The sequence below is a fragment of the Pseudomonas sp. GL_117 genome (assembly GCF_057835125.1).
This window is the reverse complement of record NZ_CM174418.1, coordinates 4,006,171-4,061,714: the sequence shown is the minus strand read 5'-3', so window position 1 is coordinate 4,061,714 and position 55,544 is coordinate 4,006,171. Positions and strand designations below refer to the sequence as shown.

Here is a 55,544-nt window from a genome sequence, read left to right as displayed (position 1 = left end):
ACACCCGGCCCGCAGGTTTTGGCCCGGCTTCGGCAAGGTAGCTCAGGGTCAGGCGCTCGGTCAGCGACAAGCCATCGCGGGCGCCGGGCAACTCCTGCAACTGCCGCAGCAATGCGGGCGCCAAAAACGGCAGGGCCGGGTGAGTGCCGTGAGCCAGCTGCGCCCATTTGATCGGCGCGCTGTCGCAATACGCGGCCCACGCCTGTTTGGCCAGTTGCACGGCCTGCTCATCGATCAAGCGCCGTTGCGGCCACAGCCATGCAAGCAGGTCGGGCGCCAATTGGCCGATACCGATAAAGCGCTGCACACCGGGTATGCGGTCAACCTCGATCAGCTCCAGTTTCTTTGGCACCCGCTCCAGGCCTGCCAATGCACGAATCAGGAACAGTTGGTCGTAAGCGTCGGCTTCGCACCACAGCACGCTGTGTTCGGCGTGGGCCAAGGCTTCCAGTTGCAGGTATTCGTCGGCCAGCCGGCGCGTGGCCTCGTTCTGGTCCAGGGCAAACGCCTGGCTGATAAAGGCCGCGCGCAGGGCCTGGTAATCATCAGTGGGCAGGTCGCGCACCGGGCCCATGCACAACGGGTCGCTGAGCATCTGGAACCGGCCCTTGAACCCGGCCAGCTGCAGGCTGTGGGCGATGTCATTGCCGCAGCGCCAGTGGGTGGTGCGGGCTTCATCGCTGGCGGCGAAGTCGGGGTGGCGGGCGGCGAAGTCGATGGCGTCGACATGGGCCTTGAGCTTGGGCCAACTGCTGAAGCCCAGTCTCTTGGCGATCGCCCATTGCGCCTGGGACAGGATGGCGCTGGAGTCTTGGGCTTTGAGGCGCGCCAGCAGTTCCTTGGCGCGCTTGCGCTGTTGCTCAAGGTTGAGGCGACCGTCGGTGTTGAAGTGCTGGGACATACGAGCTCCTTGTCTGAACCTTGTCCGCTTTAAGGTCGGGAGTCGTAGAAAAATAAGGGTGTTGCAGTGTCCTGGGCGCAGCCCTTTCCGCGGAAGGTGGCGTAGAAGGCGCCAGGCGAAGAATATAGGCAGGATCGTCGGGGTGTGCAACACGCTGATCGATCAAGATCCAGAGGTGGGAGCAGGCTTGCTCGCGAATGCAGCGTGTCAGATACAGGCTCAGTGGCTGAGCCAGCGCTTTCGCGGGCAAGCCCGCTCCCACATTTTGACCCCGTATAGCCCGTGGGGCACCATTGCGCTTAACCGAATCGAAAGGAACCCCGCGTCCATGAGCGCACTGATCGAAACCCGCGCCCTCACGCGCATGGACGAGCGCCGCCAGGTGCCGTTGCTCCAGCCCACCGATTTCATCTTGAACGCAGCCGATCGTGTCTCCATCACCGGTTCCTCCGGCTCTGGCAAAAGTGTCTTCCTGCGCGCCTTGGCCCTGCTGGACGCGCCCAGTTCCGGGCAAATCCTGTGGAACGGCCAACCGATCAGCAACGCCGAGATTCCCCATTACCGTTGCCATGTCAGCTACCTGTCCCAGCGCCCGGCGCTGCTCGAAGGCACGGTGGAAGACAACCTGCGCTTGCCTTTCAGCCTCAAGACCTCGCGCAATCGCAGCTTCGACCTGGGCGCGGTTACCACCCTGTTGGGCCACGCTGGCAAGGCAGCGGATTTTCTGTCGAAGAACGCCGCTGACCTATCGGGTGGCGAATCCCAGGTCGTCTCGCTGATCCGCACCCTGCAACTCAATCCCGAGGTGCTGCTGCTGGATGAGCCTACCGCCGCCCTCGATCCCACCTCGTCCCGCGAAGTGGAAGCGCTGATTGACGCCTGGTTCTGCGCCGACAAGTCCCGTGCCTGCATCTGGGTTTCCCATGATCTCGACCAGGCGCAGCGCATGAGCAACATCCACCTGCACATGAACGCGGGCGTTCTGAGCGGAGCCACCCAGCCATGAACTACCAGAACCTCACGGCCCTCGACCTGGGCATCGCGGCCTCGCTGATCCTGATCAACGGCGCGCTGTCGCTGCTGCTGCGCCTGGGCCTGGGCCGCCAACTGTTGTGGGCGGCAGTGCGCACCGTGGTGCAACTGCTGGCCATCGGTTATCTGTTGGGCTGGGTGTTCGAGTTCGCCTACTGGTACGTGGTGCTGCCGTTGATGTGCGCCATGACCTTGATCGCCGGCATCTCTGCCGCCGGGCGCGGGCGGCGCACGTACAAGGGCCAGCGGGTCGACAGCATATTGTCGGTGTGGGGCAGCTCGTGGCTGGTCACGGCGGTGGGGCTGTTCGCGGTGATCCGTATCCACCCGTGGTACGAACCGCAGTACGCGATCCCGATCCTCGGGATGATCCTTGGCAACACCCTGACCGGCGTGTCCCTGGGCATCGAGCGCATGACCCAGGAACTGACCTCGGGGCGCAACACCATCGAAATGATTCTGGCCCTCGGCGGCTCACGCTGGGAAGCCGCCCAGGACGCCATCCGCCAAGCCGTACGCGCGGGCATGATCCCGACGCTGAACCAGATGACCGTCGTCGGCATCGTCAGCCTGCCCGGCATGATGACCGGCCAGGTCCTGGCAGGAGAAAGCCCGGCGGATGCGGTGCGGTATCAGATCGTGATCATGTTCCTGATTGCCGCATCATCGGCGCTGGGCACGGTGGGGGCGGTGCTGTTGACGTATCGACGGTTGTTTTCGGTGGGGCATCGGTTTTTGCGGGAGCGGCTCGAAGAGCGGTGACAGCCCGCCCTACCTAGCCGTTCGGTCAGTATTTAATCCACACCTGATTTGTTAGGTTGCGAAACTAACAACAAAACGGGTGTGCCGACGTGCTCAAACAAGGCGTTTTTATTGGATTGTTGTTCAGCCTGCTAAGCGCCGCGTTCGATGTCTACGTGGCATTTATCACGCAAACCCTCATTACGCAGTTGGTGTTGTTCTACTGCTTCGTTACTTCTGCTGGCTTTTTTCTCGCACTCGCGTTGTATTTCGATTCGGCTTCCTTGCGGTCCAAACTCAAAGCCGATTGGAAGCTCATCGTCATCATCAACGTCTCCGTGCTGCTCAACTGGGGCGGCCTGTTTTACGCCTTGCGTTATTTGGAGCCAGCGGTGGTCGGCGTTGCTTCGGTCGCCTGCGGTCCTGCGCTTACCCTGATCATGTCCCTCGTCAAAAAACGCAGTGCCAAGGCGGCCTTCGCAGATGCACTGGTTTCATGCCTGGTGCTTATCTCGGTGGGGATCATGTTGTTCAACGCCTTTGCCGGGGACAGCGGTATTGTCAACACCACGCTGGAACAACGCTTGTCGGGCATTGTTGCCGTGATCGTCTGCGCACTGGGCACAGTGATGTATACGGTTTTCTCGAAGGACATGTTCGCGCGCCAATGGTCAGTCTACGAAATTCTGGCCGTCAGGAACGTGGCGATGATTGTTGTTTGTGTCGTCGCCATTCCCGTATCAGGCGCAGGCTTTGCGCTGGATAGGGAATTGATAGTGCCGATGATGATTCTGGTCGTGGTCGGGCACTTGCTCCCGATTTTCCTGATCCAGAAAACCATTTACTACCTCACGCCAATTCACGTGTCTCTGGTGTTGCTGACCCTCCCGGTGTTTGTACTGTTGCTCCAGTACCTGGATACAAGGGTGGCGTTTTCCATGGCGAGTGTCACCGCGGTCGGCATCATCGTGCTTTTGCTGTTGGGGCGTGCGTTGTATGCAATCAAGAGGGGTACACCATGATCAGGGTCGTCGTAGTCGATGGTTTTTCATCCGGGAAATTTGTAGCCAGGCGCTTGAGTGAAAAGGGCTGTGTACTGATGCATGTGGCCTCGTCGGGCGACTTGGACGGTTATTACTACAAAGGCTTTGATCAGGCGCTGTATGAGCAAATGATCGTCAACGCCGATTTCGCCACAACCCTTGCAAGGGTCGAGCGTTTCGAACCGCAGTTTATTATTGCCGGCGCCGAAACCGGTGTATTGCTGGCTGACCAGTTGAATGAACGGCTGCGACTGCCTTACCGCAATGACTTTGATAAAACCAGCGCCCGTCGCAACAAGTACGACATGATCCAATGCGTGACCCATGCACAACTCCCCGCTGCGCGCCAGTTCATCGCAGGCACATGGGAACTGGCTCAAGACTGGATCAGGCATCACGGGCGTTTTCCGGTGGTCATCAAGCCCCTTGAAAGTGCAGGCGCTGATGGGGTGTATATCTGTGACACCCTGCTTGACTGCGAGAGGGCTGTGGGAAAGCTGCTGGGAACGACGAACAAACTCAATATTCCCAACTCGCAGGTACTGATCCAGGAGTATCTGGCAGGGTCGGAGTATGTGGTGAACATGGTCTCGCTAGAGGGGCAGCAGCTAGTCACTGAAGTCGTGCGGTACCAAAAACAGCGTGTCAAAGAGGGCGGCACTGTCTATGACATTGATGAACTGATCGAGCCCGACGCTGTGGTCTATCCGATACTGGTGGACTACACCCGAGCCGTGGTGCGCTGCCTGGGTATCCGCAACGGCCCAAGCCACGCCGAGGTGATGTTTACGGAGGAAGGGCCAAAACTGGTGGAAATTGCCGCAAGGACCGACGGTATCTTGCGCCCGGATGTGTCCGCCCAGACCACTGGGCTTGGGCAAATTGAGGCGGTGGTTTTATCGATTACCGAACCCGACATGTTCGTGCAATTGTTGACAAGGGCATTCGATTATCGACGTTTGCAACACACCTACAACGTGTGCTTGATCAACCGTTCGGCAGGCTATTTTGATAAAGACCTGTTCCTGACTGAGCTGCTTAAGCTCGAGTCGTTTTTCGATGCGGTGTTTTATGTCGAGAACGGGCAGCAGATAGGTGCGACTCATGATGTGTTCAGCCAGCCGGGTACGGTCTATCTCGTGCATGCCAACCCTGCGGTGGTCGAGGCGGACTATCGCAGGATTCGCATGCTTGAGGCTCAGGGCGTGTATTTGGTCGCGGGTGAGTAGAACTCAATCCCGATCCGACACCCCAAAATCCAACACCACTTTCATCGCCTGACTCTTGTCCGCCGCCAGCTCAAACGCCTGCACCGCCTGGCCAAATGGCACGGTGTGGGAGATCACCGGGGTGACGTCGATGATCCGGCGGTTGAGCAGGTCCACGGCCTGGGCGAACTCAGGATGGAAGCGGAAGGTGCCGCGCAGGTCGATTTCGCGGCTGACCAGCAGGTTGAGTGGCAGGGTCACGTCGCCGCCCAGGCCGACGGTGACCAGCACACCCCGTGGCGCGATGCATTCCAGGCCGTTGCGCAGGGCCTGGGCGCTGCCGGAGACTTCGAACATCACGTCGAAATAGCCCTTTTGCGCGGTGTAGCGTTTGAGCGCATCGGCACCGTCGGCGATGTTGTGGGTGCGCGTGGCGCCCATTTTTTCGGCGCAGGCGAGGGCGCTGGTGGACAAGTCCACCGCGACGATTTCAGCGGCACCGGCGGCGCGCAGGCTGCCGATCAGTAAGTTGCCGATGGGCCCGCAGCCGGTCACCAGCACGCGCTTGCCGAACACGGCACCGGCGCGCTGGATCGCGTGCAACCCCACGGACAATGGCTCGGCCAAGGCGCCTTCGGCCAGGCTGACGCCGTCGGCGAGCAGGTGGGCCTGATGGGTCTCGATCACCAGGCTCTGGCGAAACGCGCCCTGGATATGCGGGAAGGGCATTGCGCTGCCGTAGAAGCGCATGCCCAGGCAATGGTTGGGCAGGCCCTGGTGACAATAGCGGCAAGCGCCGCACGGGCGCGAGGGCGATACCGCGATCCGCTGGCCAACCTTGAACGTGCCGGCGTCGCTGCCCACGGCATCGATCACCGCCGAGACTTCATGCCCGAGCACCATCGGCTCGCGCAGGCGCACGGTGCCGAAGCCGCCGTGCTGGTAGTAATGCAGGTCCGAGCCGCAGATACCGCCCCGGGCGATGCGCACGCGCAACTGGTCGGGGGCGAGGGCCTGGGGTTCGTCCTGGGGCTCGACCCGCAGGTCTTTCGAAGCGTGGCAGACAATGGCGTGCATGAGATTCTCCAAAATTACAGCTGCGCGGTGATGCCACCGTCGACATACAGGATATGACCGTTGACGAAACTGGCTGCATCGCTGGCCAGGAACACCGCCGCTCCGGCCAGTTCGGCCACGTCACCCCAGCGTCGGCTCGGCGTGCGTTGCACCAGCCAGTCGCTGAACTCGGGGTTGGCCACCAGGTTGGCGTTCAACTCGGTCTTGAAATAGCCGGGGCCGATGCCGTTGACCGTCAGGCCATGGGGGCCCCAATCGATGGCCATGCCCTTGGTCAGCATCTTCAGTGCGCCCTTGCTCGCCGCATACGGCGCGATCCCGGGGCGTCCCAGCTCACTTTGCACCGAGCAGATATTGATGATGCGCCCCTGCTTGCGCGCAATCATCACCCGCGCCACCGCCTGGCCGACCAGAAACGCACTGTCGAGGTTGGTGCTGAGCAGTTCGCGCCAGTGCTGCTCGCTGTAGTCTTCCAGCGGCCCGCGCCGTTGCATGCCGGCATTGTTGACCAAGATGTCCAGCGGGCCGAGACGCGCTTCAATATCGGTCACGGCGGCCTGGATCGCCGCGCTGTCAGTCACATCAAACGCCTGGGTGTGCACCTCCAGGCCTTCTAGGGTGAGCATGGCCGCCGCATCGCACAGGGTGCTGCGGTTGCGCCCGTTGAGCACCACCCGCGCACCCGCCTGGGCCAGGCCACGGGCAATCGCCAGGCCGATACCGGCGCTGGAGCCGGTGACCAGCGCGAGGCGGCCATCGAGGCGGAAGTTGTCTAGAACGTTTTGCATGGGATCACTCTCCTAACGCTTCACACCACCAACGACAGCAGCATGATGAACCCCAGGGCGGCGAAGGAGAGCACGGTCTCCATCAGCGTCCAGGTCTTGAAGGTTTCGACGACGGTCATGTTGAAGTACTGCTTCACCAGCCAGAAACCGGCGTCGTTGACATGGGACAGCACCAGCGAACCGGCGCCGGTGGCGAGCACCAGCAGCTCGCGGTTGACGCCAGGCAGCAAGCCGATCACCGGGGCGACGATGCCCGCGCCGGTGATGGTGGCGACAGTGGCAGAGCCGGTCGCAACGCGAATCACCGCCGCCACCAGCCACGCCAGCAGGATCGGCGAAATCTCGGCACGCACCGCCATATGCCCGATCACATCACCCACGCCGCTGGCTACCAGCATCTGTTTGAAACCCCCACCGGCGCCGACGATCAGCACAATCGCAGCAGTGGGCGCGAGGCTGGCATCCAGCAGTTTGCTCAGGTGTTCGCGCGAGAAACCCCGCGCCGCGCCAAAGGTGTAGAACGCCAGCAACAAGGCCGCGAGCAGGGCGGTAATGGGGTGGCCGATAAAGTCCATCCACACCCGCAAGCTGCTGTCGGCGGCAAAGGCCACGTCGGCGAAGGTTTTGAGCAGCATCAGCACCACTGGCAACAGGATGGTGGTGACGGTGATACCAAAGCCCGGCAGGTTTTCACCGGAGGATTCCTTGGCCAACTGTTCCATCAATTCCGGCGACGGCGTGCCGGGTACATAGCGCGAGATCAGGTTGCCAAACAGCGGCCCGGCGATCACCGCGGTGGGCAGGCCGACGATCAGCCCGTAGAAAATCGTCTTGCCGATGTCTGCGCCGAAGATGCCGATGGCCAACAACGGGCCTGGATGGGGCGGCACCAGCCCGTGCACCACCGACAACCCGGCCAGCAGCGGCATGCCGACCTTGATCAGCGACAGCCCGGTGCGCCGCGCCACGATGAACACCAGTGGGATCAGCAGCACAAAGCCGATTTCAAAAAACAGTGGAATGCCCACCAGAAACGCCGAAAACATCATCGCCCAGTGCACCCGCCGCTTGCCGAAGGCACGGATCAGGGTGCGGGCGATCTGGTCGGCGCCGCCGGAATCGGCCATCAACTTGCCGAGCATGGTGCCCAGGCCAAGGATGATGCCGACAAACCCCAGCACGCCGCCAAAGCCGTCCTGGAAGGCTTTCATCACCTTGTCCACGGGCATGCCGGAGGTGAGCCCCAAGAAACCCGCGGCCACGGTCAGGGCAACAAAGGGGTGGACCTTGAGGTGGGTGATCAACAATATCAATCCGATAATCGTGACCAGTGCATCGAGTAGCAGATAAGTGTCGTTAGCCATGCCGAGCATGGTGCCTCCTTGTTCTCATTGTTATAGGCCAAGCCCTGTCATATCGTGTATGACGGGGTGTTACTTCAACGCAGGGGTGCGGCAGCGTCCAATTTTCATTTGTGATGGGCTGATCAATATTCGTGATAACCATGGAAAATTCATGGAGCTGAAGCACTTGCGCGCCTTTGTGGTGCTTGCCCAGGAGCTGCATTTCGGCCGTGCGGCGGCGCAGTTGGCGATCGTGCAGCCCGCGCTGAGCATGCAGATCAAAGTGCTGGAAAGTGGTCTGGGCGTGCGCCTGCTGGACCGCAATCGCCACTCGGTGACCTTGACTGACGCTGGCCGCGCGTTTCTGCCGGAAGCCCAGGCCACCCTGCACCAGGCGGCGCGGGCGGCGGATGCGGCGCGGGCGTCCAATCGCGGTGAAATCGGCCGGGTGCGCCTGGGTTTTGTGTCGTCGGTGCTGCCGCACCTGTTGCCGCAGTTGATCCGCGCGGTGCACCAGCGCTACCCGCGCATCGAACTGGAACTCAAGGACATGCCCGGCCCCGATCAGGCTGCGGCGCTGAAGCAGGGCCAGCTGGATTTTGGCCTGATGCGCCTGCCCGCCGCCCACCCCGGGGTGCAGACCCGAGCGGTGCTGCACGAGCATTTCTGCGTGGCCTTGCCGGCGGATCATCCCTTGGCGGCACAAGCGTCGATCCACCCCGGCGACCTGCTCCAGGTGCCGGTGTACATCCTGGCGCGACGTTATGCGCCGGGCTTCTACGACGAGTTTATCCAGGCCGTGGGCATGCCCTTGCAGATCGCCTCCGAGTTGGGGGAGTTCACCACCATGCTCGCACTGGTCTCCGCCGGGCTGGGCGTGGGGGTGTTGCCGCAGCAGGCGGCGCGGGCGCTGCCGGCCAATTGCGTGGCGCGCCAGTTACAGTTGGGGACGTTCCAAGCCACCACCGGCCTGGCCTGGACCGAGTTGGACAGCGCGGTCAAGACCACCTTGTTCAACCTGATCGTGGAATTGTTTGGTGAATGATTGTTTCGCCGGGTGAAATGCTGGATTGTGAATCCTGGTGATTCCAACGATCCGGGGCGCGGTGGAACATGTGTGGCGTCGATTACCCCTTTTTGGAGCCTTTCATGTCCCAGCCTGCGATCAAACTGTACGGTTTCCCGTTGTCCGGCCACTCCCATCGAGTCGAGCTGATGCTGTCCCTGCTGGGCTTGCCCACCGAATTCATCCTGGTGGACCTCAAGCACGGCGCACACAAGGCGCCGGACTTCCTCGCCACGATCAACAGTTTTGGCCAGGTACCGGCCATCGATGACAACGGCACGGTACTGGCCGACTCCAATGCGATCCTGGTGTACCTCGCCAGTCGATATGGCAAAGGCCAATGGCTGCCCAGCGATCCGGTGGGCCAGGCCCGTGTGCAGCGTTGGTTGTCGGCGGCTGCCGGTCAACTGCATGTCGGTCCGGCTTCTGCGCGTTTGGCGGTGGTGTTTGGCGCCCAGATCGATACGGTTGACGCCATCAGCCGAGCCCATGCCTTGCTGCAGCTGGTGGAGCAGCAACTGAGCCAAAGCCGCTTCCTCGCCAGCGACCAGCCGAGCATCGCCGATATTGCCTTCTACACCTATATCGCCCATGCGCCGGAAGGCAATGTGTCGCTGGCCGACTACCCTCAGGTGCGCGCCTGGCTGGCCAGCATCGAGGCGTTGCCAGGTTTTGTCGGCATGCCGCGCACGGCGGCCGGCCTACAACAGGCCTGAAGTCGACACCGTTGGCGAGGCAGCACGTGTGTAAGCCACAGAAGGATCAACAATGGATCGATTCCACGAAATGCAGGTGTTCCTCGCGGTGGCCGAGGAGCAGGGCTTCGCCGCCGCCGCACGCCGCTTGAACACCTCGCCACCGAGCGTGACGCGGGCCATCGCCGCCATGGAGGCGCGCATTGGCACGCAATTGCTGGCGCGTACCACGCGCAGCCTGCACCTGACCGAGGCGGGCCAGCGTTATCTGGAAGACTGTCGGCGCATCCTGGCCGAACTGGATGAAGCCGAAGAGGCTGCGGCGGGCAGTTATTCGATCCCCTGTGGCCACCTCACGGTGACTGCGCCGGTGCTGTTTGGCGAACTGTATGTGGCGCCGGTGCTGGGGGCGTATCTGGACCGTTTTCCCTTGGTCACGATCAACGCGCTGCTGGTCGACCGCGTGGTCAACATGACCGACGAAGGTGTCGACGTGGCCGTGCGCATCGGTCATCTGCACGAACCGGGGCAGCAGGCGATCCAGGTCGGTGAAGTGCGGCGTGTGGTGTGTGCGGCGCCGGGGTACCTGGACAGGCATGGGCGGCCGTCGCATCCGGCGCAGTTGCGTGACGCTCAGATCGCCACGTCGTCGTCCAGCCAATTGGTCAGTGAGTGGACGTTTGTCGACGCCGGCCAGCCGCTCAGCGTGCCCATCGAGCCGCGCCTGGTGGTTTCGGCCAATAACGCCGCGATCAACCTGGCGCGGCTCGGCTGGGGCGTGACGCGGGTGTTGTCGTATCAAGTCGCGGCGCTGGTGGCGGCGGGGGAATTGGAGATCGTGCTGCAAGCCTTTGAACCGGCGCCGCTGCCGATCCAGGTGGTGTTCCAGAAGAGCGCCCGGGTGCCGGCCAAGGTCCTCAGCTTTGTGGATTTTCTTGGCGAGCGCCTGGGCCAGGACGCCGCCCTGAACCGGCGCAATTGATGGAGCGCTATCGCGACATGCAGTTGTTCGTCGCGCTGGCCGGGCAGCCGAGCCTGGCGTCGGCGGCGCGCAGGGCCCAGGTCTCGGGCCCGACCCTGGTACGCGCGGTTGCACGTTTGGAAGCGCGCCTGCGCGTGGCATTGCTTGAGCGCAGCACCCAGGGGGTAAGCCTCACCGACGCCGGCCGCGCCTACCTGGCTGACTGCTTGCGCCTGCTCGCCGCCGTGGATGCCGCCGAGGCATCGGCCAAGGGCTTGCATGTGCAGGCCCAGGGCAATCTGCGGGTGTTCCTGCCGTTGCTGTTCAGCCGGTATGTGATGGCGCCGGTGTTGGCCGACTATCTGCAGCGCTATCCCGAGGTGCGCCTCAATGCCCGATACCACGACTATTACCCCAACCTGCACGAAGAGGGGCTGGACGTGGCGATCCTTGTGGGTGAGCTGCCCAGCTCGTCACTGATCGCCCGGCCGCTAGGGCAGGTGCGGCAGATCCTCTGTGCCAGCCCCGACTACCTCAACGCCCACGGCGAACCCCGGCATCCGCGAGACCTCAAGCAGCATCGGCTGATCGCCAATGCCGGGCAGGTGGATTGGGGGTTTCCCGGCTACCCGCTCAAGACTCGCGCACGCTTGAGTTGCGCCACCGTGCAAGGCGCGATCAATGCGGCGCTGCAGGGTGCAGGCCTGGTGCGCTGCCTGAGCTATCCGCTGCACGAGCACCTGCATAACGGCCAATTGCGCCGGGTGTTGCAGGCGTATGAGCAGGCACCGTTGCCAGTGCACGTGGTGTACCGCGAAGGCCGCAACGCACCGATGCGCGTGCGCAGTTTTGTCGATCACTGTGTTGCGGCATTGCGCGAGCATCCGGCATTTCAGCTGGCGTAATAGTGGATTGCCTGGGGTGGTGATTCCCTCGCAGGTGAGAGGGGCGCAGCATCGGCACATACAACCTGAGGTGCTCGCCATGAACCCGATCGAACATTCCCCCTGGCATGCCGGTGAACGGCAGATGCAAGCCGCCGTTGGCGTGGCCGACCGCATGGCGGTGGTCGGGCCCAAGGTGATCCGTGACCATTTGCCGGAGCAACACCGAGATTTTTATCCGTTGTTGCCCTACCTGCTGCTGGGCGTGGTGGACGCGCAGGGCATCCCGTGGGCGACGATGGTGGAAGGCGCGCCGGGGTTCGCCCACTCGCCGGACCCGCGGACCTTGCAGGTCGACAGCCTGCCGCCCTTGAACGACCCGGCCCGCGCGGGGTTTTATCCAGGGGCGGCGGTGGGGGTGCTGGGGATCGATCTCAACACCCGGCGCCGCAACCGCATGAACGGACGGATTGGCAGCCTTGATCACGAGGGTTTCTCGGTGGCGGTGGTGCACTCGTTCGGTAATTGTCCCAAGTACATCCAGGTGCGCCCGGTCGATGGGGTTGCGCGCAAACCCGGCGTACAGAGCGAGCGCTCCGACAGCCTGGATGAGCGCGCACAAACGCTGATCCGCAACGCCGACACCTTCTTCGTCGCCAGCTACGTGGACACCGATGGCGAACGCTCGGTGGACGTCTCCCACCGTGGCGGCAACACCGGCTTCGTGCGGGTCGAGGGAGACGTGCTGACCATCCCCGACTTTGCCGGCAACCTGTTCTTCAACACCCTGGGCAACTTGCAGTTGAACCCGGTGGCGGGGTTGTTGTTTATCGACTTTGAATCCGGGGACGTGCTGCAGGTGGCCGGGCGTACCGCGCTGATTCTCGACGGGCCGCAGGTGGCAGAGTTCGAGGGCGCGCAACGCTTGTGGACGCTGACCGTGGAACATGTGGTCAAGCGCCCGGCGGCGTTGGCGTTGCGCTGGCAGTTTGCAGAGTTTTCGCCGTTCAGTCTGGGAACAGGGCGTTGGTAGCCTGGACGTCGCCACAACCCAGCCCCCACCCCAATGCCTCGTAGTGAGCGGGCTTGCCCGCGCTGGGGGGGCGAAGCCGCCCCAAACGGGCCACCGCGGTATATCAGAAACACTGAGGTGCCTGGATTTGGGGCGGCTTCGCCCCCCAGCGCGGGGCAAGCCCGCTCACTACCAAAGATGGGGGTCAGTAGCGGATCATCACCGATTTGAGCTCGGTGTAATCCTCAATGAACGCTGCGCCAAACTCCCGCCCAACCCCCGAGGACCGGTTGCCGCCAAACGGCACCGCCGGGTCGAGCAGGGTGTGCATGTTCACCCACAACGTCCCTGCGTTGATCGCCGGGACCATGCGCAGGGCCTTGCCCAGGTCGTTGGTCCACAGGCTGGCGCTGAGGCCGTAGGGGCCTCTGTTCATCAGTGCGAGCAGTTCGTCTTCGTCGTCATAAGGCAAAAAGGTCGCGATGGGGCCGAAGGTTTCTTCGTTGAGCAGGGTGTCGTGGGCATGGTTGGCGAGGATCACGGTAGGTTCGATGTAGCAGCCGGGACGGTCGAGCAGGGTGCCGCCGTGGATGATGGTGTTGTGTTCGGCGCGGGCCTGGGCGATGTAGCCGAGGAGTTTGAGTTGGTGTTGATGGTGCGTGACCGGGCCGAATTCGGTGCGTTCGTCCAGGGGCGAGCCGATGGTCAGGCGGCTGAGGCGCTGCTTGAGTTTTTCCAGTACGGCGTCGAGCTGCGAGCGGTGCACGTAGAAACGCTCGGCCGCTGCGCAGATCTGCCCGGCGTGCAGGAAACCGGCTTCGAAGATGCCGTCCACGGCCTTGTCCACGTCCACATCGCGCAGGAACCCGGCGGCGTTCTTGCCGCCCAGTTCCAGGGTGGCACGGGTCAGGCCGGCGCCCATGGCGCTGCGGCCCACGGCGATGCCGGTGGGCACCGAGCCGGTGAAGGAGACTTTGTGGGTGTCGGAGTGTTCCACCAGGCCCTTGCCGACGTGGCCGCCGCCGGTCAGCACATTGAGCACGCCAGCCGGCAGCCCGGCGTCAATCGCCAGCTCGGCGATGCGCAGGATGGTCAGCGGGGTGAATTCGCTGGGCTTGATGATGATGCTGCAACCGGTGACCAGCGCCGAGGCGAGTTTCCAGATGGCGATCATGGTCGAGAAATTCCACGGCACGATGCCCACCACCACGCCCACCGGCTCGCGCAGGGTGAAGGCGGTGTAGCGCTCGCCGTTGAACGAGGGCAGTGACGGGGTGATGGTCTGGCCGCTGATCTTGGTGGCCCAACCCGCGTAATAACGCAGGAAGTGCGCGGCCTGGTCGACCTCGAACGCACGGGCGATCTGGATGATCTTGCCCGACTGGCAGGTCTCGATCTGCGCCAGTTCTTCGCGGTTGCGCTCCAGCAGGTCGGCGAGCTTGAGCAGTACCTGGCCGCGTGTTGCCGGGGCGGCCTGGGACCATTGCGCGAAGCCGCGATTGGCCGAAGCCACGGCGGCGTCGATGTCGCTGAGGTCGGCATCGGCCACGTGGGCAATGACCTCGCCGTTGGCCGGGTTGACCACGGCCAGGGTCTGGCTGGAATGGCTGCGCACGCTGGCGCCGTCGATGAACAGCCCGTGGTCGCGACGCAAAAATGCTTCGACTTGAGGCAGCAGCGGAGTATCGCTCATGGCAGGTTCCTGGCAGTTCACAAAGGAAAGGCCGAGGTTAACCAACGGCCCCCCTTGGTGGCTTGACTGTGCCTGCCAGGTTTCCTGCCTGTGCCTGCCTGCGCCGTTCAGAACGGCACGGCGACCACCAACTGGCTGTAGACGTTGGTGCCGTTGCCACCGACCTGGTTGCCGCCGGTCTCGGCATCCTTGTTGGGCTTATACAGGCCCAGCAACGGCGTGATGATCAGGTGCTCGTTCACCGCCCATTCGGCGTACAGGTCCAGCTCGCGGCCATCCAGGTTCAACTGGCCACGGGTGCTGACGGTGCTGTAGTTGAAAAACAGCGCACCGAGGGTGAGGTTTTCCCACGGCTTGAGCTTGAGCCCCACGTGCTGCACCGTCGTATTGGTGTTGAACGGCCCGGAATAATTGCCCGCCACTTCGCCCTGGACCCAGGTGCCCAGGCCGCGATTGAAACCGCTGAACATCGCGTCCCAGTTCTTCGAATAGCGTGCGTAGCGGTAGGTCAGGTCGGGTGACCACGGCAGGTCGGCGAAGGTATAGCCCGCTTCGGCGTAACCGGCGTTTTGCTGGCTGTCGCGACGGTCCTGGCGCGCCAGTTCAAACGCCAAGTGCGCGTTGTCGATGCCCGCATTGCCCGCGCCGCGCAGGCTGTAGAGGTTCATACCCTTGCGCTGGCGCTGTACATCGGTGGCGTAGCGCTCGTCCACATCGATGCCATGCATATAGGTGAGACCCAGGGTGCCGGGTGCAGCGCTGTATTCCAGAGTGCCGGCGGCCATTTCGGTCATGGCCTGGGCCGGGTTGTCGGACTTGAACCACAGCAGGCTGCCGTGCACGCCGTCCTTGCCGCCGAGGCGGAGCACGGCGGTCTTGTCGAAGGCGTGCCGCGCGGCGATGTAGTAGGCGCCGCCGCGATTGAACTGGCCATCGCCGACGCCTTTGCCGAGGTTGGGGCCGTCGTCGTTGAGGATGAAACCATCACCCAGCATCAGCACTTGGCGGCCGAACGACAGGTCCACGCCGTCCTTGCCCAGTACCGGGAACAGCTCACCGGAGCGCCAGCCGGCGAAGGCTTCGTCAAACTTGGTGGTGCGCTCGCGGCCGGTGGTGACGCCGGACGCGTCGCCATCGCCCCAGGTGCCGGAACTCACCAGATTCGCCGTGCCGTAGACGCCACCAAAGCTGCCCAGGTTCTGCTCGACACTCAGGCCGTACTTGATGAACGCTTCACGCCAGGTGGAACCACCGCTGCGGCCATCATAGTTTTTCGGGCTGTTGAACAGGCCGTACACGGCGAGAAAGTTGCCGGTGACTTTGCTGTCGGCATCGGCATACAGCTCGACCGCCTGCGCATGGCCCGCCAGCAGCGCGAACGCCAGGCCAAGGCCGCGATTTTTCAGGGTGTGCACCATTGTTATTGTCCCTATCTTGGTTAAGAGTGAGGGCGCATTAGGGCCAGCGCGCAGGCGTAAGTCTTTCCTCTGCGTGCCAGGCAATTGACCCTGGCCGCCACGCCACACGCGGTGGCAGGCAGCAACAAAAGCAGCGGCAGACAGGGGCAAGACGCTCGACACGGGTGGGGCGCAGAGTGCCGACACATTCCAGAAAACCGCTTTCGAGGACCCCACCATGTCGAGCAATGACCGACTCACCGCGCACCTCAACCGGGGCACGGTAGGTTTCCCCACCGCGCTGGCCAGCACCATCGGCCTGATCATGGCCAGCCCGGTGATTCTCACCGCCACCATGGGCTTCGGCATCGGCGGCAGCGCGTTTGCCCTGGCGATGCTGATCGCCGTGATAATGATGCTGGCTCAGGCCACGACCTTTGCCGAAGCCGCCGCCATCCTGCCCACCACCGGCTCGGTGTACGACTACATCAACTGCGGCATGGGGCGTTTTTTCGCGATCACCGGCACCTTGTCCGCCTACCTGATCGTGCATGTGTTTGCCGGCACGGCCGAGACCATCCTCGCCGGGGTGATGGCGCTGGTGAACTTTGAACACCTCAATACCCTGGCCGAGTCGGCCGGTGGCTCGTGGCTGCTGGGGGTGGGGTTCGTGCTGGTGTTCGGCGTGCTGAACGCGTTTGGCGTCAGCGCGTTTGGCCGTGCGGAAATCATCCTCACCTTTGGCATGTGGACCACCCTGATGGTCTTCGGCGTCCTCGGCCTGATTGCCGCGCCGGCGGTGCAGTTGGACGGCTGGTTCGGTGTGTCGCTGGTGGGCACCGACGTGATCACCGTGCTGTCGCTGGTGGGCATGGCGATGTTCATGTTTGTCGGCTGCGAGTTTGTCACGCCGTTGGCACCGGACTTGCGCCAGTCGGCCAAGGTGATGCCGCGCGCGATGATGCTCGGGCTGATGGGCGTGGCGTCGTGCATGTTCATCTATGGCGCGGCGATGAAGCGCCAGGTGGAAAACGTAGTGCTCGACGCCGCCTCGGGCGTGCACTTGCTGGACACCCCGATGGCCATCCCCAGGTTCGCCGAGCAGGTGATGGGGCAGGTCGGCCCGCTGTGGCTGGGCATCGGGTTTCTGTTTGCCGGTGCGGCGACCATCAACACCCTGATGGCGGGTGTGCCGCGGATTCTCTATGGCATGGCGGTGGACGGCGCGCTGCCCAAGGTCTTTACCTATTTGCACCCGCGCTTCAAGACGCCGCTGCTGTGCATCCTGGTGGCGATGCTGATCCCGTGCCTGCACGCGCTGTATCTGGGCGGCAACACCGACACCATCATGCACCTGGTGCTGGCGGCGGTGTGTGCCTGGAGCTTCGCCTACCTGCTGGTGACGCTGTCGGTGGTGATTCTGCGCATTCGTCGCCCGGATCTGCCACGGGCGTACCGCTCGCCGTGGTTCCCGCTGCCGCAGGTCGTGTCGAGTGCGGGCATCCTGCTGGGCATGTGGTTCATCACGCCACCGGGAATGAACCCGGCCGATATCTACGTGCCGTTCAGCGTGATGCTCGGCGGTACGGCGCTGTATGCGTTGTTCTGGACCCTGGTGGTGCAGAGGGTCAACCCGTTCAAGCCCGCCTCGGTGGAAGAGGTATTGGCCAAGGAATTCAGTTATCACGCGGAGCAGGCTGGCCATGGTTATAGCGACTTTGCGGCAAAAGCTGTTTGAGCTGTTTCGCGCCGATCGAGCGCCGTCGGGCTATCGCCCGGGGCTGACCCTTGAGCGTTTGCGGCGCAACCTCGGGCTGGCGCAGCTTGAGTTGGATGGCGTGGCGTTCGAGATTGTCGAGCGCACCGAATCACAGTTGTTGATGCACCTGGTGCTGACCGAATTTGTACTGCGCGTGCCTGCTGCGACACAGGGCATGGCATGCCTGGAGGTGCACCATGGCGGCGCGATTCGGCGCAGCGGGATGCGCGTGCGTCAGCGTGGCGGTGACCCGACGCTGGGGCGTGAGCTGCAGGCGTGCATCGAGGCGGATGCGGCGTTGTTCGCGGCGCTGATGCCCCTGGACTTCAAGCGCCTGCGCATCGACCTGCAAGGCGGGCAATGGTGCGTGCGCCTGGAGCATATGGGCGGCAGTGAGGTGGTCAATCGCCTGCCGGCGTTCCGGCGGTACATCGCGTTGAGCGCTGTGCAGCGCGAGCATCTGCTCGCCAGCCTGGCGGGCCTGCAACGGCTGTTGTCGAGCCGCTGATTGGCATCATTAGTGCAACCGTAATGGGCAGACAGGTTGTTGTTGCGCGCATATAGCTAACATGTTAACTATTGCCCGAGAACAACAAAAAGAAGCCATTGCGGAGACACCCCATGAGCATCCCTCAGCGTGCACACGACGGGCTGGACACTTGGAATCGGGAGCTGCGCGCCGCGTGCGGCTATTTCGATACGGAACTGGCGTTCAACCGCTCGCTGTTCATCGGCGAGATCAGCAACTTGCCGCGCGGCCTTGCCATGCTGCGCACCAATGCCGGGCTGATCAAGCGCCCGGCGCACCACGCCGACCACGACAACGACCAGGACTGTTTCCTGGTCAGCCAGCGCAGCGGTTACTCGCAGATCGTACAGAACGGCCAGACCCTGCAGCTGGCGCCTGGCGAGATGCTGCTGATGGACTCGGTGGGCTCCATTGAGATCATCCCCTTCGGCCTGATCGAACACGCTTCGCTGTCCCTGTCGCGCGCCGATGTGTGCAAACACCTGGGGGGCGATGGGCGTGCGTTCGGCAAGATCTCCTCGACCAAAGCCTGCGGGCGCATGTTGCATGTGCTGATGGATCAACTGTGCAAGGACAACTCAGAGGATGGCGGCGGTGAAGTCGAGGCCCTGCAATCGGCTTTTGTCTCGCTGCTGGGCTCGGCGCTGGAGCAGGGCGATGACGGCCGCGAGGGCGTGGCCTCGTTGCACGGCAACAATCTGCGCAGTTATGTACAGAAGGTCATTGACGAGTCACTCAGCCAACCGGGCCTGAGCCCGATCGGCCTGGCCAACCGCTTGAACATCTCGGTGCGCCACTTGTACCGGTTGTTTGAGGAGCAGGACGACAGCGTCTGCCGCTACATCCAGCGCGCACGGCTCAAACGCAGCGCGGATGATTTGACCAACCCGTTCTTGCGCAGCGAGTCGATCACCTCGATCGCCTACAAATGGGGCTTTACCGACTCGGCGCATTTCAGTCGTTCGTTCAAGAAGCAGTTTGAAGTGTCGCCGAAGGATTTCCGTTCGAGCCGGATGCAGGCGTCGGGCTAGACCGGCGCATTTGTAAGACGCCGTAGTGAGCGGGCTTGCCCCGCGCTGGGGGGCGCAGCCGCCCCAAACCCAGGCACCGCGGTCCTCCTGAAACACCGCAGCGGTCTTGTTGGGGCGGCTGCGCCCCCCAGCGCGGGGCAAGCCCGTTCACGACAGACGTATTTGGTCACTATGTGGGGCTGGTTGGCTGTAAATCGCTGGCTAGTGTTAATGCTCTTAGGGACTTTGCCCAGGAGCAACGGATTGCGCTCGACACCTCAAACCCATCGTCTGCGTCACGGCCGCTACTCGGAGCACGGACGCAGCTACCTCATCACTATTGTCACTCACCACCGCCAGCGCTTGTTCACCGACCTGTTCCTCGGTCGCCTAGTGGTGGCCGAGTTCCGCCAGGTGCACGAGCTTGGTCTGGTCGACTCGCTGGCGTGGGTCATCATGCCGGATCATCTTCATTGGCTGTTTGAGTTAAAGCAGCAGACGCTGGGCGACGCGGTCCGTCGTATCAAGTCGCGCAGTACGCTGACGATCAACAGGTGTCGACAAAGCCAAGCGCGTGTATGGCAACCCGGTTATTACGATAGGGCTGTGCGTGTGGAGGATGATATTCGCACTATGGCGCGTTATATCGTGGCCAACCCGTTGCGGGCTGGTTTGGTTGAACACCTAGGCGACTATTCACTCTGGGACGTCACCTGGCTCTGATTGTAGTGAGCGGGCTTGCCCGCGCTGGGTGGCGAAGCCGCCCCAATAAGACCGCTGCGGTGAGTCAGGTAATCCGCGGTGTTTGGATGTGGGGCGGCTTCGCCCCCCAGCGCGGGGCAAGCCCGCTCACTACAAGAGTCAGGGGGCGTCCCAGGAGCGAAGGGGTTGTCAGGCAACGGCAAAGTAGTGTTTGACGAAACTCTCGCTGACCACTTCCCACAACACCGGCGTGCCCTGGGTGACGAACCAGCTGTCACCGGTCTTGAAGCGTGTGGACTGGCCGGTGGACTCGTCGGTGAGGACCACTTCCCCGGTCACGACGGTGGCCTGCTCATTGAACGGATAGACCATGCGGAACTTGCCCTGTGTCGTGCCGAAGTAGGCGCTGCTGATCGCGTCGGTAGGTGCACCAAAGGTCATTTTGCCGAAGGCACGCACTTCGCCTTCGAGGATTTCGGAACCGAGATCGGCCACGCTGCCCCAGGCGTCGAGTTCGGACAGCTGGATATTGTGCTTGAGGGTGGTAAGGGTCATGGCAGTTGCTCCTGATGAGTAAAAAATAGTTAGCGGCGCCCGTTCCAATAGCCGGAAAGTTGGTGCCAGGATTTGCCCGCCGTCAGCAGCAAGGGGCGGATGGCGTCCTTGCCGATAATGGTCGGGCGCGGGATTGAGCTGAGCAGGTCATAGCGCGCCGAGCCTTCGCTCATGCCTTCGGCCAGGACCTTGCAGATGATGTGGCTGGGGGTCACGCCAAAGCCGGAATAGCCCTGCACGAAAAACGCATTGCTGCGCCCCGGCAAGGTGCCGATCTGCGGGAACAGGTTGGGGCTGCACGCCATCGGGCCGCCCCAGGCGAGGTCGATTTTCACCTCCTTGAGGTACGGGAAAATCTTCAGCATAAGGTGGCGGTTCCACGCCTTGAGATCGCCGGGAATATGCTCCACCAGCGGCGTCGCGGCACCGAACAGCAGGCGGTTTTCATTGGTCACGCGGTAGTAGTCGATCACCGGGCGGATGTCGCTGTAGGCCCCGCGAATCGGGCTGATGCGCTGGATCAATTCTTCGGGCAACGGCTCGGTCATCATCTGGAACGCATAGGTGTTGATGGTCGAACGGTGCAGCTGCGGTTCCAGTTTGTTGAGGAAACTGTCGCAGGCCCACAGCAGCTTGCTGGCCCGCACCGAACCGCGCCCGGTGCGCACGGTGATGCGTTCGCCGTAGCTGACCTCCAGCGCCGGGCTGTTCTCGAAAATCCGCACGCCGTGGCTGGCCAGCGCGGTGGCTTCGCCCAGCAGCAGGTTCAATGAGTGCACATGGCCGCCGCCCATGTGCAGCAGGGCACTGGTGTAGGCTTTGGAACCGATGATCTGCTGCACGTCGGAGCCGCCGAGAAAGCGGATCTCGTGCTGGCTGTTGATCGACTTGAAATCCTTCTCCCAGGCGCGCAGGGTTTTTTCCTGGCGGGCGTTGAAGCCCATGTAGCCGTAGCCGTGGCAGAAATCCGCGTCGATGTTGTACTTGGCGATGCGGTGCTTGATGATGTCGGCGCCCAGGTCGCTGATCTCGAACACCTGGCGCAGGCCGTCTTCGCCCACGTCCTTCTTGATCTTCTCCAGGTCGTGGCCGATGCCGGCCATGATCTGCCCGCCATTGCGGCCGGTGCCGCCAAAACCGAGGTAGCGCGCTTCCAGCACGACGATATTGGTGAAACCTTTTTCGGCCAGCTCCAGGGCCGTGTTGATCCCGGAGAAACCGCCGCCGATCACCACGACGTCGGCGTCGATGTCCTGCTCCAGGGTCGGGAAACTCAGGTTGTACTTCTTGGTGGCGGTGTAATACGTGGGGGTTTCGATGTTGATCATGGCGCAGCCTGAAAGGTGAAGGAAGGCGCTAAAGCGGATGCCTCCATTAAGGGCCCTGACGGGGTGGAAGTCTTGATCCTGCGTGCCCGGAGTTTTGATTCTGGGCGCCACCGGCAGCACGCGCCAAACGTATAGCGCGCACTTGCCGGCAGGGAATGCTAGAGTTTCGTTAAATTATTAATCAAATCCATCGTGACCCTGATCCCTATGCTCAAACCTCGCCAGTCCCTGACCTTGATCCTGTTGCAAGCCCGCGAAGCCGCCATGAGTTTTTTCCGCCCGTCCCTGAATGAGCACGGCCTGACCGAGCAGCAGTGGCGCATCATCCGCATCCTCGAACAGCACGGTGAGCTGGAGATTTACCAGTTGGCCGAACTGGCCTGCATCCTCAAACCGAGCATGACCGGCGTGCTGGTACGCATGGAAGCCGCCGGCATGGTGCATCGCCGCAAGGCCGAGCAGGACCAGCGCCGCGTATTGGTGACCCTGGCGGACAAGGGCAGGGAAAGTTTCGAGGCCATGAGCTCGTGCATGGAAGCCAACTACCAGCGTTTGCAGGATGAATTGGGCGACGAGAAATTGCAGACCCTGTTGGGCCTGCTCGATGACCTGAAAAACATCAAGCGCTAGCGCGGATTGACGATGGCGGCGTGGGTGCGCAGCACCAGCAAACCGCCGAGCGCGATGAACAGCGCAAGCACGTAGAGCGCCAGGCTGGCGCTCTGGGTGGCATCGCGCATCCAGCCGATCAGGTACGGTGCGAGGAACGCAGCCACGCTGCCGAACGAACTGATCATCGCGATGCCCGCCGCCTGGGTGGTGTTGGACAAAAACGCCGGCGGCAGTTGCCAGAACATCGGCAACGCGGCGCTCGCGCCCATGCCTGCCAGCACCAGACCGCCCATCACCAGCAGCGGGTTTTCCGGCGCCAGCCCGGCGACCGCAATGCCCAGCGCCGCCATCAACAGCGGCACGCACAGGTGCCAGCGGCGTTCACGCAAGCGGTCGGACGAGCGCCCACAGCCGATCATGAAAAAACACCCGGCCAGGTACGGCACGGCGCTGAGCAGGCCGACCTGGCTGTCGCGGCCGATGCCCGCGCCGTGGATCAGGGTCGGCATCCAGAACGCCAGGGTGTTCACTGCCAGCATCACCGCAAAGTACACCGCGACCAGCAGCCACACCTGCGGGTCACGCAGGATGCCGCTGAACGAGGTGATGGTCTTGCGTTGTTCTTCGCTGCGCAGTTGCGCGTGCAGTTGCTGCTTCTGCGCGGCGCTCAACCACGGCACCGAGTCGAAACCATCCGGCAGCCACTTGAGCACCACCAACCCCAACAGCACCACGGGCGCGCCTTCGATCAGGAACATCCACTGCCAGCCGCGCAGGTTGCCTACGTCGTGGAAGTGTTCGAGGATCGCCCCCGACAACGGCCCGCCCAACACCCCGGCCATCGGCACCGCAATCGCGAACAGCGCGGTGACCTGGGCACGTCGGCGTGCCGGATACCAGCGGTTGAGAAACACCAGGATCCCCGGGAAAAACCCGGCCTCGGCCACCCCCAGCAAAAAGCGCAGCACGTAGAAGCCACGGGCGCTTTCCACCCACAACATGCCGGTGGACAACAGGCCCCACACCACCATCAGGCTGGCGATCCAGCGCCTCGGCCCGACGCGGTCCAGCGCCATGTTGCTGGGCACGCCAAATAGCGCGTAGGCGATAAAAAACAACCCGGCGCCGAAGCCGTAGACCGTGTCGCTAAAGTGCAGATCGCTGCTCATCTGCATCTTGGCGAAGCCGATGTTGATGCGGTCCAGATGGGCGAACAGGTAACACACCAGCAGCAACGGCATGAGGCGCCAGGTGACTAAACGATGGGTGCGATCGTGCTCGGCCAGCTCGCGGCTGGCGATGGAATTGACGGTGCTCATAGTGTTGTACTTTTTGTTTGAGTGGCCGTGGGGAGAAGGACCTGTCGCGGCCCGCCTCGAACAATCGCGCCGACCTTGCGGCAGATCGTTCATGTGTTAACGTTATATTTAATATGTTAACTACCGTCAAGCGTGGCAAAATCCAGCAGCGGTAAAACAACAAGAAGAGAGCAGCGTGAAGCCGATCCCCAACATCAACATCGGGCAGGTCTACGACCAGCGTTACAGCGACGCCGAGGTGCATTACGACCGGCTGGCCAACCTGGCGGGATTTTTCGGGCGCAACATGCCGGTGCATCGGCATGACCGGTTTTTCCAGGTGCATTACGTCAAGAGCGGCGTGGTGCGGGTGTATCTGGACGATCGCCAGTACGTCGAATCGGGGCCGATGTTTTTCCTCACGGCGCCGACGGTGCCCCACGCCTTTGTCACTGAAGCGGACGCCGATGGGCACGTGCTGACGGTGCGCCAGCAGTTGGTATGGGCATTGATCGATGCCGACCCCAGCCTCGCCTCAGGCTCGGCTTGCGTCGCATTGGCGCCTGACAGCCAGGGCCTGGATCAACTCTTCGAAGAACTGTGCAGCGAGATCAACGCCGAACGGGCAGGGCGCGCCGCCGCCCTCGACAGCCTTACGCGGTTGATCATGATCCGCTTGCTGCGCCTGTGCGCCCACTCTCTGCCGGCACGCCCGACGCGGCATGAAGACCTGCGTATCTTCCATCGTTTCAACGAACTGATCGAAGCCCACTACCTGGAACACTGGCCCCTGGCCCGCTACGCCGAGGCGATTGGCGTCACGCCGGCCAGGCTCAACGAGGTGTGCCGACGCCTGGCCGACCTGCCGTCCAAGCGCCTGATCCTGGAGCGGGTGATGCAGGAAGCCAAGCGCCTGCTGCTGTTTACCGGCAGCTCGGCGAATGAAGTCTGCTACCAGCTGGGGTTCAAGGACCCGGCGTATTTCAGCCGGTTTTTCCTGCGTTATGCGCAACTGACGCCGGGGGAGTATCGGTTGCGGCAGTCGGGGCTGTGACGCCCCACGCGCCGCCCAGCGCGGTGTACAGGTCGACCTCGGCCACCGGCGCCCAGCCAGGCCAGGGCCAGCGTGAAGAATCTGAGGTTGTGCATCAGGCGCCCACCATCCATTTGGCCAAACCATGCCGGCCGCTCACGCCCAGCTTGGCGGCGGCGCGCTTGAGGTAGGTTTCGATCGAGCTGTTTTTCACGCTGAGTTTTTCTGCCATCTGCGGCACGGTGCCGCCGGTCAACAGGCCCAGGCACACCTCCTGCTCGCGCGCCGACAGGGTCACCTCGCTGAGGGCCAGGCGCTTGTAGAACTCACGTTGCAACTGCGACTGCTCGAGAGAGGTGAGGGCCGGTTCGCTGTCGACGGCGGGGGCCTGGCGCAGGATCTGCGCGTGGCGCTCCATCAGCGGCAGCAGGGTGTCCGACAGGCATTTGAGAAACGACAACTCGGTCAGGGAAAACCCGCGCTGGGTCGGTGGGCGGTAGAACGAAATCACACAGCGCCGGTTGCCCTGGCGTGACACCAGGTTGCACTGGTGCGAACCACCCCGGGGATGGGCGCTGTGGGCCTTGGCCTTCATCTGGATCAGCAGCGGGTCTTGCATGTGCAACATGTCCCGCAGCAGGGGATGGTCGTTGGGCGGGTGCACGATCTGCGGTGCTGACAAAGCCTGCTTGATCCCGGCGCTGCCCAGCAACTTGATGTCGAGCACCGTGTCGCGCGCTTCGTCGAGGGTCCATTCGCTGAGGTCCACCAAATGGATCGGCACCCACTTGTCCACCAGATGCAGCATGTTCGCGGCAAAATCCCCGTGGCCGCTGCTGGCAATCAACTCACCCATTTCGGCATAGAAATGCGGGCTCTTGGGGGTGCCAATGCTCTGCGTCAAACTCATAGCCATCTCATCCTTGATGTCAAAAACCGTCAGCGGACACCCTGGCGGGTTCGGGGCCATCCGTTCTTCCAGAACAGTCATCGGCGCTCGAAAATCCATTCAACCAGGGGATTTGTCCTGCGTATGTAGCGGAAATGCGTGACAGAAGCTGCCATAAAAATAACGTCATTAATTCGACGTTTCTGACAGGCAATTCCGCCGAAAAAAAGTCATGGATTACCTCGTTTATTAATTAAGTAATTGAAAGTGAATGGAAAATATTTTCTTTGAGAGCATCCGTTGCTCATCGACATCGGGAAGATGTAGCCAATCTCCTACAACTATTTAATCGTTTCAGCACTGAGCCGTTCGCCAACCCCGTTGCTATCCATTTGAATGTCCGGGTTTCGGCTGACAGACAGTCCCGGGGGCCCATGCTCAAATCCGGCAATTTCTCCGTAGTGGGCCGCTCTGCGCGGCCAGTGCCAGACCTCCATGAGAAGGATCTTATGCAGCCTTTTCCCCTCCCGCCCAACATGACATCTGGCTCGACCAACTCAAGCAGGATTTCCGCCACGAGCGGTTCCCCCTGAGCGAGATGAACCGCGAGCTTGGCCTGCGGCGTACAGATCGCGGGCAGTTGTTTGATCTGTCGGTGTCGTTCGAACAGGACGACCATGACCTGCACTACGCAGAGGCCCAGGGGCGGGCGGTCAAGGTCTCCAACCACCACGAGCGGCTGCCGATTGCCTTCCACCTGCGCAGCAACCGTCAGCAGGGCAGCGCGCTCTGGCATTGCGTGTACAACGAGGCGTATTTCCTGCACGACGACGTGCAGGCGCTGACCCAACGGTTTACCTGGCTGCTGGAGCAGGGCCTGCACCGAGCCTGGATGCGCGGAGCTTGTTCAGCCAGCCGACGTTGGCGTTGCTGGCGGCACGGACCACTACCCAGGTACAACGCGTCGAAGTCCCGCAAACCGTCATCCCCCAACTCAACCGACGGCGCCGAATTTGATTGTAGTGAGCGGGCTTGCCCGCGCTGGGGGGCGAAGCCGCCCCAAACGGTCCGCCGCGGTTTTTCAGGGGGGAGTGCATCTGGGTCGAAATAATGACGCCGTTGGTCGGATGTTTTTCCGAATCATGAAAGCCCGACGTTGCATTGTGCGGGATATTTTTGCTCAGACATTATTGGTCGTATTAGTGCCGTTATTTGGAGGGCGCTAATTTTGTTAGGATTTTTATTTTTACTGGAAAGTGTCTAGCGTCTCTGGAATATGTAGGCAATTCTCGGTTTTCTGAATTCTTTGAATGAAACTTCCTAAACATATTAGATGATGGTTCTAAGTGAAAAGGGTTCACGGGTTTGCGAAATTTCGCAGAATAACTAAATTGTGTTTGTTGTTTGATTGATGGTTTTGTCATCTGGTGCCATTCCCCTGAGGTGTACCATGACCCACTACTCAGCCTTCAAGCCGTTATTACTAAGCATGCTTTTTATAAAAGAACAGTTGAAAGAGCCCGTTGCGCTGTTCTGGATTGTTATTTCACCGGTAGTCACGTTCTATCTGATCAACTACGCACGAGCCCCGCAGGGCGGTGTGTCGGGCGAGTATCTCTCAAGCACTTCATGGTTTTACTCTTTTGTCTCTTCAAGCGTCGCGCTGTTTGGGTTGGCATTTTATGTGGTGGGCCGCAGGGAAAGTGGGTTTCTTCGCTCGTTTGTGTATACGCCGCAGACAAAGGCAATTTTTATGGTTGGGCAGTTTCTGGCCTATTCCGTTATGTCGATAACCTATTGTGCCGCATTCTACGTATTGACCCGTGCGTATTTTGGTGTGATGGACGTTGGCGAGTTCGTGGTGATTATTGGCAGGTTTTATGTTTGTTTCTTGCTGTTTTCCACGCCGGCGCTTTTATTGACACTACTGCCTATGGGCTTTCAAAACACCAACACGTTGTTTTCGATGTTGTCATTTTTAATGTTGGCGCTGGGGATTGTCAGCCTTGGGGTGTCTCAGTCTTCGTTTGCGAAGCTCATGCATTTAAATCCCATGTGGTGGGCAAACCGGATTATGCAGTTTGGTGTGGTTGAGTCTTTGCAGATAGTGGTGGTCGTGAGTGTTTTATTTATATGTTCGTTCTGGATGACGTTGCGCTTTTTACGGGTTAATCCGGTATGGAGTCGTTACTGATGAAACAGCTTGTCGTCACTTCCCTTGATGTGAGCTACGGGCAGCACGTCCTGTTTCGTGGTGCCTCGTTACAGGTGCGGGCGGGTGCAATCTCTGGTTTGTTGGGCCCCAATGGTTCTGGCAAGACCACGTTCTTTGATGTGCTCTGTCGCTTGAAAACAATAGACGGTGGGGTGATAGACAATGCTTTTTCAAAGCTGCTGTATCTGTCGCAGGTGATCAGCACGCCCGCCGTGTTTCGCATGTTTGATATTTTCAAGATGATGATGCTGTTTTGCTCCGACTCGAAAGTCACGCAACAGCATGCGCTGGAAAAGATCGAGCAGTGGAGCCCTGGCATTGCAGAACGCTACTGTGAAATCTGGAACAAGAAATCGTCCCTGTGCAGCTACGGGGAAAAGCGTTGGTTTTTCACGTTGTCATTGCTGTGCGCGAATGCAGACCTGGTGATCCTGGACGAGCCCACCGCCGGGGTGGACCCTGAGTTTCGCCATCACATCTGGAGATGCCTGGAGGGCGCGGCGGCGCAAGGTGTCGCCGTGCTCGTGTCATCGCACAATGTCGATGAAATCGTTGCTCACTGCGAAGACTTTTATATGCTCAGCCAGCGGCGCTTCAATCACTTCACCGATGGGCAAGGCTTTATGACGGCCTATGGCGCCAGCACGCTGGATGAAGCGTTCATCCATGCTGCAAGCCTGCCGAAAGGGGCGTATTAACGCCCCGGCAGAAACGCCACGCTGCCTTCCTCACGTTTCTTGAACATGCGCTCGCCGTTATCCGGTTGGGTGACGATCACCTGGTGGTCCGCCCCCAGGTACGCCAACGGCGTCGGGTCGTCTTTGCTGAATTGCGCGACGATGAGGGTGTGCTGCGGGTCGAAGTGCCGGCCGCTGGTTTTGTCCAGCCAGGCGATGAACGCGGCGCTGTCGCCCTGGCGCGGGAAGTCCTGGTCCTGGGCCACGTAGTAGAACGGTTTGCCGCCGTTTTGCAGGTACATCGGCAGCTTGTTGTCGACTTCCACCAGCACCATTTGCCATTGCTCCCAAGGCGCGCGTTTGACGGCTTCGGCGCGCACGTCTTCGGCGAAGCGGGTCACGCCGCCGTTGCCGTTGGTCCAGGGATACGCCACGCCAAGTATCAGCAGCAACAGGCCCGCAGCGATGCCAAACCCTGTGCGCCAGCGTGGCCGGGCGGCCGGTTTTTTCAGCAGGTGTTCCTGCAGCCACCAGGCGCCGAGCAGTTGGGCAAACGGCACCAGCGGCAGCACGTAATAGCTGCGGCGGCTGCCGCTGGCGGTGAAGAAGATGAACAGCAGGCCCAGGCCCCACACCAGCCAGCGCACGTTGGGTGGCGTGGTGCGCCAATGGCGCAGGGCAAGCCACAGGCCGAGCAGCCAGCAGGGTGTCCAGGGCAAGGTGTAGGCGGGCAGGTAGATCAGGTAGGTATAGATCGGCCCCATATGGTCAAAGGGGTCGAAGAAGCGCACTACGTTTTCCCGGAACACCAGGGCCAGGCCGCTTTGGCCATAGGTTGGCGTGCCGTAGAAGTGCGACAGCACGAACGGCACCGCATACACCCCGGCGGCGATCAGCAGCGCCAGCAGCAGGCGCAGGTTGAGGTGACGTTTGTAGCGTTGTTCGCTGAGCAGGTGCGGCAGCAGCACCAGGCCCGGCAGCACAAAGCCGATCAAGCCTTTGAACAGGGACGTCAATGCCAGTAGCAGGAAAAACACCGTGTAGCGTCCCAGCCGCGTGTCATCCGGGCCGCGCCAATACCACCACACCGCCGCCAGCACGCCGCACACGGTAAGCACATCCGCGGTGGCGACCCGTGCCCAGAACATGAAGTAGAAGGTGGTGGCGAGCATCCAGCCTGCAAGCAGGCCGGTGCCCTTGTGCAGCAGGCGTGCGCCGATCAGGTAGACCAGCCACACGCTCAACCACGCCGCCAGTACCGACGGCAGGCGCAACGACCACGGGCCCAGGCCACCCATCACGTGGGCCAGGCCGGTGATCAGCCAGTAGGAGGGCAGGGGCTTGTCGTAGTAAGGCACGCCCTTGAGGTAGGGATCGAAGTAGTCGCCGCTTTGCAGCATGTGCAAGGCGATGTCGGCCCAGCGCGTTTCCGGGCCCCACAGGTCACGGCCGCCAAGGCCCGGCAAGAGCATCAATGCCGTGACCGCCAGCAGGAGCAGCAGGGCGCCGTGTTTCTCTGTGAATCGCTGGTTCATGGCAGCTTCGGATAAATGATCAGTTGCAGGTAGCCCTTGTCATACCGTGTGCCACCGAGGGGCAGTTGCCCGGCCTGGCGCATTTCACTGGTACTGCCGACGCGGATCAGCACGCCCACCGAACCTTTGCGGCGGGCGTCCTTCAGCCAGTCTTCAACCTGGTCCAGGCTGATCTTGCGTTGCGCGCTGTCCGGATATTGCAGGCCATAGCGCAGCTCGCCTTCGGTCTCATACAACCCCACTTCGGGCCGTTGCAGGCGCCAGGCGAGAGCGCTGGCACTTTCCAATTCGTTGCTGAGCAAGGCGCTGGTTTGCTTGAGTTCGTCCAGGTGCTCCAGCACAAACTGGTCGGGCATTTCGTTGTCGGTGACTTGCGCCGGCATGCTCGCCGGCAACAGCACCACCAGCAAGCCGATGCCCAGCACCGGCATCGCCCACAGCGTCAGCGGGCGGAACGCTTGCAGCAGGTTCGTGAGGATCCAGCCCAGCAGCACGATGAACATCAGCGACAGGCTGAACATCTCCGCGTGGCTGTTGCCATACGGCGGCCTGGTGATTTGCAGGTAGATCAGCGCCACCATCGCCGCCATACCGATGCCAAAGTTGAGCATGCCGTTGACGCGGATCGAGCGCGATTTGCCCTGTTGCACCAGGTCGCTCAGCGCATGCCCCATCAACAACGCCAGCGGCAGCAGGCACGGCATGATGTAGGTGGGCAGCTTGCCTTTGCTCAGGCTGAAAAGGAACAGCGGCAACAACAACCACAGCGCAAGAAAGCCCACCGCTGGCTGGCGTTTTTGCGTCCAGGCCTTGCTCAAGGTGGCCGGCAGTAGCGCAGCCCACGGCAGGCACGCCACCACCATGATCGGCAGGAAGAACCACCACGGCCGGGCGTGTTGTGCGGTGGCTCCGCTGAAGCGGCGGACATGTTCGTTCCAGAAAAAGAACCGCCAGTAGTCCGGTTCTTGCACATGGATCGCCCATACCCAGGGCAGGCACAGTAGCAGCGCCACCGCCATGGCCAGCGGGCCATAGCGCAACAACTCGCCCAGGCGCCGCTGCCAGAGCATGTAGGGCACGGCGATCAGCACCGGCAGCGCCCAGGCCAGGAAACCCTTGGTCATGAAGCCCATGGCGCAGGCCCCGCCCAACATTGTCCACGCGGCCAGGCGACCACGGGTGGTGGTGTTGTCGAGGGCAAACCACAGCGCGACCAGGCTGAGGTTGACCCAGAAGGTGAATTGCGGATCGAGGTTGGAGTACCCGGCTTGCCCGGCGACCAGGCCAAAGCTCAGGTACAGCAGCGCACAGGTCAGGCTCTTGCGTGGATCGTTCCACATCCGCCGTGCGATCAGATAGGCCAGCAGCACGCTGAGGGCGGTGGTCAAGGCCGAGGCGATGCGCACACCGAACAGGTTCTGGCCAAACACCGCCTGGCCGAGGGCGATGAGCCAATAGCCGGCGGCAGGTTTTTCGAAGTAACGCACGCCCATGAAGTGCGGTGTGACCCAGTTGCCGCTCAGCAGCATTTCCTGGCTGATCTGGGCGTAGCGGGTTTCATCCGGGATCCACAAACCGTGCAGGCCCAGGGGTAACAAATAGAATGCGACAACGGCCAGCAACAGCAGCGGCAGGGGTTTGAATCGGGTCATGAAAACGTCGCTCCTTGACGTTCGCGGCAAGCGGGAGAGGGTATGAAAGTCATAGCGTAAAACATTGAAGTTTCCACTAAGTCACTGAAAATATTCATGACGTCCTTAACTAACAGGCACAACTAAACATGCCAGAAGTTGGCTGTCGTTTTGCTGAACATGGGCTGGGGCGGTAAGTACTTAAGTTCTAGAGTTGCTTGAGCACGGCGGGCCAATCCTGGTTGTTGACGATGCCCAGAGTCTTGAACTTGCCGTTCGCCAGTACCTGCACGAACAGTGCGCTGCCGTACTCGGGGAACGTCGCGTGGGGGAAACCCAGGGTCTTTTCGAAGTCGGCGATGCAGCCGCTGTGGGTGACGAAGACCAGATTGCGGCCAGGCAGTTTGTGGCTGAGCATTTCTTCACCCATGGCCGCGCCGCAGATGGCTCTTTCGCCTGAGCTGAACTCACTTTTGCCAAACATGAAATGCACCGTCTGGGCGGTTCGTACGGCCGGGCTGGCAAGGATGTCGCTGGCCTCCATGCCCAATGAATTAAAGGCTTTGCCGAGTTTTACCGCCTGTTGGCTGCCATTCACGGTCAGGCCTTCGGGAGGGCCCAGGCAAGGATTGGCGGAGCGGTCGCAGCGCTCTTCATGGCGCACCAGCACAATCACCTCGCCGCTGTGCCAATGGGCCAACAGGCCTGAGCTGAGCAGCCGGCTGCCGACGCCCAGATCGGGCGGTGACGACGGCCATAACATCGCGCCGGTGAGCATCAGTCCGACGGCCGCAATGCCGATCCAGAGCCTTCGCAGGCGTTTGATAACGGCTCGGATTGAGCGCGGTTTGGTCAGAGTAAGGTCAACCACACTAATCACCATGGGCACTGTTGGCAGTGTTAAATCAAACAGGCGCAACGTTACAAATAGAAGCCCGTAGTGGAACTGGAGCGTGGCACAGGGCTGCTGTCTTTTCGCTGAACATGTGAGTGCTAGAAGTTGCCATTGCTACCGGCGGAAAAGTTGCAGGTATTTGGCGTGTGATGGGCAATTTAGAGGGCCATGGGTGGGCAACCGGTGAAATCCATGTGAAAAATTTGCGTGAGCCCGTCGGCCAACCGTTATTCTCGATTTCAGTCCTTTGGTGAGTGCTCCCATGTTGCAGGTGCAAGGTGTCTTTAAAAGCTACGCAACCCCGCAAGGTCCGCTGGCGGTGCTGGGCGGGGTCGACTTGCAACTGCCGGCGCGCAGCAGCCTGGCGCTGATGGGCGAGTCGGGCAGCGGCAAGAGCACCTTGTTGCATCTGGTGGCCGGTCTGGATCGGGTGGATAGCGGCAGCATCCGCGTCGGTGAGCAGCGCCTTGATCAACTCGGTGAGGCACAACTGGCCGATTGGCGTCGCACCGAAATCGGCCTGGTGTTCCAGCAGTTCAACCTGATCGGCAGCCTGCGCGTCGACGACAACCTGGCCTTCCAGGCGCGCCTGGCCGGGCGGTTTGACCCGCGATGGCAAGCGCAGTTGGTGGAACGCCTGGGCCTGGGCGACTTGCTCAAGCGTTATCCCGAACAGCTCTCCGGCGGCCAGCAGCAACGGGTCGCGGTGGGGCGGGCGTTGGCGTCGCGTCCGGCGCTGCTGTTGGCCGATGAACCCACCGGCAACCTCGACGAAGCCACCAGCGATGAGGTGCTGCAATTGCTGTTGGACCTGTTGCGCGACAGCCCCACCAGCCTGTTGATGGTCACCCACAGCTCGCGCATCGCCGCACGCCTGGAGCGTCAAGTGGTGCTGCACCGTGGCCGGGTTGTCCCGGCGGGCGCTGTTTGAGATGGCGGTGTTTTACTGGGCCTTGCGCGCACTGCTGAGCCACTGGCGGCGCCATCCCGTGCAGTTTTTTAGCGTGTTGACCGGGTTGTGGCTGGCCACGGCGTTGCTGACCGGGGTGCAGGCCCTCAACAGCCAGGCGCGGGACAGTTACGCGCGGGCCAGCCAATTGATCGGCGGCGAGCCCCAGGCCAGCCTGAGCGCGCCGGATGGGGCGAGTTTCCCCCAGGCGCTGTTCGCCGAGTTGCGCCGGATGGGGTGGCCGGTGTCGCCGGTGGTGCAGGGGCGGGTGCAGCTCCAGGGGCATGAAGACACGCGCCTGCAATTAATGGGCATCGAGCCGTTGTCGCTGCCGGGCGGCGGCGCGGTGGCGGGCCAGCGCTTGAGCCAGGCGCAGATGCTGGCGTTCTTCGAGCCGCCGGGGCGTACCTGGATCGCGCCGCAAACCCTACATGCCCTCGGGTTGCAGGAGGGCGACCAGCCGTTGACCACCAACGGACATCGCCTGGCGCCGTTGCAGGTCCGGCAGGACATGGCCCCCGGCGTGCTGCTGACCGATATCGGCTTTGCCCAGCCCGTGCTGGACATGCCCGGGCGTCTGTCGCGCTTGCTGCTGGACAAGGCCTACGCCGCCGCCCAGCCCACGCCACCCGCCGGGTTGCAACTCAGGCAGGGCGAAGACAACAACTTGTCGCGCCTTACCGAGAGCTTTCACCTGAACCTCGATGCCCTGGGCTTTTTGTCCTTTGTGGTGGGGCTGTTTATCGTGCACGCCGCCATCGGCCTGGCCCTGGAGCAACGTCGTGGCCTTTTGCGCACCTTGCGCGCCTGCGGGGTCAGTGCGCGGCTACTGATCCTCAGCCTGGCCGTGGAATTGGGCGTATTGTCCTTGCTCGGCGGCGTGCTCGGTGTGGCCAGCGGTTATGTGCTGGCGAGCCTGCTGCTGCCGGATGTGGCGGCGAGCTTGCGGGGCCTCTATGGCGCCGAAGTCGCTGGCCAACTGAGCCTGAGCCCGTGGTGGTGGGCCGCCGGGCTGGGCTTGAGCCTGCTCGGCGCGCTGCTTGCCGGCGCCAGTAGTGTGTGGCGGGCGGCACGTTTGCCCTTGCTGGCGTTGGCCAATGCCCAAGCCTGGCACGACGCCCATGGGCGCTGGTTGCGCCGCCAGGGTTGGGTCGCCGCCGCCGCGCTGTTGATCGCGTTGCTCGCGCTGCTGCTGGGCGACAGCCTGGCCGCCGGTTTTGTGCTGATGGCGGCCTTGCTGCTGGGGGCGGCGCTGGGCTTGCCGGTGATGCTCAATGGCGTGCTCAAGGCCGTGCTGGGGCGCAGTCGCTCGGTGCTGGGGCAATGGTTTCTCGCTGACTGCCGCCAACAGCTGCCCGCGTTGAGCCTGGCGTTGATGGCACTGTTATTGGCCCTGGCGGCCAATATCGGCGCGGGCTCCATGACCTCGGGGTTCCGCCAGACGTTCAACAACTGGCTGGAGCAACGCCTGACGGCCGAGCTGTACCTCAATCCGCAAAACCCGGCGCAAGCCGAACAGCTCAACACCTGGCTGGCGCAACAGCCGTTGGTGCAGGCGGTACTGCCGACCTGGCAGGTCGCCGTGCAATTGCGCGGTTGGCCGGCGGATCTGTTCGGTGTGGTCGACGACCCGACCTATCGCCAGCATTGGCCGTTGCTCGAGGCTGCGAGCGCGCCGTGGGACCGCTTGCTGCAAGGCGACAGCCTGATGCTCAGCGAGCAATTGGCGCGGCGACTGTCGGTGAAACTGGGGGATACGGTCAGTATTCCCACACCCCGAGGCGTCTGGTCGCCCGTCCTGGTGGGGATTTATGCCGACTATGGCAACCCCAAGGGCCATCTGTTGGTCAATGCCAAGCACCTGCTGGCGCACTGGCCGACCCTGGCGCCGGCACGTTTCAACCTGCGGGTGTTGCCACAGGATGTGCCGCCGCTGGTGCGTGAAGTGCAGCGCGGGTTTGCGCTGGAGGACAGTCGCATCGTCGATCAACAGCAACTCAAGGGCTGGTCGAGCCAGGTGTTCGAACGCACCTTTGCCGCCACTGCGGCGCTCAACAGCCTGACCCTCGGCGTCGCCGGCGTGGCGCTGTTTATCAGCCTGTTGACCCAGAGCCAGAGCCGCCTCGGCCAACTCGCGCCGCTGTGGGCGCTGGGCGTGACACGGCGGCAATTGATGCTGTTGAACCTGGGGCAGACCTGGCTGTTGGCGGTGCTCACGCTGGTCCTCGCCGTGCCCCTGGGGCTGTTGCTGGCGTGGTGCCTGGATGCGGTGATCAACGTGCAGGCGTTCGGTTGGCGCCTGCCGTTGCAGGTGTTCCCGTGGCAGCTTGCGCAGTTGCTGGCGCTGGCGCTGCTGGCCACCTTGCTGGCGTCGGCCTGGCCGCTGTGGCAGCTGTACCGCAGTCGCCCGGCGGACTTGTTGAGGACCTTTGCCCATGAAGATTAGAGCGACGTTGTTCGCGGTTTTGCTGCTGTTGGGCGCGTGTGACAAAGTCCCGGCGCCCGAGCAAAGCTTCGCCGGCCTGGGCAGCGCGGCGGCGGACTTTGCCCAGGTGGTGCCCGGCAGGGTGTTCAGCTTTCCTGGCGACCATGGCCCCCACGACGGTTTTCGCATCGAGTGGTGGTACGTCACCGCCAACCTCAAGGACGCCCAGGGCAATGAATTCGGCGTGCAATGGACGCTGTTTCGCAATGCGCTCAAGGCCGGGCCGACGCAGCCCGGCTGGCACGACTCGACGGTTTGGCTGGGCCACGCCGCCGTCACGTCCGCCACGCGCCACTATGCCGCCGAACGCTACGCCCGCGGCGGCGTCGGCCAGGCCGGCGCGCAGGCGGTGCCGTTCAATGCGTGGATCGACGACTGGGATTTCGCCAGCCAACCTGGCGCCGCGAGCCCACTGGCCGACATGCGACTCAAGGCCAGTGGCGCGCAGTTCGCCTATGACCTGCACCTGACCTCCAGCCGCCCGCTGGTGTTGCAAGGGGACAAGGGCTACAGCCGCAAATCCGACCAGGGCCAGGCGTCGTACTACTACAGCCAACCGTTTTTCCGCGCCAGCGGCAGCGTCAGCATCGACGGCCACACCTATCAGGTCAGCGGTCCCGCGTGGCTCGACCGCGAATGGAGCAGCCAACCCCTCGCCGCGGGCCAGACCGGCTGGGACTGGTTCTCCCTGCACCTGGACAGCGGTGAACAGTTGATGCTGTTCCGCGTGCGTCAGCAGGACGGCGCGGGTTACCTCACCGGCACCTGGATCGATCAGCGGGGCCAGGTCCAGACCCTGCACAACGCCGACATCCAACTGACACCGTTGGCGACCACCACTCTCGACGGGCGCACGATTCCCACGCGCTGGTCACTGAACATTCCCGGCAAACAGCTGGACATCACCCCAACGGCGCTCAACCCGAACGCCTGGATGAACCTTGGCATTCCCTACTGGGAAGGACCGGTGCAGTTCGACGGTGGGGTGGGTTACCTGGAAATGACCGGTTATTAGGCTGGTTTCTGTCAGCACTGTTTCTGCGCCTATGTAGGCCGCTTCCCAAATTGAATGGTCGCCCCCTGGGCTTGTGTCCGGGGCGGCAGTGCCTGCTTATATTTCGACGCCATCTCCATTGGATTCGGGATGCAGGGCATGGCGCAGGGCTATATCAACCGCGAAACCATCGATCTCACCAGTTTGAAAACCCGCTTGATGGGCCACGGCCTGAGCCGCCAGCGCTCGGAGCATTTTGACGTGTTGAACCACCACCTGCGCCACGGCTTGGTGACGCCGGGGCAATTGGTGGTGATTCCCGACGCCTACAGCGTGAGCTGCTCCCGAGAGGAAGCCTGGTTGATGCGCCGCGCCGAAGAAGTACGGCGCGAGCTGGAGCAAAAAGCATCGGTCGGCACAGCCGTGATCAATGACTATGACCTGCTGCAAAGCCTGCTGACCTACGGCTCGATAGGTGTGGGCAGCACGACCTCGGCGTGGGCGCGGCACCTGGATGAAGTGCTGCGCACGCTGGAAGACATCGAGCAGTTGCATCAGCGCTTGAAGGCCGGTGGCTTGGACCGACCGGCGTTTATCCGCCAGCGCCAGGTGTTGTTTGAATTGCTCGACACACAACTGCGCGGCGCGGCGCGGTTTGGCACGGGGTTGCGTGGCAATCAGTTGTTGAAGAATGTGCTGGGGATTTCCACCAAGAGCTTTTTGCACAAGGGCGAGATCGATGGCTATGCCAAGCGTATGGGGGCGATTGCGCAGGTGTCGAAGTGGTTGGGGAAGGGCACGTATGTGGGGTTGGCGATGGACGTCGGGGCTGCGGGATTGGAGATCAAGGAGGCGTGTGTGGTGGGGCGGGAGGCGCAGTGTCGGCAGGCGAAGTATGTGGAGAGTGGGCGGTTGGCGGGGAGTGTGGCGGGGGCTGCTTGGTTCGGAGCGGTAGGTGCAAAAGTTGCGCGTCGCCTATGTACAGTCGCTTTGGGTGTGGCGATGAAAGGACAGAGTGAACTGGTCTGCGCAGTTATTGGGGGAGCGGGGGGAGGGTATTTAGGCGGTGACAGGATGGGTGATAGCGGTGCCTTTCTGGGGGGGAAAGTTGTAGAGGTCGATGGCGTTTTGATTTTTGAACCGGAGCGGGCTTAACAATGTCGTTTTTTCTTATCTACAGCATTGTATTGATGGCCGGCGTATTCATCCTTTTGGGGCTGATGTTATTTGCGGAGTATCGAAAGCTTGATGAGTTGGAAAAATACTTCAGTGAAAACGAAAAGGTTCGAAGGCATAAGCGTTTCTGGGGAAAAAACCAGCGGATCGACAGATTTCATCGCATGGGGCTGATGATTGATTTCCTCTCGAATCCAAAGCCCTATTTGAAGGCAGGGCTAGTTTCAGAGGCCGAACTTGCATCAGTTCCCATAGCGCTCAAGCGATGGGCGTTGTGGCCCTATCGCATTTCTTACATTTGGATAGTTGTCATGATCATCGGCGGCATTTGGCAGAAGTGGTAACTCACTTTCCGGCCGTCATGCAAACCGCTGAGCAGGAAGCCGTCAGCAGCAGGAACGCCACCACCCAGCAGCAACACAAACAGCAGGTGACGCCGGATTGGAGATCAAGGAGGCGTGTGTGGTGGGGCGGGAGGCGCAGTGTCGGCAGGCGAAGTATGTGGAGAGTGGGCGGTTGGCGGGGAGTGTGGCGGGGGCTTCGATTGGTGGGAGGTATGGCGCAGAGGTTGCTCGTAGTGCATGCAGGATCGTGTTGGCGGTAGGGCTTAGGGAGCGCAGTGGGTTGGCCTGTGGAATTATTGGCGGTGCTGCAGGAGGGTATGCAGGAGGCTCATTTTTCGGCGATACCGGTGCCTTTTTGGGGGGGAAAGTCTTAGAGGTCGATGGCCAATTCATCTTTGAGCCAGAGGGGGCATGACAATGTCATTTTTTCTCGCTTACAGCATCGTGTTGATGGGGGGGTGTTTTGTTATCTGGGGACTGATGCTCTTTGTGGAATATAGAAAGCTCGACGAGCTGGAAAGCTACTTCAGTGAAAACGAAAAGGTTTGCAAACATAAGCGCTTCTGGGGAAGGAACCAGCCGATAGACAAGTCTCAACGGATGGGGCTGATGGTCGACTTCCTATCTGACTCAAAGCGCTTTGTGAAAGCAGGCCTCGTGACCGAAGCCGAACTGGCCTCTGTTCCTCTAGCCCTCAAACGCTGGGTGTTGTGGCCTTATCGCTTAGCGGGAATTTGGTTTTTTGCAGCAGTCATCTGGGCCATCTGGCACAGATGGTAGGTGACGCCGTTTTCGTGAGCGGGTACGCATGCCGACTCCTGGCTGTTTTTGTGGTGTTGGAGCGTAGCCCGGCCTGAACATTCTGCTAGTCGCATGTGTGTTTCAAAGTACCGGGTCCCAGCGCTGCGACCAGTCGCTCTCGGCCTTGACCACGCCCCGGAGTAACTCCAGCGCGTGTTGCAACACCGCCGAATCCCGTGCCCGCGAGTACACCAGATACGTCGGGAAACTGAACTCCGGCGCCTTCGCCACGCGCTGCATCACGCCGCTGTCCAGGTAGCTTTGTACCACCCGCGTGCGGAAGTACCCGGCGCCGCCGTTTTCCAGGATGTACTGCAAGGCCAGCGGGCCCAGGTTGAAACTCAGCGCGGCGCGTGCCCTGTCCGGCAGGGCGGCGTCGTGTTGCTGGCGGAAGCCTGGGCCCCAGTCGATGTACACGTAGGGCACCGGGTTGCTGGCCAGTTGCACCAGGATCAGTTTTTCTTCCAGCACCTGTTCCACCTGCAACCCCGGCCAGTATTGCGGCTGGAACACCAGGGCGGCATCCAGCACCCCCAGCTCCAGCTGGCGCAGCAGGTATTCGCCTTCGCGCACTTCGGTGCGCAGCGCATGGCCGGGGATGTGTTCACGCAGGGCCTGGGCCCAGCCGAGCATCAACGGGTTGCACAGGCTGACCTCGCCACCGATGTGCAGCACGTTGCGATAGCCCTCGGGCAACGGCAGATCGCGGCGCGCGGCTTCCCAGGTTTGCAGCAACTGGTTGGCGTAGACCACGAAGGCTTCGCCATCCGCGGTCAGGCGCGCGCCGGCGCGGTTGCGGATGAACAGCGTGCTGCCCAGCTGGCTTTCCAGGCTTTTGACCCGGGCGGTGATGGCGGTCTGGGTAACGTGCAGTTTCTCGGCCGCCGCGGCGAGGCTGCCGCAGCGGGTGATTTCGAGGAAGGTGCGTGCCAGTTCGATGTCCATGGGAGCCCCGGAGAATGAATGGGGGCATTGTAGTGGAATGCGCTCAGAACTGTGGGCGCGGGCTTGTGTGGGAGCAGGCTTGCTCGCGAAGACGGTGGATCAGTCAATAATTCTGTGACTGACACTCCGCTTTCGCGGGCAAGCCCGCTCCCACAGTTGATGGGTGTTGATGGGGAGTGAGTGTTCGGCTGGAGATCGCCCGGGCACTGCCAATCTCCCAGATTCAATTGCATTTCAGGGCGGGGTTACTGGGGCTTGCGGGTGCTGGGTAGGGAATGCCTTTGAATAAGCCTGGCAAACCCGCAACACCACATCATCGGCAAACCGCGCACCGACCACATGCAACCCCACCGGCAAGCCATTCGCCGCCAACCCGCAGGGCACTGACGCCGCCGGTTGCTGGGTGAGATTGAAGGGGTAGGTGAACGGTGTCCATTCGGTCCATTCCTGCAACCCGGAGCCCGGCGGGACGTCGTGGCCGGCGTCGAATGCGGTGATCGGCATCATTGGCGAGACCAGCACGTCGTAATGTTGGTGGAACGCAGCCATCCGTGCTACCAACGCCGCCCGCGCTTCAAGGGCCGCGCTGAAGTCATCCAGGCTCAAGCGTTCGCCCCGTTGCGCGATGCGCAGCAGGCCGGGGTCCAAGAGCTGTTTTTGCGCGTCGCTCATCGAACCGGTCAAACGTGCGGCCCCGGCTGCCCACAGGGTGCTGAACACCTCCAGCGGGTCGCTGAAACCGGGGTCGATCTGTTCGACATGGGCGCCCAATCGCACCAACCCCTCAACCGCCTGGGCGACCACTTTAGCCACTTGCGGGTCCACGTCCACGTAGCCGAACGCAGGGCTGTACGCCACCCGCAAGCCCTTCAAGTCCGCCCCTGGCGTCAGCCACGGCGCAGTCCTCGGCGCACCGCTCAAACCGTCCCGCGCATCCGGCTGGGCGATGGTTTGCAGCATCAATACGCTGTCTTCCACCGTGCGGGTCATCGGCCCCAGGTGCGACAGAATCGTCATGGAACTGGCCGGCCACTGCGGCACATAACCAAAGGTCGGCTTGATCCCGAACGTGCCGGTAAACGCACAGGGGATACGGATCGAGCCGCCCGCATCACTGCCCTGGTGCAACACCCCCAGGTTCAACGCCGCCGCCGCCCCCGCGCCGCCGGACGAACCACCTGCCGTGGTCCGCGTGTCCCACGGGTTGCGGGTGATGCCGTACAGCGGGTTGTCGGTGACGCCTTTCCAGCCGAATTCCGGCGTGGTGGTTTTGCCCAGCAATACCGCGCCGGCCTTGCGCATAAAGGCCGGGAAGGGCGCGTCGACGTCCCACGGCCCGTCGGCAGATGAGGTGCGCGAGCCCTTGCGGGTCGGCATGCCGAGCGTCAGCGTGAGGTCTTTGATGGAGGCCGGTACACCGTCCAGCGCACCGCACGGCTGGCCCTTGAACCAGCGTTGTTCCGAGGCGCGCGCAGCGTGCAACGCGCCCTGCGGGTCCACATGGCAGTAGGCGTTTACCACCGGGTTGTAGCGTTCGATACGCAGCAATGCATCCTCGGTGACCTCCACCGGCGACAGGGTCTTGTCGCGAAAATGCTCCAGCAATTGCACCGCCGTCAGTTGCCCGATATCGCTCATGCCCGATCCCCCTGCGCCGCATTGACCATGGCCCGCAGCAACACCGCGCAGCCCGCCGCCAGGTCATCCGGCGCGGCGTTTTCGATTTCGTTGTGGCTGATACCACCTTCGCACGGCACAAAGATCATCCCGGCCGGGCCCAGTTCCGCGACGAAAATCGCGTCATGCCCGGCGCCGCTGACGATGTCCATATGGCTCAGGCCCAGGCTGCGCGCAGCGTCGCGCACGGCGTTGACGCAGGCCGGGTCGAAGTCCAGCGGCGGGAAGTCGGCCGTCGGTGTCAGCTCATAAGCCAGGCCGTGCTGTTGTGCCGTGGCTTCGATCACACCGCACACCTCGTCGACCATGGCTTGCAGCTTGTCGGCATGCAGGTGGCGCAGGTCGAGGGTCATGTGCACCTGGCCTGGAATCACATTGCGCGAACCCGGATGCAGGCTCAGGCAACCCACCGTGCCGCAGGCGTGGGGTTGCTGTTGATGGGCGATACGGTTGACTGCACTGACCACCTCGGCAGCGCCGACCAGTGCGTCCTTGCGCAGGTGCATCGGTGTCGGCCCGGCGTGGGCTTCGACGCCGGTGAAGGTCAGGTCGAACCACTTCTGGCCCAGGCAACCCATGACCACGCCAATGGTGGTGGCGCGATCTTCCAGCACCGGGCCTTGTTCGATATGCGCTTCGAAATACGCCCCCACCGGGTGGCCCAGCACCGCGCGGGAACCGGCATAACCGATGCGCTGCAATTCGGCACCCACCGACAGGCCCTGGTCATCGAGCTTGGCCAGGGTCTCCTGCAAATCGAATTTCCCGGCAAACACGCCGGAACCCATCATGCACGGCGGAAAACGCGAGCCTTCTTCGTTGGTCCACACCACCACTTCAATCGGCGCTTCGGTTTCAATCTTCAGATCGTTCAGGGTGCGGATCACTTCCAGCCCGGCCATCACCCCGTAGCAGCCGTCGAACTTGCCGCCGGTGGGTTGGGTGTCGATATGGCTGCCGGTCATCACCGGGGGCAGGGCGCGATTGCGTCCGGCGCGGCGCGCAAAGATATTGCCGATGGCATCCACACTGACGCTGCACCCGGCCGCTTCGCACCACTGCACAAACAGGTCGCGGGCCTGGCGGTCGAGGTCGGTGAGGGCCAGGCGGCACACGCCGCCTTTTAGCGTGGCGCCGAGTTGGGCCAGGTCCATCAGCGACTGCCACAGGCGGTCGCGGTTGATCAGCGGGGCGTTGCTCTGGAGCGGTTGCGCAAAACTGTTCATCTGCATTCTCCGGTCAGGCACTCAGGGCCAAATAGCGGTTCTTGATGCTCGGGTCGGCGCGGAAGGCGGCGGCGCTGCCTTCGTAGACCACGCGGCCCTGTTCGAGTACGTAATGGCGGTCGGCGAGCTTGTCGCAGACCATCAGGTTCTGTTCCACCAGCAGCACCGGCAGGCCGTCGTCCTTGATCTTGCGCAGGATCTTCACCAATTCGTCGACGATCACCGGGGCGAGGCCTTCGGTGGGTTCATCGAGGATCAGCAACTTGGGGTCATTGAGCAGGGCGCGGGCAATGGCGAGCATCTGCTGCTCGCCGCCGGACAAGGCATGCCCGGCATTTTTGCGCCGTTCCTTGAGACGCGGGAACATGCCGTACACGTCTTCCAGCTGCCAGCGGCTGGTCTTGCGGGCGGCGATGCGCAGGTTTTCCTCGACCGTGAGCAAACGGAAGATCCCGCGGTTCTCCGGCACCAGCGCCAAGCCTTGGCGCGCAATTTCAAAAATCTTCTGCCCCACCAGCGCCTGGCCGTTGAAGTGAATCTGGCCCTGGCGCGGGCAGATGATGCCGAGGATGCTGCGCAACGTAGTGGTCTTGCCCGCGCCGTTGCGCCCCAGCAGCGTCACCAGCTCACCAGGGTTGACGCTCAGCGACACGCCTTCGAGCACGTGGCTCTTGTCGTAGTAGGAATGGATATTCTCGACGATCAGCATCAGGCGGCCTCCCCCAGATACGCAGTGCGCACACGTTCATCGGCGCGCACGAATTCCGGCGTGCCTTCCACCAGGATCTGGCCGTGGCTCATCACCGTGATGCGTTGGCTGATGGACATGACGATGCTCATGTTGTGTTCGATCAGCAGCACCGTGTGGTCGCGACCGAGGTCACTGATCAGTTGGGTCATGATCGGGATGTCATCGATGCCCATGCCCGAGGTGGGCTCGTCGAGCATCAACAGTTTGGGCTTGGAGCAGATCGACATGCCCACCTCCAGCACCCGCTGCTGGCCGTGGGACAACTCGCCGGCCAGGGTGTCGGCGCGGGCAGTGAGTTGCAGGCGTTCCAAGACCTGGTCGGCCATCTCCAGGTGCTCGCGTTTGCTGTCGACACGGCGCCAGAAGTTCAGCGCCCGCGCACCGTCACGGCCTTGGGCGGCCAGGCGCAGGTTTTCGCGCACGCTGAGGTTCTGGAACAGGCTGGTCAACTGGAACGAGCGCGCCATGCCCAGGCCGACGCGGCCGTGGGCCGGTTTGCGCATCAGGTTCTTGCCGTCGAAATGGATTGCCCCGGCGGTGGCCTGGCGCTCGCCGGTGAGGCAATGGAACAGGCTGGTCTTGCCCGCACCGTTGGGGCCGATGATGGTGTGGATGGTGCCGGCTTCGACCTTGAGGTTGACGCCGTTCACCGCATGGAAGGCGCCGTAGGCCAGTTCCAGGTTCTCTGTTTCCAGCAGGATGCTCATAGCACTTCCTCCTTGGCCACCACTGCGGGCTTGCGAGCGCCGCGCACTTTTTCAAACAGCGACGCCAGGCCGCCCCACAAACCACCGCGCATGAAGATCACCACCAGGATCAGGATCACCCCCAGCAGCATCAGCCAGCGTGGCCACAAGTCGGAGAGGAAATCCCCCAGCAGCACGATGGAGCCGGCACCCAGCAACGAACCGAACAGCGAGCCGGTGCCGCCGACGATGGTCATGATCAGGATGTTCTCGGACATCGCCAGGTCGATGTTCGACAGCGGCACGAAGTGCAGCAGCATCGCGTACAGCGCACCGGCGATCCCGGTGACTGCGCCGGACAGCACAAACACCAGGATCTTGAAGTGACGCGTGTCGTAGCCGATCGCCGCGGCGCGGGTTTCGTTTTCGCGGATCGCCATCAGCGTGCTGCCAAAGGGCGAGGCGATGACCCGGCGCGCGCCGATAAAGATCAGCAGGAACAGCACCGCCACAAAGCCGTAGAAGGCGCGGGCGTCGGCCAGGGATAGCAGCACAGTGTCACCGACGCGGATTTCCGGGCGCGGCACGCTGAGCAGGCCGTTGTCGCCGCCGGTCCAGTCGCTGAGGGTGTAGGCGACGAAGTAGGCCATCTGGCTGAAAGCCAGGGTCAGCATCACGAAGTAGATGCCGGTGCGGCGGATCGCCAGGGCGCCGACCAACAAGGCCAGGAAACCACCGGCCACGGCCGCGCCGAGCAACGCAGTGAACAGGCCCATCTGCAAATGCAGCATCAGCAGCGCCGCGCAATATGCCCCGGCACCAAAGAAGATGCCCTGGCCGAACGACAGCAGCCCGGTATAGCCCAGCAGCAGGTTGCAGGCGAGGGCGGCCATGGCAAAGATCAGGATCTCGGTGGCCAGGGTCGCCGAAGGCAAGATCAGCGGCAGGCCGATCAGTACGGCCAGCACCCACAGCAACATCGCACGGGATTGGGTCTTGGCAAACGGCAGGGGATTTTTCTCGCTCATGTCAGGCTCTCCCGAACAGGCCGTAAGGGCGCACCAGAATCACCACGGCCATCGCGCCGTAGATCATCAGGCTCGCGCCCTGGGGCCAGAGTGTGGTCATCAGGCTTTGCACCACGCCGACCAATAAACCGCCGACCAGCGCACCGCTGAACGACCCCATGCCACCGATCACCACCACCACGAAGGCCACGCCGAGAATTTCCGGGCCGACAAAGGGCTGTGCGCCGCGCAAGGGGGCGAACAGCACCCCGGCGACACCGGCCAGGGCCACGCCGAGGGCGAAGGTCATCGAGAACAAACGGAAGATATTGGTGCCCAGCAGCGACACGGTCTCGGTGCTTTCACTGCCGGCGCGCACCAGGGCGCCGAAGCGCGTGCGTTCCAGCAGCAGCCACAGGCCCAGGCCGACCAGGCCTGAGAAGCCGATCAGGAACAGGCGATAGTGTGGGTACACAAAGTCACCGATCACCAGCACCCCGCGCAGCAGTTCCGGCACGGCGACGCTTTTGCCCACCGGGCCCCAGATCATCACGCTGGCCTCCTGGATGATCAGGGCTATCCCCAAGGTCACCAGGATCTGGAACATGTGCGGCAAGTGATAGATGCGCTGGATCAATAATCGCTCGATCACCCACGCCAACGCGGCCACCACCAGCGGCGCGATCAGCAGCGCCAGCCAGAAGTTGCCGGTGAGGCTCACGGCGGTGTAGCAGATGTAGGCACCGAGCAAAAAGAACGCGCCATGGGCAAAGTTGACGAAGTTGAGCAGGCCGAAAATGATGGTCAGCCCGACGGCGATGAGGAAGTAGATCATCCCCAGCCCGAGGCCGTTGAGGATCTGGAACAGGTAAAGATTAAGCATGCAGGAACCCTCGGCAGGACGCCGCTTGCGCGGCCCTGCCTGCAATATTCAGGGGGTCAGGCGAGCGTGCAGCCCGTGGCGCCCACTGGCGGGAAGGATTGGCCGGCGCTGAGTACTTTGGCCAGGTCGTCCTTGTCGGCCATCTCGCTGGCGGCTTTGCCGACGAGCAGGTAGTAATCCTTGATCACCTGGTGGTCGCCGGCGCGGATCGATTCCTTGCCGGTCGGGCCATCGAAGCTCAGGCCCTGCATGGCCTTGGCCACGGTCGGGCCGTCGAAGCTGCCGGTGGCGACGATGGTGTCGAGCATGACCTTGGTGCTGATGTAGTCGGCGGCCAGCGGGTAGGTGGGGTTGATCCCGTATTTGGCCTGGGTCAGCTTGACCAGTTCGCGGTTGAGCGGGGTGTCGACCTGATGCCAGTACTGCGCGCCCAGGTACACGCCTTCAAGGATGTCGCTGCCCAGTTCCTGGAACTGGTCGAGGCCGGCGGACCATACCAGCAGTACTTTCATGCGCTGCTTGATGCCGAAGTTCACTGCCTGGCGCAGGGTGTTTGACGACTGGCTGCCGAAGTTGAGCAGTACCAGCACATCGGGTTTGGCGGCGATGGCGTTGGTCAGGTAACCGGAGAATTCCTGTTCCTGCAACGAGTGATAGCTGTTGCCGATGTGTTCCAGACCGCTGTCCTTGAGCACACTTTTGGCGCCCTCGAGCAGCGCTTCGCCAAACACGTATTGCGGGGTGATGGTGTACCAGCGCTTGGCGTCCGGCAGCAGCTTGATCAGCGGCAGCATGGTTTCGCGAATCGCGCCGTAGGTGGGCACCGACCAGCGGAATGTCGCGTGATTGCAATCCTTGCCTGTGACTTCATCGGCGCCCACCGGGGTCATGAACACGCCGCCGACCTTGTCCACTTCCTTGGCCACCGCGAGCGCCGATGATGACAATGTGCAGCCCTGGAAGAACCGCGCGCCGTCCTGCTGGATGGCTTCCTGCACCTTGCGCACGGCCTTGCCGGCGTTGCCTTCGGTGTCGATGACCTTGTAGTTCAGCGGGCGGCCGAGAAGGGTGGCGTGTTGTTCCACCGCCAGGCGCGAACCCATGTCGGCAAACTTGCCATAGCTGGCAAAGGCGCCGGACATGGACTTGAGGCCGTAAAAGGTAAAGGGCTCGGCGGCGAATGCGTGGCGCACGCTCAGCGGGAGGCTGAGGGCGGAGGCGAAGGTAAGGCTGGCTTTCAATAACGTACGACGCTGCATGGGGTGACTCCCTGGTTTAGTTATTGGCAGGAGCGGCAAGGGCGATACGGTGGAGCAAGGGCCTGTGGGCAGGCCTGTTATTTATTGGATGACGCGAGTGTTGGTTGGAATGCGGTCAAAATGTGGGAGCTGTGTTGTCTTTAGGGGCGGTGATCGAACTCCAGTAGAAAATGCGGGCTGACCTGGCCTTCAAGCGCGGTCATGTGGTGTTCGGCATCGCACATATGTTCATGCATCAAACCGCGCACCGCGTTTTCATCACCGGCGCGAAAGGCAATCAGCAACTGTTTGTGATAGTCGAGGTTGGCGGCGTCGAACTGCTTGCGCTTGGGTTTGTAGGCCTTTTTCAGCACCACCAGGTCGCGCAGCAGATCATTGAGGAACTGCGCCATGAAACTCAGCAACGGGTTGGGGCACGCCTTGGCCAGCAGGTTGTGGAACTCCAGTTCTGCCAGGCGCTGTTCGCGTTGACCGGCCTCGCTGTCTTCCGGTGCGCTACAGAAATCCACGTTGTCTTGCAGGGCCTGGTAGTCATCTTCGCTCAAGCGCCCCAGCACCGAGACCGCCAGTTCCACTTCGATGACCTTGCGCAACTGGTACACCTGCTCGCCATCCAGATGCTGAAAGTGCAGATAGTTACGCAACGCGCGGCTGGCCGGTTCGGTGCCGGCCTGGTTGAGGTATGCACCGCCGCTGGGCCCGGTGCGCGTGCTCACCAAACCCTCGACCTCGAGGGCCTTGAGCGCCTCGCGGGCCGAGCCTTTGGAGCACTGGAAGCTTTCCATCAGCTCGCGCTCGGTGGGCAAACGATCGCCGGGCTTCAAGGCGTCGGTGACGATGGAGCGCTTGACCGACTCGACAATCACGTCGGACAGCTTCTGGCGTTTGCGTTTCAGCGGGCGGCTTAGCATGGCGTCGATTTATCGTATTAATGCGGATAAATAGCACTTAATAACGATTAGCCTGGAGCGTCAACGCAAGGTGTCGTTTTCAGCGGCAACAGGTCGCAAACGGTGTGCTACTCCCAATCGCCTTTGTCGAGGCACTGGGTGGCAGGTGGCGGCTGCTTGCCGAAGGCGAGGAAGTCGCCGACCCATCGGATCACGCATGCACTGGCCTCAGACTTGGGGGGTGCCTTGAGGCGCAGTTGCTCGACTTGCGTAAGGTTCGCCTCGCCACGCTCGGCGTTGACCAGCACCATGCGCGCGACCCGCTCGGGAAACAGCGCCGCGTAGCGACTGCCCAGGCGTGTGGCGTCGGCGCTGCCGAGGTAATTGAGCTGGGTCTCTTCAAGTTGGGCGCGGACGAACTCCATGTCCCGTGCCGCGTTTTCGACCCCGCTCTCCTGGTTGAGATCACGCGGGGTGAGTTCGACCACATCGTAGCGATTGAGCAGGGTGCGATAGGCCTGGGTGGAATGGGCACTCCAACTACCGGCCAGGAGGATGGCGAAGGTGCCGCTGTGATTGGTCTGGGGGCTGTTTCCGGGTTGGGCGAACACCACGCCTTGGCGGCTCAGCGGGTCGCGGGCGCCGACGCGGGTCAGGTACAGGCGCAGTTTGCCTTGCCGGGGCGCGGCGTGGTTGCGCGGCACGGTGACGATGCCGCATTGGGTGCGCTCAAGCACGTCGGGAGCCAAGTGTGCGAAGGCGGGGAGGCGGCAGTCCAGTTGCCAGTCGATGGCGGTGGGGCTGATCAGCGGCAAACCATGGACAAGGCTTGCCGTCAGCCACAGGCAGGCGCAGAGCAGGTGTTTTACAACAGTCATCAAGAGGTCCCGGGCAGCCGTGAGATAGCGGCTTTTTTACCAAGGACCCCGGGTCAAAAAATGTAGGGCGAACAGACAACTTCTGTAAGGAAATGGAGTTTTGTTTATCGGATATTGCTTTCCCAGCCGCCCCCCAGTGCTTTGTACAGGGCGATGCTGGCTTGTACGCGCGACAGCCGCAACTGCACGTTCAAATCCTGGGCCGCGTACAGGGTGCGCTGGGTTTCCAGGACCGTCAGCAAGTCCGCGGCGCCTGCCTGGTAGCGGCTTTGAGCGATCTGGAAGGCCGTCTGCGCTTGTTGCAGTTCTTCGGTTTGCCAGTGGCGCTGCTGGTCGAGGCGGGTGATGTTGCTGAGGGATTTTTCCACATCGGCAAAGCCGTTGATGATCGCGCCGCGATAGCTTTGCAGCAGCTCATCCTGGCGTGCGCGGGCCTTGTCGCGCTCGGCGCTTAAACGGCCATTGTTGAAGATCGGCGCGATCAGGCCGGACGTCAGGGTGTAGAACGGGCTGCGCAGGATTTCGTTGGCCTTGTAGGCGCCGCTGCCGAGTGTGGCGCCAAGGGTCAGGGTTGGCAGCATGGCGGCGCGGGCGACGGTGACGTCAGCACTGGCGGCGGCCAGTTGCGCTTCGGCCTGGGCCAGGTCGGGGCGCCGGCTGAGCAACTGGCTCGGCACACCGCTGTCGATGGTCGGCCAGGTCAGGGCCTGGAACGTTTCGTTGCCCAGGTCCACGGCTTGCACGGGTTGGCCGAGCAGGGCGGCGAGGGTGATCTGCGACTCTTCGGCCAACTGCTCGATCAACGGCAATTGCCGTTGCTGGCTGGCCACCAGGCTTTTCTGCTGGGCCAGTTCCAGGGCAGTGGCGGAGCCTGCGTCGTAGCGGGTCTGCACCAGGTCGAGCACGTTGCGCGCATTGGCCAGGTTGAGCGCGGCGATCTGTTGGCGCTGGCGTGCGGCGAGGGTCTGCGCGTAGCGGTCGGCGACGTTGCCGAGCAGGGTCAGCTCCACTGTGGCCTGGTCGAACTCACTGGCGCGCAAGGTCTGCACCGCGCTGTCGCGGGCGGCGGCGCGGCCACCCCAGAAGTCCAGTTCATAGCTGGCGGTGAAGTTGGTGTCGTAACTGTTGACGGTGTTGTTGCTCGCAGTGGCGTTCAGGTCTGAGTTGCCGCTGCCGCGCAACAGCCGTTCACGGCTGGCGGTGAGGTTGAACTTCACCTCGGGCAGCAGCGGCGCACCGGCGATCACCGCGCTGGCCTGGGCCTGGCGCACGCGGGCCATGGCGGCGGCGACGTCGAAACTGTCGCGGCGCGCCTGCTCGACCAAGCGGTTGAGCTGCGGGCTGCCGAACTGCGTCCACCACCGTGCATTGCTGGCCTGCGCCGTCTCGCGTTCGGCATATTGCCAGGCGGCGGGTGCGGCGATGCCGCTGTCGACAGCCGGCGGCTGGCCGGCGCAGGCGCTGAGCAACAGGCACAGGCCGGGCAGGTAAAGGGACGGTTTATTCACTGGTCAACGCCTTAACCGGATCGAGCCGGGCAGCTTTACGGGCCGGCATGAAGCCGAAGATGACACCGGTGACCAGCGCACAGCCAAACGCGCCGAACACCGCCACCAGGGAAAATTGCACGGCCACTTCGGCCAGCACCAACACGCCGCCGACGAGCAGCGCGAGGGCGATGCCGAACAGGCCGCCGACCACCGAGAGCATCACCGCTTCGGTGAGGAACTGGCGCAGGATGTCGCGCTGGCGGGCGCCGGTGGCCATGCGGATGCCGATTTCACGGGTACGCTCGCGGACGGTCATCAGCATGATGTTCATCACACCGATACCGCCCACCAGCAGCGAGATCGCGGCAATCGAACCGAGCATCAGCGACAGCGTATTCTGCGTGCGCGCCTCGGCCTGGATCATCGCCGCGTTGTTGGTCAGCTGGTAGTCGCGCTTGCCGTTGTGCAACTTGAGCATCAACTGGTCGATGGCCCGCTCGGCTTCGTGGACCTTGCGCGCATCGGCGGCGGCAATCGCCACGTATTCGGGGTTATAGGTGCCGAACAGGCGCACGCTGGCGGCGGTGTAGGGGATGGCGACGCGGTCGTCGCTGTCCTTGTTGCCGGAGCTGGAGCCTTTTTCCGCGAGCACGCCGATCACCTGGAACGGCACGTTTTCGATGAGGATGTATTGGCCGATCGGCGTCGGCAGATCCTTGAACAGCTTCTCGCGGATGCGATGGCCGATCACCGCGACGGTGGCCCCGGCGCGCTCATCGGCCTCGGTGAAGTAGCTGCCCTCGACCACCGGCCAGTTGAAGATCTCCGGGAAGTTGATGTCGTTGCCGCCCACGTATGCCAGGTAGTCGAGGTTGCCGAAGCGGATCCCGGCGTCGCTGCCATTGACCGGCATGATGCGCTTGACCTGGGGCAACGCCGCCAGTGCCGCCACATCGTTGAGGGTAACGATGCCCAGCGGCGTACGCGGGTTGGGCGACGAGCCGCTGAGGTAGATGATGTTGGAACCGAACGCGCCCATCTGCGCCATGACCTGGCGCTTGCTGCCTTCGCCCACCGCCAGCATCACCACCACCGACGCCACGCCGATGATGATCCCCAGCAAGGTCAGCGCGGTGCGGAACTTGTTGATCCACATCACCCGCCAGGCGGCCTGCACGGCGTCGACCAGTTCGGCCTTCCACGCGCCATTGTGCTCGGCGCCGTCGACCAGGCGCTGGCGCAGGTCCACGGCTTGCAAGGCATCACTGTTGGCGACCGCCGGCACGTAGCTGGCGTCTTTGGCCGAGTCGCTGATGATCTGGCCGTCGCGGATCTCGATGATGCGGTTGGCGCGCGCCGCCACTTCGCGGTCGTGGGTAATCAGGATGACCACGTGGCCCTGGCTGGCCAGTTCGTCGAGCAGTGTCATCACCTCGGCGCCGCTGTGGCTGTCGAGGGCGCCGGTGGGTTCGTCGGCCAGGATGATATGGCCGCCGTTCATCAGCGCGCGGGCAATCGACACCCGTTGCTGCTGGCCGCCGGAGAGTTGGTGCGGACGGTTGCCGGTGCGCTCGGCCAGGCCCAGGCGGGTGAGCAGGGCCTTGGCGCGGGCGTGGCGTTCAGCGGCGCTGATGCCGGCGTAGATCGCCGGCATCTCGACGTTTTCCTGGGCCGAGCCCGACGGGATCAGGTGGTAGCCCTGGAACACAAAGCCGAACGCCTCGCGGCGCAGCCAGGCCAGCGCGTCGCCGTCCAGGTGCGCGACGTTTTCTCCGGCGAACAGGTAGTCGCCCGCAGTGGGGCGGTCGAGGCAGCCGAGGATATTCATCAGCGTCGATTTGCCCGAGCCGGACGCGCCGACAATCGCGACGAATTCCCCGGCGTGGATTGCCAGGTCGATGCCGCGCAACACGTCGACTTGCGGGCTGTCGCCGCCGCCGTAGGATTTGCGGATGTTCTTGAGTTCGATCAGGGGCGTGGCCAACTCAACCCCCGTTGCCGTCGGCTGGGCCGATCAGCAGGTGATCGCCTTCGTTCAAGCCGTCGAGCACTTCGACGCGCAGGCGGTCGCTGATACCCAGGCGCACTTCGCGTTCCTCGATACGGCCGTTCTTGGCGACCACACGAGCGATCTGTTTATCGGCGTTCGCTGTACCCTGCAGCGCGGCGACGGGGGCGGTGAGGGCATCCTTGACCTGGCTGGCGACAAAAAACACCTGGGTGGTCATCTCGGCCATCAGCGCGTGGTCGCTGTTGTCCACGTCCAGCAGCACGGTGTACAGCACCACGCGGCCGCTGCCGCTCTTGTTGGAACTGCTGGGGCTGCCGCTGCCCTGGGTTTCGTTCAGCGGCTTGGGCGGGATCGGCAGGATCTGCCGCACGGTGCTGGTCCAGCGCCGGTTGCCGCCGCTGAGGGTGGTGAAATACGCAGTCATCCCCGGTTTGACGTGGCCGATGTCGGCCTCCGAGACTTCCGCCCACACGGTCATCGGCGACAGCTTGGCGATGCGCAGGATCAGCGGGGTCTGTTGTTGCGCGTTGAGGGTCTGGCCGACGCGGGCGTCTACCGCGACGACGGTGCCGTCCATCGGTGCATAGATGCGCGTGTAGCCCAGCTCCGCTTCGTCGCTGCGCAGGCTGGCCTGGGCCTGGAGGATCTGCGCCTGGAACATCGCCACCCGCGCCTGGGTGGCGCTCAGCTCGGCCTTGGCGGTTTGCACGTCTTCTTCGCGGGTGGCGTTGCCGGCCGTCAGACGTTGCTGGCGCTGGTATTTCTGTTGCGCCAGTGCCAGTTGGGCCTGCTGTTCCTGCAACTGCGCCTTGAGGTTCTGGATGCCGTAGCGGCTGGCGTCAAGCTTGGCTTTTTGCGTCGACGGGTCGATTTCCACCAGCAGTTGGCCTGCCTTGACGTGGTCGCCGGCTTCGACGTGGATCTTCTGGATCTGCCCCGACGCCTGGGCGCCTACGTCCACATAGCGGCGCGGTTGCAGGGTGCCGAGGGCGGTGACGCTGTTTTCGATATTGCCGCGGGTCACGGTGACGGTGGCGAGGGCGTCGCGGTCCGAGGGCAGCACTTGCCAGGCGGCAACGCCGATGACGGGGATCAGGCACGCGACAACAAGCAGCGCGCGTCGGGCGGGTCGAGAGCGTTTCATGCTTTGGTTCCAGCCAGGGAAGTTCGGGGCGCAGTTGCGCAGAGCTGACTGTTAAACGAGGGGATTGCGCGGGGATTTAGGCGGTTACACAAGCGGTTACAGCTCCATGGGTTAAAAAAACGTCCGTTGGTACAACACTTCTTTAAAAGTAGATGAGAATTACTATAAATTGCACGCACCCAAACTGCCATCATCGTTTGGGTATCTTTTCTTACAGTGCACAAGGAACGGATGCCGCCTCTTCCGGCGGTCGGGAGTCATGTTGGAAAACTACTATCGCGAGCTGGTGTGTTTCCTCAACGCCAAGCTGGGCAACCGACAGGTGGCCGAGGATGTGGTGCATGACGCTTATGTCCGGGTGCTGGAGCGCTCCAGCGACACGCCGATCGACCAGCCACGCGCGTTTTTGTACCGCACGGCCCTGAACCTGGTGATCGACGGGCACCGCCGCAACGCGTTGCGCCAGGTTGAGCCGCTGGAAGTGCTGGACACCGAAGGGCGCTTCGCCAACTCATCGCCCCACGCCAGCCACGCCCACGAGCAGCGCCTGGCGATGGTGGAGCGGGCCCTGGCGGAACTGCCCAAGGCCTGCCGCGACAGCTTCCTGCTGCGCAAGCTCGACGGCCTGTCCCACCCGCAAATCGCTGAGCGTCTGGGGATTTCCCGCAGCCTCGTGGAAAAACACATCGTCAACGCGATGAAGCACTGCCGGGTACGGATGCGCGAGTGGGACGCGCACTGAGCGCTGATCGGTTAAATTTTTTTTCACTGTCCTCGTTTCCTATCAACACACGACCTGTTGTGCAGGTCTTGAAGGTATTCCCGCCCCACCGCCAAGGGGCTTATCCAGAGGACACTGGAATGACACAGGCAATTGCTTCGCCCGCGGTTCACGACCTGATCGGTATCGGTTTCGGCCCTTCGAACCTGGCGCTGGCCATCGCCCTGCAGGAGCGCGAAAAAGCCCAGGGCAAACTCGACGTGCTGTTTCTCGACAAGCAGGCGGACTACCGCTGGCACGGCAATACCCTGGTGACCCAGAGCGAACTGCAGATTTCGTTCCTCAAGGACCTGGTGACCCTGCGCAACCCCACCAGCCCTTATTCCTTCGTCAATTACCTGAAAACCCACGGGCGCCTGGTGGATTTCATCAACCTGGGTACCTTCTATCCGTGCCGCATGGAATACAACGACTACCTGCGCTGGGTCGCCGGGCAGTTCCAGAGCCAGGCGCGCTACGGCGAGGAAGTGCTGGCCATCGAGCCGATCCTGCATCAACAGCAGGTTGAAGCGTTGCGCGTGATCTCCCGCGACGCAGTGGGCGAGCAGCATGTGCGTACCACCCGTTCGGTGGTGGTCAGCGCCGGTGGCACGCCGCGTATTCCCGAGGCGTTCAAGGCGCTCAAGGGTGACGGCCGGGTGTTCCACCATTCCCAGTA

The 55,544-nt window shown here is 62.5% G+C and carries 51 protein-coding genes and 1 pseudogene (2 of these 52 only partly in view); 26 read left to right on the top strand and 26 right to left on the bottom strand.

Annotated elements, in window-relative coordinates; translation table 11 throughout:
- A protein-coding gene (locus tag AC3ISR_RS18290) for a DUF1835 domain-containing protein (protein WP_489324395.1) crosses the window boundary here: on the bottom strand, window positions 1–901 show its 5' portion. The gene continues 278 nt to the left of window position 1, outside the view; only the first 901 of its 1,179 coding nucleotides appear in the window; it begins with the start codon at window positions 899–901; its stop codon lies beyond the left edge, outside the window.
- Between the two features lie 328 nt (window positions 902–1,229).
- Here AC3ISR_RS18290 and AC3ISR_RS18285 point away from each other — a divergent pair, with 328 nt between their 5' ends.
- From AC3ISR_RS18285 to AC3ISR_RS18270, 4 genes are all read left to right on the top strand, one after another.
- The gene (locus tag AC3ISR_RS18285) at window positions 1,230–1,907 is read left to right on the top strand and encodes an ABC transporter ATP-binding protein (protein ID WP_463983489.1); all 678 of its coding nucleotides are present in this window, start codon (window positions 1,230–1,232) and stop codon (window positions 1,905–1,907) included.
- On the top strand, window positions 1,904–2,695 hold the full coding sequence (locus tag AC3ISR_RS18280; protein ID WP_192296764.1) for an ABC transporter permease: 792 nt from the start codon (window positions 1,904–1,906) through the stop codon (window positions 2,693–2,695). The genes AC3ISR_RS18285 and AC3ISR_RS18280 overlap by 4 nt, the downstream gene beginning before the upstream one ends.
- Before the next feature lie 89 nt (window positions 2,696–2,784).
- The gene (locus AC3ISR_RS18275; protein ID WP_192296763.1) at window positions 2,785–3,696 is read left to right on the top strand and encodes an EamA family transporter; all 912 of its coding nucleotides are present in this window, start codon (window positions 2,785–2,787) and stop codon (window positions 3,694–3,696) included.
- Window positions 3,693–4,946 (top strand): ATP-grasp domain-containing protein, encoded by a 1,254-nt coding sequence (locus tag AC3ISR_RS18270; RefSeq protein ID WP_463983490.1) that lies wholly within the window; start codon window positions 3,693–3,695, stop codon window positions 4,944–4,946. The genes AC3ISR_RS18275 and AC3ISR_RS18270 overlap by 4 nt, the downstream gene beginning before the upstream one ends.
- A gap of 3 nt (window positions 4,947–4,949) precedes the next feature.
- Here AC3ISR_RS18270 and AC3ISR_RS18265 read toward each other — a convergent pair whose 3' ends face one another.
- Genes AC3ISR_RS18265 through AC3ISR_RS18255 form a run of 3 tightly spaced genes read right to left on the bottom strand, consistent with a single transcriptional unit; the run spans window position 4,950 to window position 8,163 of the window.
- Window positions 4,950–6,002, bottom strand: a complete 1,053-nt coding sequence (locus tag AC3ISR_RS18265; protein ID WP_463983491.1) for an L-idonate 5-dehydrogenase — start codon at window positions 6,000–6,002, stop codon at window positions 4,950–4,952.
- Window positions 6,003–6,016: 14 nt separating this feature from the next.
- Window positions 6,017–6,790, bottom strand: a complete 774-nt coding sequence (locus AC3ISR_RS18260; protein WP_192296760.1) for a glucose 1-dehydrogenase — start codon at window positions 6,788–6,790, stop codon at window positions 6,017–6,019.
- A 20-nt stretch (window positions 6,791–6,810) separates the two neighbouring features.
- Complete coding sequence (locus tag AC3ISR_RS18255) at window positions 6,811–8,163, bottom strand: GntP family permease (RefSeq protein WP_192296759.1); 1,353 nt, start codon at window positions 8,161–8,163, stop codon at window positions 6,811–6,813.
- A gap of 142 nt (window positions 8,164–8,305) precedes the next feature.
- On the opposite strand from AC3ISR_RS18255, the gene AC3ISR_RS18250 reads away from it, so the two are divergent.
- The 5 genes from AC3ISR_RS18250 to AC3ISR_RS18230 all read left to right on the top strand — a co-directional run bounded on the left by AC3ISR_RS18250 (window position 8,306) and on the right by AC3ISR_RS18230 (window position 12,772).
- Window positions 8,306–9,178, top strand: coding sequence for a LysR family transcriptional regulator (locus tag AC3ISR_RS18250; protein WP_463983492.1), 873 nt, complete (start codon window positions 8,306–8,308; stop codon window positions 9,176–9,178).
- A gap of 104 nt (window positions 9,179–9,282) precedes the next feature.
- Window positions 9,283–9,915: a glutathione S-transferase family protein gene (locus tag AC3ISR_RS18245; RefSeq protein WP_192296757.1), complete on the top strand. Its 633-nt coding sequence runs from the start codon at window positions 9,283–9,285 to the stop codon at window positions 9,913–9,915.
- 52 nt (window positions 9,916–9,967) lie between these two features.
- Window positions 9,968–10,876 (top strand): LysR family transcriptional regulator, encoded by a 909-nt coding sequence (locus tag AC3ISR_RS18240; protein ID WP_463983493.1) that lies wholly within the window; start codon window positions 9,968–9,970, stop codon window positions 10,874–10,876.
- Window positions 10,876–11,760, top strand: coding sequence for a LysR family transcriptional regulator (locus tag AC3ISR_RS18235; protein ID WP_463983494.1), 885 nt, complete (start codon window positions 10,876–10,878; stop codon window positions 11,758–11,760). Before AC3ISR_RS18240 ends, AC3ISR_RS18235 begins: the two co-directional genes overlap by 1 nt.
- Before the next feature lie 79 nt (window positions 11,761–11,839).
- Entirely contained in the window at window positions 11,840–12,772 is a 933-nt protein-coding gene (locus tag AC3ISR_RS18230; RefSeq protein ID WP_463983495.1) for a flavin-nucleotide-binding protein, read from the top strand.
- A gap of 184 nt (window positions 12,773–12,956) precedes the next feature.
- Here AC3ISR_RS18230 and AC3ISR_RS18225 read toward each other — a convergent pair whose 3' ends face one another.
- Both AC3ISR_RS18225 and AC3ISR_RS18220 read right to left on the bottom strand, forming a co-directional pair.
- On the bottom strand, window positions 12,957–14,444 hold the full coding sequence (locus AC3ISR_RS18225) for an aldehyde dehydrogenase family protein (protein WP_463983496.1): 1,488 nt from the start codon (window positions 14,442–14,444) through the stop codon (window positions 12,957–12,959).
- 107 nt (window positions 14,445–14,551) lie between these two features.
- The gene (locus AC3ISR_RS18220; RefSeq protein ID WP_463983497.1) at window positions 14,552–15,862 is read right to left on the bottom strand and encodes an alginate export family protein; all 1,311 of its coding nucleotides are present in this window, start codon (window positions 15,860–15,862) and stop codon (window positions 14,552–14,554) included.
- 217 nt (window positions 15,863–16,079) lie between these two features.
- Between AC3ISR_RS18220 and AC3ISR_RS18215 the strand changes: the two genes are divergently transcribed.
- The 4 genes from AC3ISR_RS18215 to AC3ISR_RS18200 all read left to right on the top strand — a co-directional run bounded on the left by AC3ISR_RS18215 (window position 16,080) and on the right by AC3ISR_RS18200 (window position 19,862).
- Window positions 16,080–17,579: an APC family permease gene (locus AC3ISR_RS18215; protein ID WP_192296751.1), complete on the top strand. Its 1,500-nt coding sequence runs from the start codon at window positions 16,080–16,082 to the stop codon at window positions 17,577–17,579.
- Window positions 17,545–18,108, top strand: coding sequence for a DUF3156 family protein (locus AC3ISR_RS18210; RefSeq protein ID WP_463983498.1), 564 nt, complete (start codon window positions 17,545–17,547; stop codon window positions 18,106–18,108). Before AC3ISR_RS18215 ends, AC3ISR_RS18210 begins: the two co-directional genes overlap by 35 nt.
- A 113-nt stretch (window positions 18,109–18,221) precedes the next feature.
- Window positions 18,222–19,160 (top strand): transcriptional regulator FeaR, encoded by a 939-nt coding sequence (gene feaR, locus AC3ISR_RS18205; RefSeq protein ID WP_463983499.1) that lies wholly within the window; start codon window positions 18,222–18,224, stop codon window positions 19,158–19,160.
- A gap of 243 nt (window positions 19,161–19,403) precedes the next feature.
- A complete protein-coding gene (locus tag AC3ISR_RS18200) occupies window positions 19,404–19,862 on the top strand; it encodes an REP-associated tyrosine transposase (RefSeq protein WP_463983500.1) in 459 nt (152 codons plus the stop codon).
- Between the two features lie 168 nt (window positions 19,863–20,030).
- Here AC3ISR_RS18200 and AC3ISR_RS18195 read toward each other — a convergent pair whose 3' ends face one another.
- Complete coding sequence (locus tag AC3ISR_RS18195; protein WP_192296747.1) at window positions 20,031–20,396, bottom strand: cupin domain-containing protein; 366 nt, start codon at window positions 20,394–20,396, stop codon at window positions 20,031–20,033.
- 29 nt (window positions 20,397–20,425) lie between these two features.
- Window positions 20,426–21,724 (bottom strand): NAD(P)/FAD-dependent oxidoreductase, encoded by a 1,299-nt coding sequence (locus tag AC3ISR_RS18190; protein ID WP_192296746.1) that lies wholly within the window; start codon window positions 21,722–21,724, stop codon window positions 20,426–20,428.
- A 207-nt stretch (window positions 21,725–21,931) separates the two neighbouring features.
- Here AC3ISR_RS18190 and hpaR point away from each other — a divergent pair, with 207 nt between their 5' ends.
- On the top strand, window positions 21,932–22,354 hold the full coding sequence (gene hpaR, locus AC3ISR_RS18185) for a homoprotocatechuate degradation operon regulator HpaR (RefSeq protein WP_192297227.1): 423 nt from the start codon (window positions 21,932–21,934) through the stop codon (window positions 22,352–22,354).
- Here hpaR and AC3ISR_RS18180 read toward each other — a convergent pair.
- Window positions 22,351–23,655, bottom strand: coding sequence for an MFS transporter (locus AC3ISR_RS18180; protein WP_463983501.1), 1,305 nt, complete (start codon window positions 23,653–23,655; stop codon window positions 22,351–22,353). The genes hpaR and AC3ISR_RS18180 overlap by 4 nt on opposite strands.
- A gap of 175 nt (window positions 23,656–23,830) precedes the next feature.
- Between AC3ISR_RS18180 and hpaA the strand changes: the two genes are divergently transcribed.
- Window positions 23,831–24,688: a 4-hydroxyphenylacetate catabolism regulatory protein HpaA gene (gene hpaA, locus AC3ISR_RS18175; RefSeq protein WP_192296744.1), complete on the top strand. Its 858-nt coding sequence runs from the start codon at window positions 23,831–23,833 to the stop codon at window positions 24,686–24,688.
- 94 nt (window positions 24,689–24,782) lie between these two features.
- Here the strand turns inward: hpaA and AC3ISR_RS18170 are convergent, their stop codons facing one another.
- Window positions 24,783–25,577 carry a helix-turn-helix transcriptional regulator gene (locus AC3ISR_RS18170; protein ID WP_463983502.1) on the bottom strand — a complete coding sequence of 265 codons (795 nt, stop codon included), beginning with the start codon at window positions 25,575–25,577 and terminating at the stop codon, window positions 24,783–24,785.
- A 529-nt stretch (window positions 25,578–26,106) separates the two neighbouring features.
- Between AC3ISR_RS18170 and AC3ISR_RS18165 the strand changes: the two are divergent.
- From AC3ISR_RS18165 to AC3ISR_RS18155, 3 genes and pseudogenes are all read left to right on the top strand, one after another.
- A pseudogene (locus AC3ISR_RS18165) lies at window positions 26,107–26,436 on the top strand (condensation domain-containing protein); the annotation flags it as partial.
- 570 nt (window positions 26,437–27,006) lie between these two features.
- The gene (locus tag AC3ISR_RS18160) at window positions 27,007–27,750 is read left to right on the top strand and encodes an ABC transporter permease (protein ID WP_463983503.1); all 744 of its coding nucleotides are present in this window, start codon (window positions 27,007–27,009) and stop codon (window positions 27,748–27,750) included.
- Window positions 27,750–28,469, top strand: a complete 720-nt coding sequence (locus tag AC3ISR_RS18155) for an AAA family ATPase (RefSeq protein ID WP_463983504.1) — start codon at window positions 27,750–27,752, stop codon at window positions 28,467–28,469. Before AC3ISR_RS18160 ends, AC3ISR_RS18155 begins: the two co-directional genes overlap by 1 nt.
- Here AC3ISR_RS18155 and AC3ISR_RS18150 read toward each other — a convergent pair.
- From AC3ISR_RS18150 to pmrG, 3 genes are all read right to left on the bottom strand, one after another.
- Window positions 28,466–29,983 carry an ArnT family glycosyltransferase gene (locus tag AC3ISR_RS18150; protein WP_192296742.1) on the bottom strand — a complete coding sequence of 506 codons (1,518 nt, stop codon included), beginning with the start codon at window positions 29,981–29,983 and terminating at the stop codon, window positions 28,466–28,468. The two genes, AC3ISR_RS18155 and AC3ISR_RS18150, sit on opposite strands and share 4 nt — an antisense overlap.
- Entirely contained in the window at window positions 29,980–31,635 is a 1,656-nt protein-coding gene (gene arnT, locus AC3ISR_RS18145) for a lipid IV(A) 4-amino-4-deoxy-L-arabinosyltransferase (RefSeq protein WP_463983505.1), read from the bottom strand. Before arnT ends, AC3ISR_RS18150 begins: the two co-directional genes overlap by 4 nt.
- 187 nt (window positions 31,636–31,822) lie before the next feature.
- Window positions 31,823–32,497, bottom strand: a complete 675-nt coding sequence (gene pmrG, locus AC3ISR_RS18140; protein WP_463983506.1) for a lipopolysaccharide core heptose(II)-phosphate phosphatase PmrG — start codon at window positions 32,495–32,497, stop codon at window positions 31,823–31,825.
- A gap of 274 nt (window positions 32,498–32,771) precedes the next feature.
- Here pmrG and AC3ISR_RS18135 point away from each other — a divergent pair, with 274 nt between their 5' ends.
- The 6 genes from AC3ISR_RS18135 to AC3ISR_RS18110 all read left to right on the top strand — a co-directional run bounded on the left by AC3ISR_RS18135 (window position 32,772) and on the right by AC3ISR_RS18110 (window position 39,237).
- Window positions 32,772–33,440 carry an ABC transporter ATP-binding protein gene (locus AC3ISR_RS18135; RefSeq protein ID WP_192296739.1) on the top strand — a complete coding sequence of 223 codons (669 nt, stop codon included), beginning with the start codon at window positions 32,772–32,774 and terminating at the stop codon, window positions 33,438–33,440.
- Window position 33,441: 1 nt separating this feature from the next.
- The gene (locus AC3ISR_RS18130; RefSeq protein ID WP_463983611.1) at window positions 33,442–35,904 is read left to right on the top strand and encodes an ABC transporter permease; all 2,463 of its coding nucleotides are present in this window, start codon (window positions 33,442–33,444) and stop codon (window positions 35,902–35,904) included.
- Window positions 35,894–36,958, top strand: a complete 1,065-nt coding sequence (locus AC3ISR_RS18125) for a lipocalin-like domain-containing protein (protein ID WP_463983507.1) — start codon at window positions 35,894–35,896, stop codon at window positions 36,956–36,958. The genes AC3ISR_RS18130 and AC3ISR_RS18125 overlap by 11 nt, the downstream gene beginning before the upstream one ends.
- Before the next feature lie 138 nt (window positions 36,959–37,096).
- Window positions 37,097–38,092, top strand: a complete 996-nt coding sequence (locus AC3ISR_RS18120) for a hypothetical protein (protein ID WP_463983508.1) — start codon at window positions 37,097–37,099, stop codon at window positions 38,090–38,092.
- 2 nt (window positions 38,093–38,094) lie between these two features.
- Complete coding sequence (locus AC3ISR_RS18115; RefSeq protein WP_192296735.1) at window positions 38,095–38,457, top strand: hypothetical protein; 363 nt, start codon at window positions 38,095–38,097, stop codon at window positions 38,455–38,457.
- 417 nt (window positions 38,458–38,874) lie between these two features.
- Window positions 38,875–39,237, top strand: coding sequence for a hypothetical protein (locus AC3ISR_RS18110; protein WP_192296736.1), 363 nt, complete (start codon window positions 38,875–38,877; stop codon window positions 39,235–39,237).
- Window positions 39,238–39,339: 102 nt separating this feature from the next.
- Here the strand turns inward: AC3ISR_RS18110 and AC3ISR_RS18105 are convergent, their stop codons facing one another.
- From AC3ISR_RS18105 to AC3ISR_RS18045, 13 genes are all read right to left on the bottom strand, one after another.
- Window positions 39,340–40,203 carry a LysR family transcriptional regulator gene (locus AC3ISR_RS18105; RefSeq protein WP_192296734.1) on the bottom strand — a complete coding sequence of 288 codons (864 nt, stop codon included), beginning with the start codon at window positions 40,201–40,203 and terminating at the stop codon, window positions 39,340–39,342.
- 234 nt (window positions 40,204–40,437) lie between these two features.
- Window positions 40,438–41,841 (bottom strand): amidase, encoded by a 1,404-nt coding sequence (locus AC3ISR_RS18100; RefSeq protein WP_192296733.1) that lies wholly within the window; start codon window positions 41,839–41,841, stop codon window positions 40,438–40,440.
- Window positions 41,838–43,106, bottom strand: a complete 1,269-nt coding sequence (locus AC3ISR_RS18095; protein WP_463983509.1) for a Zn-dependent hydrolase — start codon at window positions 43,104–43,106, stop codon at window positions 41,838–41,840. Before AC3ISR_RS18095 ends, AC3ISR_RS18100 begins: the two co-directional genes overlap by 4 nt.
- Before the next feature lie 13 nt (window positions 43,107–43,119).
- Window positions 43,120–43,815: an ABC transporter ATP-binding protein gene (locus AC3ISR_RS18090; protein ID WP_192296731.1), complete on the bottom strand. Its 696-nt coding sequence runs from the start codon at window positions 43,813–43,815 to the stop codon at window positions 43,120–43,122.
- Window positions 43,815–44,564 (bottom strand): ABC transporter ATP-binding protein, encoded by a 750-nt coding sequence (locus tag AC3ISR_RS18085; protein ID WP_192296730.1) that lies wholly within the window; start codon window positions 44,562–44,564, stop codon window positions 43,815–43,817. The genes AC3ISR_RS18090 and AC3ISR_RS18085 overlap by 1 nt, the downstream gene beginning before the upstream one ends.
- A complete protein-coding gene (locus AC3ISR_RS18080; RefSeq protein WP_192296729.1) occupies window positions 44,561–45,571 on the bottom strand; it encodes a branched-chain amino acid ABC transporter permease in 1,011 nt (336 codons plus the stop codon). The genes AC3ISR_RS18085 and AC3ISR_RS18080 overlap by 4 nt, the downstream gene beginning before the upstream one ends.
- Before the next feature lies 1 nt (window position 45,572).
- On the bottom strand, window positions 45,573–46,433 hold the full coding sequence (locus AC3ISR_RS18075; RefSeq protein ID WP_192296728.1) for a branched-chain amino acid ABC transporter permease: 861 nt from the start codon (window positions 46,431–46,433) through the stop codon (window positions 45,573–45,575).
- A gap of 56 nt (window positions 46,434–46,489) precedes the next feature.
- Complete coding sequence (locus tag AC3ISR_RS18070; protein ID WP_192296727.1) at window positions 46,490–47,692, bottom strand: ABC transporter substrate-binding protein; 1,203 nt, start codon at window positions 47,690–47,692, stop codon at window positions 46,490–46,492.
- Window positions 47,693–47,832: 140 nt separating this feature from the next.
- The gene (locus AC3ISR_RS18065; protein ID WP_463983510.1) at window positions 47,833–48,603 is read right to left on the bottom strand and encodes a FadR/GntR family transcriptional regulator; all 771 of its coding nucleotides are present in this window, start codon (window positions 48,601–48,603) and stop codon (window positions 47,833–47,835) included.
- A 107-nt stretch (window positions 48,604–48,710) separates the two neighbouring features.
- Complete coding sequence (locus tag AC3ISR_RS18060) at window positions 48,711–49,460, bottom strand: alpha/beta fold hydrolase (RefSeq protein ID WP_463983511.1); 750 nt, start codon at window positions 49,458–49,460, stop codon at window positions 48,711–48,713.
- Window positions 49,461–49,564: 104 nt separating this feature from the next.
- Window positions 49,565–50,968 carry an efflux transporter outer membrane subunit gene (locus tag AC3ISR_RS18055; protein WP_463983512.1) on the bottom strand — a complete coding sequence of 468 codons (1,404 nt, stop codon included), beginning with the start codon at window positions 50,966–50,968 and terminating at the stop codon, window positions 49,565–49,567.
- Window positions 50,961–52,934 carry a MacB family efflux pump subunit gene (locus tag AC3ISR_RS18050; protein WP_192296723.1) on the bottom strand — a complete coding sequence of 658 codons (1,974 nt, stop codon included), beginning with the start codon at window positions 52,932–52,934 and terminating at the stop codon, window positions 50,961–50,963. Before AC3ISR_RS18050 ends, AC3ISR_RS18055 begins: the two co-directional genes overlap by 8 nt.
- A gap of 1 nt (window position 52,935) precedes the next feature.
- Window positions 52,936–54,105 (bottom strand): efflux RND transporter periplasmic adaptor subunit, encoded by a 1,170-nt coding sequence (locus tag AC3ISR_RS18045; RefSeq protein WP_192296722.1) that lies wholly within the window; start codon window positions 54,103–54,105, stop codon window positions 52,936–52,938.
- Window positions 54,106–54,364: 259 nt separating this feature from the next.
- Here AC3ISR_RS18045 and AC3ISR_RS18040 point away from each other — a divergent pair, with 259 nt between their 5' ends.
- Together AC3ISR_RS18040 and AC3ISR_RS18035 are read left to right on the top strand one after the other, a co-directional pair.
- On the top strand, window positions 54,365–54,847 hold the full coding sequence (locus AC3ISR_RS18040) for a sigma-70 family RNA polymerase sigma factor (protein ID WP_192296721.1): 483 nt from the start codon (window positions 54,365–54,367) through the stop codon (window positions 54,845–54,847).
- A gap of 119 nt (window positions 54,848–54,966) precedes the next feature.
- Window positions 54,967–55,544, top strand: partial view of a lysine N(6)-hydroxylase/L-ornithine N(5)-oxygenase family protein gene (locus AC3ISR_RS18035; RefSeq protein WP_226455200.1) — the 5' end (the start) only. It continues 760 nt past the right edge of the window; 578 of the gene's 1,338 nt are visible here — the first part of the coding sequence; the start codon lies at window positions 54,967–54,969; its stop codon lies off the right edge, out of view.

Excerpts from the sequence above, each read along its gene's own strand:
- AC3ISR_RS18285 (WP_463983489.1), top strand. The coding sequence starts at position 1,230 with ATGAGCGCACTGATCGAAACCCGCGCCCTCACGCGCATGGACGAGCGC.
- AC3ISR_RS18280 (WP_192296764.1), top strand. The coding sequence starts at position 1,904 with ATGAACTACCAGAACCTCACGGCCCTCGACCTGGGCATCGCGGCCTCG.
- AC3ISR_RS18270 (WP_463983490.1), top strand. The coding sequence starts at position 3,693 with ATGATCAGGGTCGTCGTAGTCGATGGTTTTTCATCCGGGAAATTTGTA.
- AC3ISR_RS18265 (WP_463983491.1), bottom strand. The coding sequence starts at position 6,002 with ATGCACGCCATTGTCTGCCACGCTTCGAAAGACCTGCGGGTCGAGCCC.
- AC3ISR_RS18260 (WP_192296760.1), bottom strand. The coding sequence starts at position 6,790 with ATGCAAAACGTTCTAGACAACTTCCGCCTCGATGGCCGCCTCGCGCTG.
- AC3ISR_RS18255 (WP_192296759.1), bottom strand. The coding sequence starts at position 8,163 with ATGCTCGGCATGGCTAACGACACTTATCTGCTACTCGATGCACTGGTC.
- AC3ISR_RS18250 (WP_463983492.1), top strand. The coding sequence starts at position 8,306 with ATGGAGCTGAAGCACTTGCGCGCCTTTGTGGTGCTTGCCCAGGAGCTG.
- AC3ISR_RS18245 (WP_192296757.1), top strand. The coding sequence starts at position 9,283 with ATGTCCCAGCCTGCGATCAAACTGTACGGTTTCCCGTTGTCCGGCCAC.
- AC3ISR_RS18240 (WP_463983493.1), top strand. The coding sequence starts at position 9,968 with ATGGATCGATTCCACGAAATGCAGGTGTTCCTCGCGGTGGCCGAGGAG.
- AC3ISR_RS18235 (WP_463983494.1), top strand. The coding sequence starts at position 10,876 with ATGGAGCGCTATCGCGACATGCAGTTGTTCGTCGCGCTGGCCGGGCAG.
- AC3ISR_RS18230 (WP_463983495.1), top strand. The coding sequence starts at position 11,840 with ATGAACCCGATCGAACATTCCCCCTGGCATGCCGGTGAACGGCAGATG.
- AC3ISR_RS18225 (WP_463983496.1), bottom strand. The coding sequence starts at position 14,444 with ATGAGCGATACTCCGCTGCTGCCTCAAGTCGAAGCATTTTTGCGTCGC.
- AC3ISR_RS18220 (WP_463983497.1), bottom strand. The coding sequence starts at position 15,862 with ATGGTGCACACCCTGAAAAATCGCGGCCTTGGCCTGGCGTTCGCGCTG.
- AC3ISR_RS18215 (WP_192296751.1), top strand. The coding sequence starts at position 16,080 with ATGTCGAGCAATGACCGACTCACCGCGCACCTCAACCGGGGCACGGTA.
- AC3ISR_RS18210 (WP_463983498.1), top strand. The coding sequence starts at position 17,545 with ATGGTTATAGCGACTTTGCGGCAAAAGCTGTTTGAGCTGTTTCGCGCC.
- feaR (WP_463983499.1), top strand. The coding sequence starts at position 18,222 with ATGAGCATCCCTCAGCGTGCACACGACGGGCTGGACACTTGGAATCGG.
- AC3ISR_RS18195 (WP_192296747.1), bottom strand. The coding sequence starts at position 20,396 with ATGACCCTTACCACCCTCAAGCACAATATCCAGCTGTCCGAACTCGAC.
- AC3ISR_RS18190 (WP_192296746.1), bottom strand. The coding sequence starts at position 21,724 with ATGATCAACATCGAAACCCCCACGTATTACACCGCCACCAAGAAGTAC.
- hpaR (WP_192297227.1), top strand. The coding sequence starts at position 21,932 with ATGCTCAAACCTCGCCAGTCCCTGACCTTGATCCTGTTGCAAGCCCGC.
- AC3ISR_RS18180 (WP_463983501.1), bottom strand. The coding sequence starts at position 23,655 with ATGAGCACCGTCAATTCCATCGCCAGCCGCGAGCTGGCCGAGCACGAT.
- AC3ISR_RS18170 (WP_463983502.1), bottom strand. The coding sequence starts at position 25,577 with ATGAGTTTGACGCAGAGCATTGGCACCCCCAAGAGCCCGCATTTCTAT.
- AC3ISR_RS18160 (WP_463983503.1), top strand. The coding sequence starts at position 27,007 with ATGACCCACTACTCAGCCTTCAAGCCGTTATTACTAAGCATGCTTTTT.
- AC3ISR_RS18155 (WP_463983504.1), top strand. The coding sequence starts at position 27,750 with ATGAAACAGCTTGTCGTCACTTCCCTTGATGTGAGCTACGGGCAGCAC.
- AC3ISR_RS18150 (WP_192296742.1), bottom strand. The coding sequence starts at position 29,983 with ATGAACCAGCGATTCACAGAGAAACACGGCGCCCTGCTGCTCCTGCTG.
- arnT (WP_463983505.1), bottom strand. The coding sequence starts at position 31,635 with ATGACCCGATTCAAACCCCTGCCGCTGCTGTTGCTGGCCGTTGTCGCA.
- pmrG (WP_463983506.1), bottom strand. The coding sequence starts at position 32,497 with ATGGTGATTAGTGTGGTTGACCTTACTCTGACCAAACCGCGCTCAATC.
- AC3ISR_RS18135 (WP_192296739.1), top strand. The coding sequence starts at position 32,772 with ATGTTGCAGGTGCAAGGTGTCTTTAAAAGCTACGCAACCCCGCAAGGT.
- AC3ISR_RS18130 (WP_463983611.1), top strand. The coding sequence starts at position 33,442 with ATGGCGGTGTTTTACTGGGCCTTGCGCGCACTGCTGAGCCACTGGCGG.
- AC3ISR_RS18125 (WP_463983507.1), top strand. The coding sequence starts at position 35,894 with ATGAAGATTAGAGCGACGTTGTTCGCGGTTTTGCTGCTGTTGGGCGCG.
- AC3ISR_RS18120 (WP_463983508.1), top strand. The coding sequence starts at position 37,097 with ATGGCGCAGGGCTATATCAACCGCGAAACCATCGATCTCACCAGTTTG.
- AC3ISR_RS18115 (WP_192296735.1), top strand. The coding sequence starts at position 38,095 with ATGTCGTTTTTTCTTATCTACAGCATTGTATTGATGGCCGGCGTATTC.
- AC3ISR_RS18110 (WP_192296736.1), top strand. The coding sequence starts at position 38,875 with ATGTCATTTTTTCTCGCTTACAGCATCGTGTTGATGGGGGGGTGTTTT.
- AC3ISR_RS18105 (WP_192296734.1), bottom strand. The coding sequence starts at position 40,203 with ATGGACATCGAACTGGCACGCACCTTCCTCGAAATCACCCGCTGCGGC.
- AC3ISR_RS18100 (WP_192296733.1), bottom strand. The coding sequence starts at position 41,841 with ATGAGCGATATCGGGCAACTGACGGCGGTGCAATTGCTGGAGCATTTT.
- AC3ISR_RS18095 (WP_463983509.1), bottom strand. The coding sequence starts at position 43,106 with ATGAACAGTTTTGCGCAACCGCTCCAGAGCAACGCCCCGCTGATCAAC.
- AC3ISR_RS18090 (WP_192296731.1), bottom strand. The coding sequence starts at position 43,815 with ATGCTGATCGTCGAGAATATCCATTCCTACTACGACAAGAGCCACGTG.
- AC3ISR_RS18085 (WP_192296730.1), bottom strand. The coding sequence starts at position 44,564 with ATGAGCATCCTGCTGGAAACAGAGAACCTGGAACTGGCCTACGGCGCC.
- AC3ISR_RS18080 (WP_192296729.1), bottom strand. The coding sequence starts at position 45,571 with ATGAGCGAGAAAAATCCCCTGCCGTTTGCCAAGACCCAATCCCGTGCG.
- AC3ISR_RS18075 (WP_192296728.1), bottom strand. The coding sequence starts at position 46,433 with ATGCTTAATCTTTACCTGTTCCAGATCCTCAACGGCCTCGGGCTGGGG.
- AC3ISR_RS18070 (WP_192296727.1), bottom strand. The coding sequence starts at position 47,692 with ATGCAGCGTCGTACGTTATTGAAAGCCAGCCTTACCTTCGCCTCCGCC.
- AC3ISR_RS18065 (WP_463983510.1), bottom strand. The coding sequence starts at position 48,603 with ATGCTAAGCCGCCCGCTGAAACGCAAACGCCAGAAGCTGTCCGACGTG.
- AC3ISR_RS18060 (WP_463983511.1), bottom strand. The coding sequence starts at position 49,460 with ATGACTGTTGTAAAACACCTGCTCTGCGCCTGCCTGTGGCTGACGGCA.
- AC3ISR_RS18045 (WP_192296722.1), bottom strand. The coding sequence starts at position 54,105 with ATGAAACGCTCTCGACCCGCCCGACGCGCGCTGCTTGTTGTCGCGTGC.
- AC3ISR_RS18040 (WP_192296721.1), top strand. The coding sequence starts at position 54,365 with ATGTTGGAAAACTACTATCGCGAGCTGGTGTGTTTCCTCAACGCCAAG.